Source organism: Enterobacter cloacae complex sp. 372C4, from assembly GCF_050030615.1.
GTDB lineage: Bacteria > Pseudomonadota > Gammaproteobacteria > Enterobacterales > Enterobacteriaceae > Enterobacter > Enterobacter intestinihominis.
In genome coordinates this window covers 862684-920354 of the sequence record NZ_JBLGUQ010000001.1, presented here as the reverse complement: position 1 = coordinate 920354, position 57671 = coordinate 862684, and the positions used below count along the sequence as shown (strand labels likewise).

The following is a 57671-nucleotide window of genomic DNA, read 5'->3' as shown; positions in this document are numbered from 1 at the left end:
GCCGCAGCTGGCGACCCGCGTTGATTTTATCTCCGTTGGCACCAACGACTTAACGCAATACATTCTGGCGGTCGATCGCAACAATACCCGCGTGGCCAGTATCTACGACAGCCTGCATCCGGCGATGCTTCGTGCCCTGGCGATGATCGCCCGCGAAGCCGAGCAGCATAATATCGACCTGCGCCTGTGCGGTGAAATGGCCGGCGATCCGATGTGCGTGGCGATCCTGATTGGCCTCGGTTTCCGTCACCTGTCAATGAACGGACGTTCCGTTGCGCGTGTGAAATACCTGTTACGTCACATCGAACAAGATGAGGCGCATGAGCTGGCCGCGCGTAGCCTGGAAGCACAGCTGGCAGCCGAAGTGCGCCATCAGGTGGCGGCGTTTATGGAGCGACGCGGCATGGGCGGTTTGATCCGCGGCGGCCGCTGATCCCCACAAAATAATGACTGCTCGGACGTCCCCCTCTCCCTTGAGGAAGAGGAATGGGGTGAGGGGGAACAGCGCACATAAAACCCTATACACATCTTTTACATCTCAGGCGCATCCTCCGCGCCTGCCTTATGCTATGATTCGCAACTTTGGAGCACCTGCCAACGGCGGGAATGCAATTCAGCCGCTGTCCACTTTCAGCGGAATAACAACATCTTGTGGTGACAGATGAACAGTGGTTATCTGCATTTTCCGGAATTCGATCCGGTTATTTTCTCAATAGGACCTGTAGCGCTTCACTGGTACGGACTGATGTACCTGGTGGGCTTCGTCTTTGCCATGTGGCTTGCTGGTCGTCGCGCCAGTCGTCCGGGCAGCGGCTGGACGAAGAACGAAGTGGAAAACCTGCTTTATGCTGGCTTTCTTGGCGTATTCCTGGGCGGGCGCATCGGCTATGTCCTGTTCTACAACTTCCCGGTATTCCTGAACGACCCGCTCTATCTGTTCCGCGTCTGGGACGGCGGCATGTCCTTCCACGGCGGACTGATTGGTGTGATCCTCGTGATGGTGATCTTCGCCAAACGCACCAAACGTAACTTCTTCCAGGTGGCTGATTTTATTGCGCCATTAATCCCGTTTGGGCTGGGTGCAGGGCGTCTGGGCAACTTCATCAACGGTGAACTCTGGGGGCGTGTCGATCCGAGCGTGCCGTTTACCATGCTGTTCCCGGGCTCCCGCGCAGAGGATATCGCGCTGCTGCCTTCGCATCCTGAGTGGCAGTCCATTTTCGATACCTACGGCGTTCTGCCGCGTCATATGTCTCAGCTTTATGAGCTGGCGCTGGAAGGTGTGGTGCTGTTTATCATCCTGAATCTGTATATCCGCAAACCGCGCCCAATGGGGGCAGTATCTGGTCTGTTCCTGATTGGCTACGGCGCGTTTCGTATCATCGTCGAGTTCTTCCGCCAGCCGGATGCACAGTTTACCGGCGAGTGGGTACAGTACATCAGCATGGGGCAGATCCTCTCCATTCCGATGATTGTCGCGGGTGCCATTATGATGATTTGGGCGTATCGTCGTCGTCCACAGCAACAACTTTCCTGAGGAATCATGAAACAGTATCTTGAATTGATGAAAAAAGTGCTCGACGAGGGCACGCCGAAAAACGACCGCACCGGCACCGGTACGCTCTCCATTTTTGGCCACCAGATGCGCTTCAATCTGCAAGAAGGCTTCCCTCTGGTGACGACGAAGCGCTGCCATCTGCGCTCGATCATTCATGAACTGCTCTGGTTCCTGCAAGGCGATACCAACGTTGCTTATCTGCATGAAAACAATGTCTCCATCTGGGACGAGTGGGCAGATGAGAACGGCGACCTGGGGCCGGTTTACGGCAAGCAATGGCGCGCGTGGCCTACCCCGGACGGCCGCCATATCGACCAGATCACGACCGTCATGAACCAGCTGAAAAATGACCCGGACTCGCGCCGTATCATTGTTTCTGCCTGGAACGTGGGTGAACTGGATAAAATGGCGCTGGCGCCTTGCCACGCGTTTTTCCAGTTCTACGTGGCGGACGGCAAACTCTCCTGCCAGCTGTATCAACGCTCCTGCGACGTGTTCCTCGGCCTGCCGTTTAACATCGCCAGCTACGCGCTGTTAGTGCACATGATGGCGCAGCAGTGCGATCTTGAAGTGGGCGATTTTGTCTGGACGGGCGGTGATACCCACCTCTACAGCAATCATATGGAACAGACGCATCTCCAGCTGACGCGCGAACCGCGTGCATTGCCGAAGCTTGTGATCAAACGCAAACCGGACTCGATCTTCGATTACCGTTTTGATGACTTCGAGATTGAAGGCTACGACCCGCATCCTGGCATCAAAGCCCCTGTCGCCATCTGATACGGCGAATCCTGACATAACCGGTGCTCTTTAGCGCCGGTTTTTTTTCGCGCTCGTTTTGTTCTTCGAGCCTGTTTCCAGAGACGATGTAACGCGTTGCAACGGGTGAAAATCTCCGGAAAGCGGCTCGTAATGTTCTGGTTTAACGCTCGCGCCTTTTCTGCCATTCCGCCACACTTCCGCCATGAAAAACGAACATGGCTTTACGCTTATCGAAACCCTTTTCGCCATCTCGCTGGTTGTGATCCTCAGCGCGACGGGTCTTTATGGCTGGGACAGCTGGCAACAGCGGCAGCGGCTCTGGCAGACAGCCTGTCAGGTGCGGGATTACCTGGCGTTCTTACGAAACGACGCAAATCGTCACAACAGCGAGCACAGGATCGCGCTTCACGCTGACGGGAATCAGGCCTGCCTTGTCAGCGCTGTGGTCCCGGGCTGCGACAGCGGCGACCCGTTCGTGATGAAACCGTTATGGCCGGAGGTCACGCTGAGCGACGTAACGCCTGCGCTGGGATTTTACGGCTTAAGGGATACCGCATGGGCCGGACATATTCGCGTGCAGAGCCGCGCCGGTGCGTGGTGGGTTATTGTCTCAAATGGCGGACGTATCAGGCTGTGTAATGCCGCAGGAGAAAGTCTATGCCAGTAAAACAAAAAGGGTTTTCCCTGCTGGAGGTCCTGATTGCGATGACGATAAGCAGTATTCTGTTACTCAGCACGTCACGTTTTTTACCGGGGCTACAGCGGGGTGTTTTACTGCAATCCGGGCAACGGGAGCTGGAAGATGAGGTGTGGCAACGCCTGCTTGCGATGGGTAAACAGCTCCAGCGAGCAGGATACTGTGCAGGGCATTGTCAGGGGCAAGGGTTAATTATCGGCAGGCAAGGGCGATGTGCAATTGTGCAATGGGATGCAAACAGCAACGGCCAGTGGGATAGCACCGCGTCAGAAAATGACAGCACGGGATTCCGGCTTGAGTCCGGAACGCTCGAAACGCTGCGGGGCGCGACATCCTGTGAAGGTAAGGGATGGGATAAGCTCACTGACCCGGATCGGGTCCTGATAGAGCAGTTTATGGTCACTAAAACCGATCGTGCTGGCTTTGCGCCGGTCATCAGTATCGAGCTGCGTGCCCGCCGCAAAGGTGAACTGACTGCACCCTTTTCGGCTCGCCACACCGTAACGGGGTTTAATCTGTGAATCGTCAGCGGGGCATGTCATCGCTGGCCCTGGTCCTGCTATTGCTGGTGCTCGGCACGCTGATCCTCACCGGATTAAACCAGCAGTTGCAAACCTTTAGTACGTTGGTGAATGGCGAGAGTTTGTCTATTCGCCAGCAGGCTGCCTTGCAATCTGCACTGGAGTGGGGACGCGTTCAGGACTGGGCTTTACAGCCAGAGGTTCAGTGCAAGCAGACACAAGGTCTGCGGGTCTGTGTAAGGCTGTTTGAGGAGCGTGTTTTGCTTATTGCCGGAAATGACGATCTGTTGCTATGGCGAGGCGGGGATATCGCGGAAGGACAAATACGCTTTTCTGCCCACGGCTGGAGCGACTTCTGCCCCCTTAAGGAAAGTGCGCTATGTCAGTTACCCTGAGCAGACAAAAAGGATTTAGCATGGTTGAGGTTTTGCTGGCAATGATGTTGCTGGTTGTGGTTGTGACGGCGTTATCCGGATATCATCGCGCGCTGGCTGCCCGGTATGCGGCGCTTAGCCAGTATCGCCAGCTATGGCATCATGCGTGGTATCAGTCGCAGATCTCAACATTAACGCTCCCGCCGGGCTGGCAGGTCAGTCGGGGGCAGACAACACAGTCCGGATGTGTCAGCATCACGGTCACACTTATTTCTCCTCTGGGGCGGCAGGGCGCGTTGACGCGTCTGCATTGCCCGGTTAGCCGCTAGTCGGGAGCGTTTATGCTAAGGGTTTACCACTCAAATCGTCTGGATGTGCTGGAAGCACTGATGGAGTATATCGTTGAGCAAGAGCGTCTTGACGATCCGTTTGAGCCAGAAATGGTGCTGGTGCAGAGCACCGGTATGGCGCAGTGGCTACAAATGTCCCTTTCGCAGAAGTTTGGCATTGCGGCGAATATCGATTTTCCGCTGCCCGCGAGCTTTATCTGGGAGATGTTTGTACGCGTCCTGCCGGATATTCCTGAGCAGAGTGCCTTCAACAAACAAAGCATGGCCTGGAAACTGATGACGCTGCTGCCGGACATGCTGGCGCATGATGAGTTCGCCATGCTGCGCCACTATCTGAATGACGACACCGACAAGCGCAAACTTTTTCAGCTGGCCTCACGCACTGCTGACCTCTATGACCAGTATCTGGTTTACCGCGCAGAATGGCTGATTCGCTGGGAAGCGGGAGAATTAGTCGATGGGTTACCGGAAGCGCAAATCTGGCAGGCGCCGCTCTGGAAAGCGCTGGTCGAGCATACCGGGCAGCTCGGTCAGCCTAAATGGCACCGTGCTAACTTGTACGATCGCTTTATCTCAACACTTGAGAACACCGCAGAACGGCCAGCCCGTTTGCCGTCACGCGTGTTCATTTGCGGTATCTCCGCGCTGCCGCCTGTCTACCTGAACGCGCTAAAAGCGCTCGGTAAGCACATTGATATCCATATCCTCTTTACCAACCCATGTCGGCACTATTGGGGAGATATTCAGGATCCGCGCTGGCTTTCACGGCTGGTCACCCGCCAGCGTAAACGCCTCTTTGAGGAACGCGCCGTGCCGCTGTTTAAAGACAGTGAAAACGCGGCGCAGCTTTTCGATGAAGAGGGGATTCAGAACCTGCCGAACCCGCTACTTGCCTCGTGGGGCAAGCTGGGGCGCGACTATATTTATCTGCTTTCAGATATCACCTCCTCGGGAGAGGGGGACGTGGACGCGTTTGCGGATATTACGCCGGACAGCCTGCTGCACAATATTCAGCTTGATATTCTGGATTTAGAAAACCGTGCCGTGGCCGGGATCACTGCCGAGGAGTTTGCGCGAAGCGATAAGAAGCGAAAACTGGATCCTGACGATCGCAGTATCGCGATCCACGTTTGCCACAGCCCACAGCGTGAAGTTGAAATTCTTCATGACCGCCTGTTGGCCATGTTGCAGGACGACCCAACCCTGACACCCCGCGATATCGTGGTGATGGTGGCGGATATCGACAGCTACAGCCCGTTTATTCAGGCTGTATTTGGCAGCGCAACGGGCGACCGCTATCTTCCCTACGCGATCTCTGACCGCCGTGCTCGTCAGTCACACCCGGCGCTACAGGCCTTTATCAGCCTGCTTTCGCTGCCTGATAGCCGGTTTATCTCTGAGGATGTGCTGGCATTACTGGATGTGCCTGTTCTGGCCGCACGCTTCAGCATTAACGAAGAGGGCTTGCGCTACCTGCGCCAGTGGGTCAACGAATCCGGCGTCCGCTGGGGAATCGACGATGATAACGTCCAGGAGTTTGAGCTGCCCGCGACTGGCCAGCATACCTGGCAGTTTGGCCTGACGCGTATGCTGCTGGGGTATGCGATGGAGAGCATCCACGGCGAATGGAATGACGTGCTGCCGTACGATGAGTCCAGTGGGTTAATTGCGGAACTGGTTGGTCACTTAGCCTCGCTGCTGATGCAGCTCAACCGCTGGCGCCGTGCATTGATGCAGCCCCGTCCACTCGAAGAGTGGCTGCCGATTTGCCGCGAAATGCTAAATGACTTCTTCCTGCCGGACAGCGAAACGGAAGCCGCCATGGCGCTTATCGAGAAGCAGTGGCAGGCCATCGTTGATGAGGGGGTTAATTCGCACTATCACGAGGCGGTTCCCCTTTCGCTTCTGCGTGATGAGCTGACGCAACGTCTCGATCAGGAGCGCATCAGCCAGCGCTTCCTTGCTGGGCCGGTGAATATCTGCACCCTGATGCCGATGCGTTCAATCCCGTTCAAAGTAGTCTGTCTGCTTGGCATGAACGACGGTATTTATCCACGTGCGCTGCCACCCCTGGGCTTTGATCTCATGAGCGCACAGCCGAAGCGGGGCGACCGCAGCCGCCGCGATGATGACCGTTATCTCTTCCTTGAGGCGCTGATGTCTGCGCAAAGCAGGCTTTATATCAGCTATATCGGCCGTTCAATTCAGGACAACAGCGAGCGTTTCCCGTCCGTGCTGGTGCAGGAGCTGGTGGACTACATCGGGCAGAGTCACTATCTGCCGGGCGATGAGGCCTGTAACTGCGACGAAAGCGAACGTCGGGTGAAAGCGCATATTACCTGTCACCATAGCCGTATGCCGTTTGATCCTGTCAATTACGTTCCTGATGAACTGCAAAGCTACGCCCGCGAGTGGCTTCCCGCTGCGAAGAACGCGGGCACACCGCAAACCGATTTCATTCAGGCGCTCGAACCGCGCGCCATAGACACCCTTACGTTTGAGCAGCTGCAGCGCTTTTGGGCCCATCCGGTTCGGGCTTTTTTCCAGCAACGCTTGCAGGTGAACTTCCGCTCGGAAGAGAGCGAAATCCCTGATGCGGAACCGTTTATTCTTGATGGACTGGAGCGTTTTAAGCTTAATTCCCAGCTTTTGAATGCGCTGGTTGACGAAGAAGACGCCAGTAAACTGTTCCGACGTTACAGGGCGTCGGGATTACTGCCGTATGGTGCGTTCGGCGAAATCGTCTGGGATGCCCAGTGTGAGGAGATGCAAGCGCTTGCTGACCGGGTTATCGCGTGTCGGCAACCGGCGAGCAGCATTGAAATTGATCTCGATTGTAACGGTATGCACCTCAGCGGCTGGCTCACGCACGTGCAGTCTGACGGGCTGCTACGCTGGCGCCCATCTATGATCAGCGTTTCACATGGCCTGCAACTCTGGCTCGAACATCTTGTCTACAGTGCGAGTGGTCACGAAGGCGAAAGCCGGTTGTTTGTACGTAAGGACGGCGAGTGGCGCTTCCCGCCGATGGAGCCTGAGCAGGCGTTGACGTTTCTGTCGCTTTATATAGAAGGTTATCGTCAGGGCATGAACAAGCCTCTGCTTTTGCTGCCTGAAAGTGGGGGGGCATGGATAAAAGCCTGTTACGACGCGCAGAATGATGCCATGTTAACGGATGAGGCTTCGCTCCAGAAAGCGCGCAGCAAGTTTTTGCAGGCCTACGAAGGGAACATGATGGTACGTGGCGAGGGCGACGATGTCTGGTATCAACGTTTATGGCGAACGCTGGAGCCAGAATATTTCGACATTATCACGGAAGAGGCGCAACGCTACCTGTTACCGTTGTTCAAATTTAAGCAGTCCTGAGTGCTGTATAAAAATTGCACAGTACGGGGTGTTCATTTATGATGCACCTCTTATCACGGACTGATGTACCCAAAGAAAGAGATGCTGGCGTGTCCAGCACGCACGTTGTTAATGATGTAGCCGTGATAAAGAGGTCGTAATGCCAGGCAGCACCTTGTTCAAAGCGTTTGTTTTGTTTATCGCCCTTTGGGCTCCCGTCACTCAGGCCGATTCCGGTTGGCAACCTGTCCAGGAAACAATCCGTAAGAGCGAAAAGGATACCCGTCAGTATCAGGCGATTCGTCTTGATAACGGGATGACCGTACTGCTGGTTTCCGATCCTCAGGCGGTTAAATCGCTCTCCGCACTGGTTGTGCCGGTGGGGTCGCTGGAAGATCCTGATGACCATCCGGGACTGGCGCACTACCTTGAGCACATGACGCTGATGGGGTCTAAAAAATACCCACAGCCTGACAGCCTGTCCGAATTTCTGAAAATGCATGGCGGCAGCCACAACGCCAGTACTGCGCCGTATCGTACCGCGTTTTACCTGGAAGTGGAAAATGATGCGCTTGACGGGGCGGTGGACCGTCTGGCGGATGCCATCGCCGCACCGCTGCTGGATAAAAAATATGCTGACCGGGAACGCAACGCCGTAAACGCCGAACTGACGATGGCGCGCACGCGAGACGGTATGCGCATGGCGCAGGTTAGCGCTGAAACCATCAATCCGGCGCATCCGGGTTCGCGCTTCTCAGGCGGCAACCTTGAAACGCTGAGCGACAAGCCGGGTAGCCCGGTGCTCGATGCGCTGCATGCGTTTCGTGAAAAATACTATTCCGCCAATCTGATGAAAGCGGTTATCTACAGCAATAAACCGTTGCCGACGCTGGCAAACATGGCTGCGCAGACCTATGGCAGGGTGCCAAATAAAAATATCGATCTGCCACAGATTAACGTGCCGGTTGTCACGGACGCGCAAAAAGGCATTGTTATTCACTATGTGCCGGCCTTGCCGCGCAAGGTGTTACGCGTTGAATTCCGTATTGATAACAACACGGCGCAGTTCCGCAGCAAAACCGACGAGCTGGTGACTTATCTTATCGGTAACCGCAGCCCGGGTACGCTCTCCGACTGGCTGCAAAAGCAGGGGCTGGTGGAAGGTATTCGCGCTGACTCCGATCCCGTAGTAAACGGGAATAGCGGCGTGCTGGCCATCTCCGCGACGCTGACCGATAAAGGGCTGGCTCACCGTGACGACGTCGTTGCGGCCATTTTCAGTTATCTCTCTCTGCTGCGCGACAAAGGCGTCGATAAACGCTACTTCGACGAGCTGGCGCACGTGCTGGATCTCGATTTCCGCTATCCCTCTATTACGCGTGATATGGACTACGTCGAGTGGCTGGCAGATACCATGATCCGCGTGCCGGTGGAACATACGCTGGATGCGGTAAATATTGCCGATCAGTATGACGCCGGGGCGCTCAAAGCGCGTCTGGCGATGATGACTCCGCAGAATGCCCGCGTCTGGTATATCAGCCCGAACGAACCGCATAACAAAATGGCCTACTTCGTTGATGCCCCGTATCAGGTTGAAAAAATCAGCGAACAGACCTTCGCGGGCTGGCAGAAAAAGGCGGGGGAAATTGCGCTGAAGTTACCGGAGCTTAACCCCTACATCCCGGACGATTTCTCGCTGATCAAACCCGCAAAGGCCTATCCGCATCCGGAGCTGATTGTTGATGAGCCGACGCTGCGCGTGGTCTACACCCCAAGCCGCTATTTCGGCGACGAGCCAAAAGCGGATGTCAGCGTAGTGCTGCGTAATCCTAAAGCAATGGACAGCGCCAGAAACCAGGTGCTGTTTGCGCTTAACGATTATCTGGCCGGTATTGCCCTCGATCAGCTCAGCAACCAGGCTGCCGTTGGCGGTATCAGTTTCTCCACCAATGCCAATAACGGCCTGATGGTGAATGCCAACGGCTATACCCAGCGTTTGCCGCAGCTGTTCCAGGCGCTGCTGGACGGTTATTTCAGCTATACGCCTACGGAAGAACAGCTCGAGCAGGCTAAGTCCTGGTATGCCCAGATGATGGATTCTGCCGAGAAGGGTAAAGCCTACGATCAGGCGATTATGCCAGCACAGATGTTGTCCCAAATTCCTTATTTCCAGCGCGAAGATCGCCGCGCGTTATTGCCCTCAGTCACCTTAAAAGAGGTGCTGGCTTACCGTGATTCGCTGAAAACCAATACTCGTCCGGAGTTCCTGGTTGTAGGGAACATGAGCGAAGATCAGGCTAAAACGCTGGCACAAAACGTGCGTGCGCAACTGGGTTCAAAAGGCGATGAGTGGTGCCGTAACCAGGATGTGCTGGTAGAGAAAAAGCAGAATGCGATCTTCGAAAAAGCGGGAAGCAGCACGGATTCCGCGCTGGCCGCGGTGTTTGTCCCTGTCGGATATGACGAATTTACCAGCTCTGCCCAGAGTGCGGTGCTCGGTCAAATTATTCAGCCGTGGTTTTACAACCAGCTGCGCACCGAAGAGCAGCTTGGTTATGCGGTATTCGCTTTCTCGATGAATGTGGGCCGTCAGTGGGGGTTGGGCTTCCTTCTGCAAAGCAGCGACAAACAACCCGCTTACCTGTGGCAACGTTATCAGGCATTCTTCCCGCAGGCGGAAGCAAAACTGCGCGCCATGAAGCCGGAAGAGTTTGCCCAGATCCAGCAGGCGGTTATCGCCCAGGTGATGCAACCGCCGCAGACGCTGGGTGAAGAGGCCTCGCAGCTGAGCAAAGATTTTGATCGCGGTAATATTAAATTTGATTCGCGTGATAAAATAGTGGCCGAAATAAAACAGCTGACGCCACAAAAAGTTGCCGATTTCTTCCATCAGGCGGTAGTTAAACCGCAGGGTATGGCCATCCTGTCTCAGGTTTCTGGCAGCCAGAACGGGAAAACGGACTACGTAAAATCAAAAGAGTGGACCGTCTGGAAGAGCGTCAGCGCGCTGCAACAAACTATGCCCTGGAGTAAGAAAGAATGACCCATACCGCTGAGCCGCTTGATCCCCTAAGTTTACCTCTACAGGGTGAGCGACTGATTGAAGCCTCAGCGGGAACGGGAAAAACCTATACCATCGCCGCGCTCTATCTGCGTCTGCTGTTGGGGCTCGGCGGCAACGCCGCTTTTTCGCGCCCGTTAAGCGTGGAAGAGCTGCTGGTGGTAACTTTCACCGAAGCGGCCACTGCCGAGCTGCGTGGCCGTATTCGCAGCAACATTCATGAGCTGCGCATCGCCTGTCTGCGTCAGACGACGGATAACCCCCTCTACGCGAGCCTGCTGGACGAGATTGCGGATAAGCAACAGGCTGCGCAATGGCTGCTGCTGGCCGAACGGCAAATGGATGAAGCGTCCGTCTTCACCATTCACGGTTTTTGTCAGCGCATGCTGAGCCTGAATGCGTTTGAATCCGGCATGCTCTTTGAGCAGCAGCTTATTGAAGATGAATCCGAGCTTCGCTATCAGGCCTGTGCGGATTTCTGGCGTCGTCACTGTTATCCGTTGCAGCGCGACATTGCTGAAGCGGTTCACGCCCTGTGGAAAGGTCCGGAAGAGCTTCTTCGCGCCATCGACCGTTACCTGCAAGGCGAAGCGCCGGTCATTAAATCTCCTCCGCCTGCCGATGAAACGCTGGCCTCGCGCCATGAAAAGATCGTCGCCAAAATTACCGCGCTTAAGCAGAAGTGGAATGAGTCGGTTGGTGAAATTGATGCAATCATCGAAAACTCAGGCATCGACAGACGCAAGTTCAACCGTGGGAACCAGGGGAAGTGGATCGAAAAGATCAGCGCCTGGGCCCAGGAGGAGACGCGGGGTTACCAGCTTCCGGACGCACTGGAAAAATTTTCGCAGCGCTTTTTGACCGAGCGAACCAAAGCCGACGGTATTGTGCCTGAGCATCCCCTGTTTGTGGCGATTGAAGCGCTGCTTGCGGAGCCATTAACGCTCAATGACCTGATGATCACCCGCGCCATGACGGAGATCCGCCAGGCAGTCGCGCGCGAAAAACGTCGCCGGGGCGAGCTGGGGTTTGATGACATGCTGAGCCGCCTGGACGAAGCCCTGTCCAGCGAGAATGGTGAAGCGCTCGCCAGCGCGATCCGTACCCGTTTTCCGGTGGCGATGATTGACGAATTTCAGGACACCGACCCCCAGCAGTACCGCATTTTTCGCCGCATTTGGCGACAGCAGCCCGACACTGCCCTGCTGCTGATAGGCGACCCTAAACAGGCCATTTACGCCTTCCGTGGGGCAGATATCTTCACCTATATGAAAGCCCGTAGTGAGGTTGTCGCGCATTACACGTTAGATACCAACTGGCGCTCCGCTCCGGGGATGGTTGAGAGCGTCAATGCGCTGTTCAGCCGTATGGAGACGGCATTCATGTTCAATGAAATCCCTTTCCTGCCGGTGAAATCCGCCCCAAACAACGCGACGCTGCGCTTTGAAGTCAGCGGTGCGGTGCAACCCGCCATGACCTTCTGGCTGCTTGAGGGGGAAGGCTATGGCGTTGCCGATTATCAGGCGGCGATGGCCCAGCACTGCGCCGCGCAAATCCGTGACTGGCTAAGCGCAGGCGCGCGCGGCGAGGCACTACTGTGGAAGGGGGAACAGGCATATCCTGTAAAGGCCTCTGATATTACCGTGCTGGTGCGCAGTCGTCAGGAAGCGGCGTTAATCCGCGATGCGCTAACGTTGCTGGATATTCCGTCAGTGTATCTCTCTAACCGCGACAGCGTGTTCGACACGCTGGAAGCCCAGGAAATGCTCTGGTTGCTTCAGGCGGTGTTGGCGCCGGAGCGCGAAAATACGCTTCGAAGCGCGCTGGCCAGTTCTATGCTGGGGTTGAACGCACGGGATATTGATGAACTCAACCATGACGAAAACGCATGGGATGCGGTGGTAGAAGAGTTTGTCCATTACCGTGAACGCTGGCAAAAGCGCGGCGTTATGGCGATGCTGCGCGAGCTGATGACACGGCGTCAGATTGCCGAAAATATGCTGGCGACATCCGGCGGTGAAAGGCGTCTGACCGATATTTTACACATCAGCGAACTGTTACAGGAAGCGGGTACCCAGCTTGAAAGTGAACATGCCCTTGTGCGCTGGCTGGCGCAGCAAATCGCGGATCCAAACAGTAACTCTTCAAGCCAGCAGATGCGTCTTGAGAGCGATAAGCATCTGGTGCAAATCGTCACCATTCACAAATCCAAAGGTCTCGAATATCCGCTGGTCTGGCTGCCTTTCATCGCGAACTACCGGGTTCAGGATCAGGCCTTTTACCATGACCGCGAGACTTTCGATGCGGTGCTCGATCTCAGCAAGGCGGAGACCAGCGTTGAACTGGCAGAAGCGGAGCGTCTGGCGGAGGATTTGCGCCTGCTTTACGTGGCGCTGACCCGTTCTGTCTGGCATTGCAGCCTGGGCGTCGCCCCGGTTTTCCGCCGTCGCGGGGAGAAAACAGGGGAAAGCGATTTCCATTTAAGCGCGTTAGGGCGGCTTATTCAGCGTGGCGAGCCGAAAGATGCTGCGGGGTTGCGCCTTTGCATTGAGTCGCTCTGCGGTGACGATATCGCGCTGCATATCCCGTCTCTGCCAGACAATAGCCGCTGGCAAATGGCGCAAGAGCCCGCGACCGACCTTAATGCGCGCCAGATCACGCGGGTGCTTGCCGACGACTGGCGCGTCACCAGCTATTCTGGCCTGCAACAGCACGGGCAAAGTATTGCGCTGGATCTCATGCCGAAGCTGGACGTGGATGCCGCAGGGGTGGGTGATATTCCGGTTGAACCGACGTTAACTCCGCATCAGTTCCCACGCGGCGCGTCGCCGGGCACCTTTTTGCACAGCCTCTTTGAAGAGCTTGATTTTACTCAGCCTGTCAGTGAGGAGTGGGTGCTGAAGATGCTACAGAGCGGGGGCTATGACGCGCACTGGCAGCCCGTTCTCACTGACTGGATCAACGCCATTTTGCAGGCACCGCTGACTGAGCAGGGCTTCGCTCTTCGTCAGCTAACGGCCAGAAATAAACAGGTTGAGATGGAGTTTTATCTGCCTGTCGCAGGCCCGCTTAAGGCCGACGCGCTCGATGCGCTTATCCGTCAGTACGATCCGCTCTCAGCCGGTTGCCCGCCGTTGAACTTCCGTCAAGTGCAGGGCATGCTGAAAGGCTTTATCGACCTGGTCTTCCGTCACGAAGGACGGTACTACCTGCTGGATTACAAATCGAACTGGCTGGGCGAGAACAGCGAAGCCTATACCCAGCAGGCGATGGCGGCAGCCATGCAAATGCATCGCTACGATCTGCAATATCAGCTCTACACGCTAGCGCTGCACCGCTATTTGCGCCACCGTATTGCGGATTACCGCTACGACGATCATTTTGGTGGCGTCATCTACCTCTTCTTGCGCGGGGTCGACGCTGCCGATCCGCGCTCCGGGATCTTCAGCACCCGTCCGGATGCGGAATTGATTAATAAAATGGATAACCTGTTTGCAGCAAACACGGAGGAGATGGCATGACGATGCAGGACTTATTGCTGGAAGCGGTAGAGCAACGCGTGCTGCGTCAGCTGGATGTGCAGTTTGCCATGATGATTGCCGCTGACCAGCCCGCCGTGATGCTTGCCGCTGCCCTATTGAGTAAAGACGCCGGAGAGGGGCATGTGTGTCTGCCGCTCTCGCGTCTGGTTGTTGACGAGAAAATGCCGCCTGTCCTCCAGTCCTGCTTTGCGCTGCTGGGGGAGAGGGTGGACTGGCAGAAAATTTTGCGCGAATCGTCGGCCGTCGGGCCGGGAGAAAACCAGGCGCCGCTGATCCTGACGGGGGAGCGCTTATATCTGAACCGTCTGTGGCGAAACGAACTGACGGTAGCGCGTTTCTTTAGTGAGACCAACGCGCCGCTTCCCTGCGACGAAGCGCAGCTTCGCCAGACACTGGACAGGCTGTTTGACTCCGGTGAGCCTACAGACTGGCAGAAAGTGGCGGCGGCCGTCGCCCTGACGCGGCGGATTTCGGTGATTTCAGGTGGCCCGGGGACCGGGAAAACCACGACCGTCGCAAAGCTGCTGGCAGCCCTGATCCAGCTATCAGGCGAGCAGCGATGTCGTATTCGTCTGGCGGCGCCCACCGGGAAAGCAGCGGCGCGACTGACCGAATCACTGGGCGGTGCGATGCAACAGCTGCCGCTCACTCAGGAGCAGCTTGCGCTTTTCCCGGGTGAAGCGAGTACCCTGCACCGTCTGCTCGGCGCGCAGCCGGGTAGCCAGCGGCTGCGCTACCATGCGGGTAATCCGCTGCATCTGGACGTGCTGGTGGTGGATGAAGCCTCCATGATTGACCTGACCATGATGTCGCGCCTGATCGATGCTCTGCCGCCGCATGCGCGCGTGGTTTTCCTGGGCGATCGCGACCAGCTCGCCTCCGTGGAAGCCGGGGCGGTACTGGGGGATATCTGTACCTACGCCAGCTACGGTTATACCGCCGCGCGGGCGCAGGAGCTTGCCCGCCTGACCGGCTGCTCGCTTGAACCCGATCACTCGCCGGTCGCAGGCGCACTGCGTGACAGCCTGTGCCTGCTGCAAAAAAGCTACCGTTTCGGTAGCGACTCCGGCATCGGCCAGCTGGCTGCGGCGGTCAACCGTGGCGATCGGCATGCCACGCGCACGGTGTTTGACGGCTCTTTCACTGACATTGAAAAGAAATCGCTGCAAAGCGGGGAAGAGTATCAGGCTATGCTTGAGGAGGCTCTCCATGGATACCAGCGTTTTCTGAGCTGCGTGCAGCAGCGCAGTCAGCCCGGGCAGGTCATTGCCGCATTTGGCGAATACCAGCTTCTGTGCGCATTGCGGGAAGGGCCGTTCGGCGTTGCGGGCCTGAACGACAGGCTGGAGCAGCTGCTCGTGCAGAAACGCAAAATTAACCGTCAGCAGCATTCGCGATGGTATGAAGGCCGGCCAGTGATGATCTCCCGCAACGACAGTACGCTGGGGCTGTTCAACGGGGATATCGGTATTGCGCTCGATCGCGGTAACGGTTTGCGCGTCTGGTTCCAGCTACCGGACGGCAGCGTGAAGTCCGTCCAGCCCAGCCGTCTGCCAGAGCATGAAACGGCATGGGCGATGACGGTACACAAGTCTCAGGGCTCAGAGTTCAACCATGCGGCGCTGATCCTGCCGACACAGCTTTCGCCGGTCGTAACCCGTGAGTTGGTCTACACCGCCGTTACCCGTGCGCGCCAGCGTCTGTCGCTGTATGCGGATGAGCGCGTGCTGGGTCAGGCGATTGCCACTCGCACCGAGCGCAGAAGCGGATTAAGCGCGATTTTTGAATCTGTCTGAGTAATCACCCTCTCCGACAGGAGAGGGTGATTGTTATCCCAGGTCCGCCATTAACACCTTCGAGCGGCGCTGGTAGTTGTACATCTCTTTCTTACTTTCCGGCAGAGAATCAATATCCACCGGCGTGAAGCCGCGCTCCTGGAACCAGTGAATGCTGCGCGTGGTGAGCACGAACAGCTTGCTCAGACCCATCTGGCGCGCCTGTGCCGCCACGCGTTCAAGCAGCAGTTCCCCCCGCGAGGAGCTACGGTAATCCGGGTGCACGGCAACGCACGCCATTTCGCCAATCTGCTCTTCCGGGAACGGATAAAGCGCCGCACAGGCAATGGTCAGGTTATCTCGCTGGATGATGGTGAACTTGTCGATCTCCATCTCCAGCTGCTCGCGGGAGCGGCGAACCAGAATGCCCTGTTGTTCCAGCGGACGGATCAGCTCCAGAATGCCGCCGATGTCATTGATGGTGGCACGGCGGATCTGCTCGGCGCTCTCCATTACGATCTGCGTACCGATCCCGTCCCGGGAGAACAGTTCCTGCAACAGCGCGCCGTCTTCCTGATAGCTGATCAGGTGGCTGCGGCGTACCCCGCTGCGGCACGCTTTGACGGCGCCGCGCAGAAAACGCACGGTACCGGAATAGTAATCGCCTTGTGCTTCCAGCGCTTCGACGCGCGCCTGGGCTTCATTCGGAAAAAGTTCTGGCACAATCACGCCCTCATCGTTCACGACACCCTGTGAGGAGCAAAAGCCGATCATTTTTTCCGCTTTCAGCTTGATGGCCAGCTGGGTGGCAATCTCTTCCGAGGTCAGATTAAAACTTTCACCCGTTACGGAAACGGCAACGGGTCCCATCAGGACGATCGCGCCATTGTCTAACTGGCGGTGAATGGCTTCTTCATCAATGCGCCGGATGCGGCCGCTGTGGCAGTAATCCACGCCATCGTCCACGCCGAGCGGCTGAGCGATGATAAAGTTGCCGCTCACCACGTTGATGTGCGCGCCCTGCAGCGGCGTATTACTCAGGCTCATCGACAGGCGGGCGGTGATATCGAGCTGCAACAGACCCGCCGCCTGTTTGACCAGTTCGAGGGTTTTCGCATCCGTCACGCGGGTATGTTTGTGGTAGATCGGCTCATGGTGATGGGCGGCCAGGTTGGCTTCGATTTGCGGACGTGCGCCATACACCACCACCAGACGGATGCCGAGGCTGTGCAGCAGGCCGATATCATTGACGATACTGGAAAAGTTCTCATGCTCAATGGCTTCGCCGCCAAGCATGATGACAAAGGTTTTCCCCCGATGGGTGTTGATATAGGGAACAGAATGGCGGAATCCCTGGACCAGTTCGGTTCTGCGTTCCTTAACCATGATACAACCCTTAATGAATGTTTATTCGTTATTTGTGTATTTTTATTCGATTGTGGCCGCGTGTGCAAGCCAAAATTTTCTGCGACACACAGAAAATAATAAGTAATCCGTGCGTTAACGTATGATTGTTTACCCTTTTATAGATGACAGTTTATGCGTCATTCGTTAAAGTTTTCGGTCAATTTGGGCGTTTTGTTCATCAATCAGATTTCTTGCTCGGGAGAAGCATGTCGGGATCCAATTCAGCAATAAGCCGCCGCCGCCTGTTAAAAGGGGCCGGGGCGATGTGGTTGCTTAGCGTCAGCCAGGTGGGTCTTGCCGCCACAAGCCAGGTAGTCGCGGTGCGCGTCTGGCCGTCGTCGACCTATACGCGCGTGACGGTCGAGTCCAACCGCGTGCTGAAATACAAACAATTTGCCCTCAGCAATCCTGAACGTGTGGTGGTTGATCTCGAAGGTGTGAATCTCAACTCCGTGCTTAAAGGCATGGCGGCGCAGATCCGTGGCGACGATCCTTTTATCAAATCGGCGCGCGTCGGGCAGTTCGATCCGCAAACCGTGCGCATGGTGTTTGAGCTCAAGCAGAACGTGAAACCGCAGCTCTTTGCCCTTGCGCCTGTTGCCGCCTTTAAGGAGCGCCTGGTAATGGATCTCTATCCGGCGAATGCAACGGATATTCAGGATCCGCTCCTGGCGTTACTTGAAGATTACAACAAAGGCGATCTCCAGCGACAGGTCCCACCTGCGCAAAGTGGTCCTAAGCCGGGCAGGGCGGGGCGCGATCGTCCGATTGTGATCATGCTCGATCCTGGCCACGGCGGAGAAGATTCCGGCGCCGTTGGGAAATATCACACCCGTGAAAAAGATGTGGTGCTGCAAATTGCCCGTCGTCTGAAGGCGTTAATCGACAAAGAGGGCAATATGCGCGCCTACATGACGCGCAACGAAGATGTCTTTATCCCGCTGAAGGTCCGCGTGGCGAAAGCGCAGAAGCAGCGCGCGGATCTGTTTGTCTCTATTCATGCGGACGCCTTCACCAGCCGCCAGCCGAGCGGATCGTCGGTGTTTGCCCTGTCAACGAAAGGGGCGACCAGTACCGCCGCGAGATACCTGGCGGACACGCAGAACGCCTCGGATTTAATCGGTGGCGTGAGCAAAAGCGGGGATCGTTACGTCGACCATACGCTGTTTGATATGGTGCAGTCGCTGACCATTACCGACAGTCTGAAGTTTGGTAAAGCGGTGCTGGGCAAACTGGGCCGGGTCAACAAGCTGCACAAAAACAGCGTCGAGCAGGCCGGATTTGCGGTACTGAAAGCGCCAGATATTCCGTCCATTCTGGTCGAAACCGCGTTTATCAGTAACGTGCAAGAGGAACGCAAGCTCAAGACGGCTAAATTCCAGCAGGAAGTGGCGGAGTCGATTCTGGCGGGTATTCGGGCCTATTTCTCAGACGGGGAAACACTGGCGCGGCGGGGATAGGGTATTACGCCGGGTATCTCGCCCGGCACTTTCACAAACGGCAGATACAAAAAAACACCCTTAAGGGTGTTTATTGTTTTAAGAAGTGTTGGTTGCGGGGGCCGGATTTGAACCGACGACCTTCGGGTTATGAGCCCGACGAGCTACCAGGCTGCTCCACCCCGCGTCCGTCTTTCTACACTTGTAGAAACTTACTTCTTCAAATTTGATTGGTTGCGGGGGCCGGATTTGAACCGACGACCTTCGGGTTATGAGCCCGACGAGCTACCAGGCTGCTCCACCCCGCGTCCGTCTTTCTACAGTCGTAGAAGATACTTCATCAAATTTTAATTGGTTGCGGGGGCCGGATTTGAACCGACGACCTTCGGGTTATGAGCCCGACGAGCTACCAGGCTGCTCCACCCCGCGTCCGTGGAAGCGCACTATACTCGGATAGGTTTGTGATGCAACCCCTTTTTCGCATAATTCATTATTTTGTATGCAAAATGAACGGGAATAGCCACTTTGGACTATTTTTTGTCCAGAATTTGCCAAAGGGAAGGCGATCGCATTTCATTACCACGGTGGGTTTGTTATCTTCATCACGCGGAATTGGGCAACTAAAAGACGAGATATAATGAAAGGACGTTGGGTGAAGTATCTGATGACAGGCGCAATGGTAGCGATTCTTGCGGCCTGCTCTTCCAAACCGACCGATCGCGGTCAACAGTATAAAGACGGGAAGTTATCCCAGCCTTTCTCTTTAGTTAACCAGCCAGATGCCGTGGGTGCTCCAATCAATGCCGGGGATTTCTCCGAGCAGGTGTACCAGATCCGCAAAGCGTCGCCGCGCCTGTATGGCTCACAGAACAACGTTTATAGTGCAGTGCAGGACTGGCTGCGTGCTGGCGGTGATACGCGCAATATGCGCCAGTTTGGTATTGACGCGTGGCAGATGGAAGGGGCGGATAACTACGGTAACGTTCAGTTTACCGGCTACTACACCCCGGTTGTCCAGGCACGACACACGCGTCAGGGCGAATTCCAGTATCCGATTTACCGCATGCCGCCAAAACGCGGTCGTCTCCCGTCCCGCGCTGAAATCTATGCCGGTGCGCTTAGCGAAAATTACGTGCTGGCCTACAGCAACTCGCTGATGGATAACTTCATCATGGACGTGCAGGGCAGCGGCTATATTGATTTTGGCGACGGCTCGCCGCTGAACTTCTTTAGCTATGCCGGGAAAAACGGCCATGCCTATCGCAGCATCGGTAAGGTGCTCATCGACCGTGGTGAAGTGAAACGAGAAGATATGTCGATGCAGGCGATCCGCGAGTGGGGCGAAAAACACAGCGAAGCGGAAGTGCGTGAGCTGCTTGAGCAGAATCCATCGTTTGTCTTCTTCAAACCGCAGAACTTTGCGCCGGTGAAAGGGGCGAGCGCCGTCCCGCTGATTGGCCGCGCTTCTGTGGCATCGGATCGTTCGATTATCCCGGCGGGTACCACGCTGCTGGCGGAAGTCCCTCTCCTCGACAACAACGGCAAATTCAACGGCAAGTATGAATTACGCCTGATGGTGGCGCTGGACGTGGGCGGGGCGATTAAAGGTCAGCACTTCGATATTTACCAGGGCATCGGCCCGGATGCCGGCCACCGTGCAGGCTGGTATAACCACTACGGGCGCGTGTGGGTGCTGAAGACAGCGCCGGGTACCGGGAACGTATTTAGCGGCTGAGTGTGGTATTCTGAGCGCAAGACGGATTACGGTTCAGGGTGAGGAATACCTCACCCTTTTTACATCTGAGGTTTTATGTCTGTGGTAATCAGCGATGCCTGGCGCCAGCGTTTCGGCGGCACGGCACGGTTATACGGTGAAAAAGCCCTGCAACTGTTCGCGGATGCGCATGTCTGCGTGGTGGGCATTGGTGGCGTGGGTTCGTGGGCGGCAGAAGCGCTGGCGAGAACCGGCATTGGCGCAATTACGTTGATTGATATGGATGACGTCTGCGTCACTAACACTAACCGTCAGATCCACGCCCTGCGTGATAACGTCGGTCTGGCGAAGTCCGAGGTGATGGCGGAGCGTATTCGTCTCATCAACCCGGAGTGCCGCGTAACGGTGATTGACGACTTTGTGACGGCAGATAACGTCGCGGAGTACATGAGCAAAGGCTACAGCTATGTGATTGACGCCATCGACAGCGTGCGGCCAAAAGCGGCGCTGATCGCTTACTGTCGTCGTTACAAGGTGCCGCTGGTGACAACGGGCGGCGCGGGTGGACAAATTGATCCGACGCAGATCCAGGTGGCAGATCTGGCGAAAACCATTCAGGATCCACTGGCCGCTAAGCTGCGCGAGCGCTTAAAAAGCGACTTCAACGTGGTGAAGAACAGTAAAGGCAAGCTGGGCGTGGACTGTGTGTTCTCGACAGAAGCGCTGGTTTATCCGCAGGCGGATGGTTCGGTCTGTGCAATGAAAAGCACAGCGGAAGGGCCAAAGCGGATGGATTGTGCCTCAGGGTTTGGAGCGGCCACCATGGTGACCGCCTCCTTCGGCTTTGTGGCGGTCTCTCACGCCCTGAAGAAGATGATGGCGAAGGCGGAACGTCAGGCCTGAGCCTGACGGGCGGCATCCAGCACCGCGTCGTTTAGCGCAATCAGTCCCTGTCCGCGCGAGGCGCTAAGCTGCGTGCGAAGTCCCAGCTCATCAAACAGCGCCAGCGGAGAATGCGCCAGCAGCTCTGCGGCGCTTTTCCCTTCGATTGCGGTCAACAGCACCGCCAGCAGACCGCGAACAATGCGTCCCTCGCTGTCGCCGAAGAAATGCAGTTTCTCACCGGATATGCTAAACCCAAGCCAGACGCGGTTCTCGCAGCCAGCTATCTCCTTCGCCTGCGATTTCAGTTCGTCTGACAGCGTGGGCAACTGTTTGCCCAGCAGGATCAACTGACGATATTTATCTTCCCACTGCGTGAGCGGGACGAAGGTCTGTTTTAACGTCTCTTCAGTGATAACGGTGCCGAACGGATGCCCGGCTAAGGCTGAACTTGTCATTAATCCACCAGTAATTCCAGGGCGCGGTCGACGGCGGAAACCAGCGCGTCGACGTCACTTTTTGTGTTGTACGGTGCAAACGAGGCGCGCAGGGTACCGCTCACCCCCATGGCCGCCAGCAGCGGCTGGGCGCAGTGCTGTCCTGCGCGCAGGGCAATGCCGTATCCGGCAAGCAGCGTCACCATGTCGCTATGGTGTACGCCCGCAAAATCAAAGGCGAGCAGGCTGGAGTCCTGGACGCGGAACGAGCGAAACCCGGGGCGTTTCTTAAGCTCTTCTTCTGCCAGCGTCGCCAGGCCCCGGCTCCAGCTTTCAGCCTGAGCCACGTCCGTATCTGCGAGAAATTCGAGCGCTGCGCTCAGACCGATAACCCCTGCCACGTTCGGCGTACCGGCTTCCAGGCGGTAAGGCACATCCTGCGTTTTGAAACCGTCGAAGGTGACTTCGGTAATCATCTTGCCGCCGCCGAGCCACGGCGTCATCCGGGCCAGCAGTTCAGGTTTACCGTACAGCGCGCCGATACCGGTTGGCCCGTACAATTTATGCCCTGAGAAGGCATAGAAGTCGATATCCAGCGCCTGAACGTTAGCCGGAAAATGCACCACACCCTGCGCACCGTCGACCATTACTACCACGCCGCTGGCATGGGCAATCTCAATGGCGCGCGCCAGATCCGGACAGCCGCCGGTGACGTTGGACATCTGCCCCAGCGCCAGAATACGGCTGCGCGGCGTAATCAGCTCAGGCAGACGCGCCACGTCAGGCAGGAAGTCTGTACCCAACGGGAGTTTTACAACCCGTGCCCCGGTTTGTTCGGCCACCATCAGCCAGGGCACCAGGTTGGCGTGGTGTTCCGCCTCGCTGACGATCATCTCATCCCCGGGCTGCAACAGCGGACGCGCGTAACATTGCGCCACCATGTTAATGGCCTCGGTAGTGCCCCGCGTCCAGACGATGTTCTTACCGCTGTCAGCATTGATCAGGCGCGCGACCTGATCCCGTGCGGCTTCGTATTGCGCCGTTAAGCGCTGTGCGTCGGCATACTGGCTGCGATGCACGTTCCCGGCGCTCAGGCTGTAAAACTGGCGGGTTGCCTCAATCACCGCTTGCGGCTTAAGGGCCGTGGCGGCGCTATCAAGATAAATGCCGGCATCGGCCAGCGCAGGAAACTGTGCGCGAAACTGCGCAGGACTGAAAGCGTTCATGGAATTCCTCATATCGATTCTACGATCGTCGCGCAAATTCATCGGCAGGGCAAGGAAGTTGATATCTATCAGATTTGTCTGCTTATCCTGGCGAGTCTGAAAAAGCAGGTTATGCTAAATAGTGTTAGGCGGATGTTTTAGCCTGTTATAAATCGAGGTTTGAATAGCATTAATTGCTAAAGGAGAATAATCATGAAAAAGACAGCTGCAATCATTTCTGCCTGTGCGTTGACCTTTGCCCTGAGCGCATGTTCTGGTAATAACTACGTAATGCATACCAACGATGGTCGATCTATCGTCTCTGAAGGGAAACCGACAACCGATAATGATACCGGGATGATTTCATACAAAGATGCTAACGGGAACAAACAGCAGATCAATCGCAGTGACGTGAAAGAGATGAAGGAAATCGAGCATTAACAGTTAGATAAGCGAAAAAAAAGCACCGCAAGTTGGCGGTGCTACATTAATCACTATGGACAGACAGGGTAAATGTACAGGAAGTGAAAAATTGGTAGCGTTGCTACCGTGGTCTGAATCGCAGACCAATTGCAAACACAACAACACAACATCACAACCGTAAGCCAAAAGCCCTTCAGAACACGCATTCCAAAAAAAGCTTTTCGTTCCGGCTCAGGAAGTGCCGCCACTATAGGTATTTGCTGGTAGTTCCTCAACGGACAAATTATAATGGCTCAGATAAAAAAAACTAATAGGTTAAACGTTGTTTCCTATATGTTAAATCTCGTTAACATCTAAGCCAGATAACCATGTCCAAGCGATTGCCACCCCTAAATGCATTACGTGTTTTTGATGCAGCAGCACGCCACCTCAGCTTCACCCGCGCAGCCGATGAGCTTTTTGTGACACAGGCCGCAGTAAGTCATCAAATCAAGTCTCTGGAGGATTTTCTGGGGCTTAAGCTGTTCCGTCGACGCAACCGTTCGTTGCTGTTGACCGAAGAAGGGCAGAGCTATTTTCAGGATATTAAAGAGATTTTCTCCCAGCTGACGGAAGCCACCCGTAAGCTTCAGGCACGGAGCGCAAAAGGCGCCCTGACTGTGAGTTTATTGCCCAGTTTTGCCATTCAGTGGCTGGTGCCGCGACTCTCAAGCTTTAACTCAACTTATCCGGGAATCGATGTCCGAATCCAGGCGGTGGACCGTCAGGAAGACAAGCTTGCAGACGATGTGGATGTGGCGATTTTTTACGGTCGTGATAACTGGCCGGGCTTGCGTGTTGAAAAATTATACGCAGAATATCTGCTGCCGGTCTGTTCACCGCTGCTGCTGACGGGGGAGAAAGCGCTCAAAACGCCCGCCGATCTGGCGCAACACACGCTTTTGCACGATGCGTCGCGTCGCGACTGGCAAACTTATACCCGCCAGTTAGGTCTTAATCATATAAACGTGCAGCAGGGGCCCATTTTTAGCCACAGCGCGATGGTGTTACAGGCTGCCATTCACGGGCAGGGCGTGGCATTAGCGAATAACGTCATGGCGCAGTCCGAAATTGAGGCAGGCCGTCTGGTTTGCCCATTTAACGATGTACTGGTCAGCAAGAATGCATTTTATCTGGTTTGTCATGACAGTCAGGCAGAACTGGGTAAAATAGCCGCTTTCCGGCAGTGGATACTGGCGAAAGCGGCAAGCGAGCAAGAAAAATTCCGCTTCAGGTATGAACAATAACGTTTGTGTGCCGGGCACGCATTAATTCAGGACTTAAACATGACCAGCCGATTCATGCTGATTTTCGCCGCGGTGAGTGGCTTTATTTTTGTAGCTCTGGGCGCGTTTGGCGCGCATGTCTTAAGCAAGTCTTTGGGCGTTGTGGAGATGGGCTGGATCCAGACCGGCCTTGAATATCAGGCGTTCCACACGCTGGCAATTTTTGGGCTGGCGGTGGCGATGCAGCGCCGTATCAGCATTTGGTTTTACTGGAGCAGCGTCTTTCTGGCGCTGGGTACCGTACTGTTCAGCGGCAGTCTCTACTGTCTGGCGCTGTCGCATTTACGCCTGTGGGCGTTTGTTACACCTGTCGGCGGCGTCAGCTTCCTGGCGGGTTGGGTTTTAATGTTTATCGGAGCTATCCGTCTGAAACGCAAGGGCGTTGTTCATGAATAAGGTTGTTTTATATTGTCGCCCGGGGTTTGAGAAAGAGTGCGCCGCGGAAATCACCGATAAAGCGGCGAAGCGTGAAGTCTTCGGATTCGCTCGCGTCAAAGAGAACGCGGGCTATGTGGTATTTGAATGCTATCAGCCTGATGATGCCGACAAGCTGGCGCGCGAACTGCCGTTCAGCTCGCTGATTTTCGCCCGTCAGATGTTTGTCGCGGGCGAATTACTGAAAGATCTTCCGCCGGAAGATCGCATCACGCCGATTGTTGGCCTGTTGCAGGGCGTGGTGGAGAAGGGCGGCGATTTGCGCGTGGAAGTGGCTGACACCAATGAAAGCAAAGAGCTGATGAAGTTCTGCCGTAAGTTTACCGTGCCGCTCCGCGCGGCACTGCGTGATGCGGGAGTGCTGACAAACTACGAAACGCCAAAGCGTCCAGTCGTGCATATCTTCTTTATTGCGCCAGGATGTTGCTACACCGGCTACTCGTATACCACCAATAACTCGCCGTTCTTTATGGGGATCCCGCGTCTGCGCTTCCCGTCAGACGCGCCGAGCCGTTCAACCCTGAAGCTGGAAGAGGCGTTCCACGTCTTTATCCCGGCGGACGAGTGGGACGAACGTCTGGCAAACGGCATGTATGCCGTCGATCTTGGCGCGTGCCCGGGCGGCTGGACCTATCAGCTGGTGAAACGCAACATGTGGGTTTCGTCTGTGGATAACGGCCCGATGGCGCAAAGCCTGATGGACACCGGGCAGGTCACCTGGCTGCGTGAAGATGGTTTCCGCTACCGTCCTACCCGTAACAACATCTCCTGGATGGTGTGCGACATGGTAGAAAAACCGGCGAAAGTCGCAGCGCTGATGGCCTCCTGGCTGGTGAACGGCTGGTGTCGTGAGACGATTTTCAACCTCAAGCTGCCGATGAAAAAGCGTTACGAAGAGGTGTCGCAGAACCTGGCTTATATTCAGCAGCAACTGGACGAACACGGGATTAACGCGGAAATCCAGGCGCGTCAGCTGTATCACGACCGTGAAGAAGTGACGGTGCATATCCGTCGCTGGTGGGCGGCCGTGGGTGGGCGTCGCGACGAGCGATAACGTTTGTAACGCCCGGTGGCGCTGCGCTTACCGGGCCTACAAAATCGTGTAGTTGTTTTAACGTTCTAACCTTAACTGCTGTAAATTCCCGTCCAGCTGTAAATCCGTCTGTAGCGTTGCGATTTCCCGGCAGATAAACGCCATCTCTTTATTCGCCTCCAGCTTCTTGCGCCATTTTTCCGGCACTTCCTCAAGCCTTGCGTAAATCCCTTCCAGATTCTGAAACTCCGTCAGCAGCTGTGCGGCACTTTTGGGTCCAATACCGGCGACACCCGGCACTCTGGAGCTGCTGATCCCCGCCAGCCCCCAGTAATCCGGCAATTGCTCAGGCGATACGCCAAACTCGCTGGCAATAAATGGCGCGTCCAGCCAGCGTTTCTGGAAGTAGTCGCGGATGCGGACCGTTGGAGAGAGCAGCTGGCAGTAGCCTTTGTCGGTTGAAACGATAGTCGCCTGATGCCCGGCGCTCGCGACTTTAACCGCCAGCGTTGCGGCTAAATCGTCAGCCTCATTACCGTGTGCGCCCCAGCACGGAACGCCGCGCTGTTCAAAGGCCGCGCGTATAACGGGCATTTCGGCGTGCAGATCGTCCGGCATCGGCGCACGTCCGGCTTTGTAGTCCGGCAGGCGCTGGTGCCGCCAGCCGGTATTGCGTGCTTCATCGTCGAATACGGCAACAGCGTGGGTGGGTTCGCTATGGCGAATGAGCTGCTCCAGCGCGTGTAAACAGGTGTCCTTGCAGGGGGTGCCCTGTACCGCGTGAATACGGCGAATCAGGTTAAGTGCATCGACGATAAGCAAATGAACGGCCACAGATAATCTCCCTTCTGTCTAATGGGGGAAGGGTAACACTGAGCGCAGCATGAAACTATGAATGGTGGGGAAAACAGGAAGAAGCCTCGCAAAACGAGGCTTCCTGAGAGGCTTAATCGCAGGTAACGATCTTCATCGCCAGGCCACCGCGGGAGGTTTCGCGGTATTTGGCGTTCATATCTTTACCGGTTTCGTACATGGTTTCGATAACCTTGTCGAGACACACGCGCGGTTCGCTGGTGCGGCGCAGCGCCATACGGGCCGCGTTCACCGCTTTCACAGAGGCGATGGCGTTACGCTCGATGCATGGCACCTGGACCTGTCCGCCGACCGGATCGCAGGTCAGCCCCAGGTTATGTTCCATGCCGATTTCCGCCGCAATACAAACCTGCGCAGGACTTGCGCCCAGCAATTCGGCCAGACCCGCCGCCGCCATAGAGCAGGCTACGCCCACTTCACCCTGACAGCCCACTTCCGCGCCGGAAATCGAGGCGTTCATCTTGTACAGTGAGCCAATCGCACTGGCGACCAGCATATACCGCGCGAGTGAGTTTGCATTCACTTCACGGATAAACTTGTCGTAATACGCCAGGACCGCCGGAACAATGCCGCACGCCCCGTTGGTTGGCGCGGTGACGACGCGGCCACCCGCGGCGTTCTCTTCGTTCACCGCCAGCGCGAACATGTTGATCCAGTCGACAACGGCCATCGGGTCGGTGGTGGTTTTGTCGGTGCTGACCAGCATGCGGCGCAGCGCAGCCGCACGACGTGGAACACGCAGTTTCCCCGGCAGCACGCCTTCGGTGGTGATCCCGCGCTCAATGCCGCTGCGCATCACTTCCCAGACGTTTGCGAAGTGCTGTTCCAGCTCCTCTTTGCTGTGCAGGGCCAGCTCGTTTTTCATCATCAGGCCGGAGAGAGAAAGGCCTGTCTCCTGGCAGTGACGCTGTAAATCGGCCGCGTTTTTGTACGGGTACGGCACCTCAACGGCGGAGCCGTTGGTTTGACCAAAATGGTCTTCGTCGACGATAAACCCGCCGCCGATGGAGTAATACGTCTGGCTGTAAACCGCTTTATCGCCGACCAGCGCGGTAATGCGCATGCCGTTTTCGTGCAGCGACAGGTTATCCGCATGGAAATTCATGCAGTGGTCAACCGGGAATTCAACTTCGTGCTCGCCGTTCGCCAGCAGCAAACGACCGTGGGTGTTCACGTCCTGGATAAAACCAGGAATGGAGTCAATATCAACGGTATCCGGCAGGTTACCCGCCAGCCCCATGATAATGGCAATATCGGTATGGTGGCCTTTACCGGTCAGGGAAAGGGAACCGTATACATCGACAACCACGCGGGTGATGTCGTGCAAAATGCCGCGTGCAATCAAGTCATCCGTGAATTGTTTACCGGCTTTCATTGGTCCGACGGTGTGAGAGCTGGAAGGACCAATACCGATTTTGAAGATATCGAATACGCTAATCATGATGCGTCCATTGCTTCAGTCAGAGGGGAGGAGTGCGCCATCCGCAGACGGCGCAGGAGGTATTAGCTGAACAGCGAGTAGAAAATAGCGGAGATGGCAATCAGACCCATCACAACAACGAACACGTTGCTGATATGGCCGCTGTATTTACGCATCGCTGGCACTTTCTGAATCGCGTACATCGGCATCAGGAACAGAATCATCGCGATAATCGGGCCGCCCAGGGTTTCAATCATGCCCAGAATGCTTGGGTTCAGGGTGGCTACCGCCCAGGTGGTCACCAGCATGAACAGCGCGGTGATTTTGTTCAGACGGTTGATTTCAATGCTCTTGCCTTTACCGCGCAGAGATTTAATCACCATACCGTTGAAGCCTTCACGTGCGCCCAGGTAGTGGCCCAGGAAGGATTTGGTGATGGCGATAATCGCGATGATCGGTGCCATCCACGCAATCAGCGGTGCGTTAAAGTGGTTTGCCAGGTAGGACAGAATAGAGATGTTCTGCTCTTTCGCCGCCGCCAGATCCGCTGGGGAAAGGCTCAGCACGCAGCTGAACACGAAGAACATAACTGTCAGTACCATCATGATGTGTGCGCGAGCCAGGATGCTGGAGCACTTCTTCTCTGCACCATTGCCGTACTCTTCACGCTTCGCCACCGCGAAGGAGGAGATGATTGGCGAGTGGTTGAAGGAGAACACCATTACCGGGATCGCCAGCCACAGGGTCAGTAGCAGGCCGTTACCGGTTGCGGATGCGCTGCTCAGAGACAGAGTTTCCAGCGCAGCGCCGTTCCACTGTGGGATCAGGTACAGCGCCAGCACCATCAGGGCTGCAACAAACGGGAATACCAGCACGCTCATCGCTTTGACAATCATCTGCTCGCCAAAGCGCACGATGGTCATCATACCGACGATCAGGATCAGGGACAGGATCGCACGCGGCGGCGGGGTCATCTGCAGCTGGTGCATCATGAAGCTTTCAACGGTGTTGGTGATAGCAACGCTATATACCAGCAGAATCGGGTAAATCGCGAAGAAGTAGAGCAGGGTAATCAGCTTACCTGCGCCGACGCCGAAGTGTTCTTCAACGACTTCAGTAATGTCTTCGCCCGGGTTTTTACCGGACAGCACGAAGCGGGTCAGGCCGCGGTGTGCAAAGAAGGTCATCGGAAAGGCGATGATGGCCATGATGATCAGCGGGATCAGACCGCCGACACCTGCGTTGATAGGAAGGAACAGTACACCAGCGCCGATTGCCGTGCCGTACAGGCCAAGCATCCACATGGTATCCGTTTTGCGCCAACCGCTTCGGGATTCAATCGAAGCAACGGTGCTGGTTTGAGTGGTTTCCATCTGTATCTCCTGGAGGAAGCAAATTGTCAGGTTTTTAGTCAAATCCGATGAAAAAGTGCCTGACGGTAATATGAAATTCGTTCAGTGACGGTTTTTTAATAATTTTTGCCCGTAACTATTGGCGGGCGGAAAGATACATTCTCGTTATGAATCTATCAGTGATCGCGATCCCAAATGCAATAATCCACTTATGATGTGGGCATATTTAGACCATTTATCTGTTAAAAAAACATCAAAGAGGATTTACGGGCGCGAAGGCTACCATTAACGACATGTTTTCGAAAAGGCTGACCCGCGAGATAGGTGTCTTTCGCTGTAAAGAAATAGGATTTTAGGATTTTCTGGCAGGTAATTTCGATTAAGGCTGATTATTTACGGTTTCAAAAACGAGGTAATCGTTTGCGCGGGCGCCAGATTTGTTAATAACATTGAAGATCGCTATGAATTACATCACTAATAAAAAAGCCGGATGACAATCCGGCTTGAGAGGAGGGAAAGGACGCTTTATTTGATGATTTCGTAACAGGGAATATAGGCAGAACCCGGAAGTTTCATGCGGTGCTGAGCCACAAAGCCCTGCAGCATGTCATCCATGCGGCGCATCATCTCCGGGTCACCGTGGATTTTATACGGCCCGAACTCCTCAATCGCGCGGATCCCCACCTCCTTCACGTTCCCCGCCACGATGCCAGAGAAGGCGCGACGCAGGTCAGCTGCCAGTACTTCCACCGGCTGATCCGGATAGAGTTTGAGGTTCGCCATGTTCTCATGCGACGGCTCGAAGGGGATCTGGAGATCCGGTGCGATACGGATGGACCAGTTAAAGCTGTAGGCATCCCCGGTATCACGACGGTTCTCTTTCACCAGCGGCATCGCTTTTTTCATCTGACGGGCCACTTCTGCGGCATCGTCAATAATAATGCGGTAGTGACGGCGCGCGTCTTCCCCCAGCGTATGCACGATAAACTCGTCCAGCACGCGGAAGTAGTCGGCGCTCTCTTTCGGGCCGGTCAGGATCAGCGGCAGAACCTGATTTTTGTTGGCCGGGTTCATCAGGATCCCGAGCAGATAAAGCAGCTCTTCCGCCGTACCTACGCCGCCCGGGAAGATGATAATACCGTGCGCGATACGGACAAACGCCTCAAGACGTTTTTCGATATCAGGCATAATAATCAGTTCGTTAACCAGCGGGTTAGGCGGCTCAGCGGCAATGATTGACGGCTCGGTCATGCCGATAAAACGGCCTTCTTTATAGCGTTGCTGCGCGTGTCCTACTGCCGCGCCTTTCATCGGCGCTTCCATCGCGCCAGGACCGCAGCCGGTACAGATGTTCAGCTCGCGCAGGCCGAGCTGATTACCCACGCGGCGGGCGTACAGGTATTCGGTTTCGTTAATGGAGTGACCACCCCAGCAGACGACCATGTTCGGCGCTTCGCCAACGTGCAGGGCGCGGGCGTTACGCAGAATGGAGAAAACCAGGTTGGTGATATGAACGGAGCTTTCCAGATCGAGATGCTGGAAACGACCGGCGTTGCTGATCTGTCCGTTAACAAACAGGATGTCGCGCAGCACGGCAAAAAGGTTGGCCTGAAGTGAGCGAATAATACGCCCATCGACAAACGCCTCTTCCGGCGGGTTGATCACTTCCAGCTTCACCCCGCGCTCGCGGCGCAGCACATTGATATCAAAACTTTCGAAGCGGGACAGCAGCTCTTTACTGTTGTCGGTCAGGCTTCCGGAGTTCAGTACAGCAAGTGAACAGTTACGAAACAGTTGATACAGGTCGCTACTGGCGGTGCGTTTAAGCATGTCCACTTCCAGTTGCGACAACATATCCATAGAGCCAAGCGGGCTAATATGTGTAATCAAGTGAGCTCCTTATGGGACGATTATCGTCTTTCCCTGTTGATTACAATAGCCCTGGCTTATGACGTTTCACAACACTTCGGGCGGAATACCGCCCGCATATTGTGAAAATATTTATCTTACTGGCGCACCAGCCGTCCGGTGGCAGGCACAAAATCGGTATTGGTGCGCCATGGGTTAATGTCCAGGCCGCCGCGACGGGTATAGCGGGCATAAACGCTCAGCTTTTCGGGCTGGCAGAAACGCTGTATGTCATTGAAGATGCGTTCCACGCACTGCTCGTGGAATTCGTTGTGATGACGGAATGACACCAGGTAACGAAGCAGCTTTTCCCGGTCAATCTGCGGGCCGCGATACTGGATCTGTACCGAGCCCCAGTCCGGCTGATGGGTGATAAGGCAGTTGGATTTCAGCAGATGGCTGACCAGCGTTTCGTCGACCACTTTTCCGCCCGCCGCGTTTTCCAGATAGTCGGTGCTAAATTCGTAGCTTTCCACATCAATGTCCTGATCGTCGATGCAGGTGCCGTGGAAATGGGCGATGGGCTGACCTTCCAGCTCATGCAGACGGTATAACGAGACGGTTACGTTCCCCTGCGCGCACGCGCTTAAATCACGTTCAAGCGTCTGTTGTACCTCGTCCCAGCTGTTAAATTTGGTCTGGTTAAAGCTGTTGAGATAGAGCTTAAAGCTCTTGGATTCGACCAGGTTTACGCTGGCGTAATCCAGCTCGACATGGCCCACGGCCACCTGCGGCAGACCGCGCGCATTCAGCCAGGAGAGTTCGTACAGCGTCCAGATGTCACCGCCGACGAACGGCAGCGCGTCGGCATGAAGGCCAAGCGGATCGCGGTTCAGGCTGCGCGGCACACCCTGAAGCAGGCTTGCGTCGTAGGTGTCGCGGTAATCGGTCGATTTACCCAGCGTTAAGCCCGTTAACGCCTGATGATTTTCGTAAGACATGTTTCATAGCCACTTTACAGGTACACTTAGGGGCTGAGTTTATCCTGTCTTACAAGAAGAGAGAAATCGGTGGATATCGAAACTGCAAATGCTCTGACGTCCTTCACGACCCGCTATTGCGATGCCTGGCATGAAAAGCGGGGGACGTGGCCGCAAAGTACTGACTTATATGGCGTGCCGTCACCGTGCATTATCGCTTCGCAGGATGATTACGTTATCTGGCAACCGAAACCGTTCACGGGCGAGCAGAATGTAAATGCGGTTGAACGCGCAATGGACATTGTGATACAACCTGCGCTTCATGCAATTTATACCACGCAGTTTGCCGGGGATATGACTGCATGTTTTGCAGGACAGCCGCTGACGCTGCTGCAAACCTGGAGCGAAGACGATCTTCAACGCGTTCAGGAAAACCTCATTGGTCACCTGGTCACGCAAAAACGCCTTAAGCTCTCCCCGACTCTCTTTATTGCGACGCTCGACAGTGAACTGGACGTCATTTCAGTCTGCAACCTGTCTGGCGAGGTCATTAAAGAGACGCTCGGCACCCGCAATCGCGACGTTCTCGCGCCTTCTCTTGCGGATTTTCTTACCCGACTTGAGCCGCTTCTGTAATCCATGATGCTACTGGACGTGTGAGAGATCTCTTACACGCACTGTGAGACATCGCCGAAACAATTAGCATTGTCTTAGGGATTTCAGATTAATATTAACTTCCCTTTCAACAGGTTAGCGATTTCCTGAAACGATTATCCCCGTTTCGCCAGGCTTACCTTGCTCACAGGATGGGTTGTAAGACGAGGCAGAATAGCGGATTCTATCTGTGTCGACAGGATGCCGACGCGAGAAACGAACATCAGGATGATGGCGTTTCTCACCAGGAACACGTCAGGACGACGCCGCAGGAAGGCTTCAGGATGAAGCAAAGTGGATCACGCAGGATGCGTAAGGGACACCTCCAGGAAGGAGAACGTGAGCCGGTCAGGATGGTCGGTGGGTCAGGATGGCCAGGACGTTTCAGGACGAAACCTACACGTCAGGATGATGTGAGCAGGAAGCAAAAGGTAAAGGGATGACCAGGCCTTCGGGCATCAGGAAAAGTTGTCACGGATGAGCAGGGAGCACGTATTGTAGCTGGAATGCTGCGAAACGAACCGGGAGCACTGTTTTTACAGTGCTCCCTTTTTTTATTTCTGTCTTCCGCAATGCTATGCTTCGCGCCATTCCGTTTTTCAGTTGAGGTTACTATGACGCATCACGATAGCGTTCGTGCGCAGTTGCACGCCATCGAAGCCCTTATGCGCCAGCATCAGCTGTGGCAGGAAAGTGCGCCGCAGCCAGACGCGTTCGCCAGCACCCAGCCGTTTTGTCTGGATACGCTGTCTCCATTCGAATGGCTCCAGTGGGTATTAATTCCGCGCATGCACGCGCTGCTGGAAGGGGGACACGCGTTGCCCCAGGCGTTTGCCGTCTCTCCCTATTACGAAATGGCGCTGGAGGCGACTCACCCGGCGCGCGACGTTATGTTGGTTGAGCTGGAAAAGCTGGATACGCTTTTCGCCGGTGACGATGCATGACGCTTGAGATCCTGTATCAGGATGAGTGGCTGGTGGCGGTGAATAAACCGTCCGGCTGGCTGGTACACCGAAGCTGGCTCGATCGCGATGAGAAAGTGGTTGTTATGCAAACCGTGCGCGACCAAATCGGTCAGCACGTCTTTACTGCCCACCGTCTGGATCGGCCAACCTCTGGCGTTCTGCTGATGGGGCTTTCCAGTGAGGCCGGGCGCCTGCTGTCGCAGCAGTTTGAACAGCACCAGATCCAGAAGCGCTACCACGCCATTGTGCGCGGCTGGCTGACGGATTCCGCCACGCTGGATTATCCGCTGGTGGAGGAACTGGATAAAATCGCCGATAAATTTGCCCGCGAAGATAAAGGTCCGCAGCCTGCGGTGACCGACTATCGCGGTATGGCGACCACAGAACTGCCGGTGGCGACCAGCAAATTTCCCACTACGCGATACAGTCTGGTTGAGCTTTTGCCCAAAACCGGGCGCAAGCACCAGCTTCGCCGCCACCTTGCACATCTGCGCCACCCAATTATCGGCGACAGCAAGCACGGCGATCTGCGGCAGAACCGCAGCGCGGCAGAGCACTTTGGCTGTAACCGACTGATGCTGCACGCCAGCGAGCTAAGCCTGACGCACCCGTTTACCGGCGAACCGCTGACTATTCGCGCGGGGCTGGACGAGGTCTGGATGCAGGCGCTGTCACAGTTTGGCTGGCTAGGACAACTCCCCGAAAATGAAAGGGTTGAGTTTGCCGCAGGCAACGTTCAGGATGAACAGCAAGCGCAATAATTACGGGAGCAAAGCATGGCTGAAGTAGGTATTTTTGTCGGCACGATGTACGGCAACTCGCTGCTGGTTGCGGAGGAAGCAGAAGCAATCCTCGTCAATCAGGGCCATAAAGCAACGGTCTATGAAGACCCGGAGCTGGCAGACTGGGAAAAGTATAAAGATAAATACATTCTGGTGGTGACCTCCACCACCGGGCAGGGCGATCTCCCGGACAGCATCGTCCCGCTTTTCCAGGGCATTAAAGACCAGCTTGGCTATCAGCCAGATGTTCACTATGGCATCATCGCCCTCGGCGATAGCTCTTACGCCAATTTCTGCGGCGGCGGTAAGAAGTTCGACGCGCTGTTGCAGGAACAGCACGCTCAGCGGGTCGGCGAGATGTTACTGATTGATGCTGGCGAGCACCCCGAACCGGAAAGCGAGTCAAATCCCTGGGTTGAACATTGGGCCACGCTCCTGAACTAACCCTGTACTATACGAGCTGTAGGCCGGGTAGGGCGTAGCCGCCACCCGGCAACGAAGCTGCACCATATCCTCAATTCCGTGAAGTATCTTCCACCACTTTGGGCTTATGCCCCAATCCACGTTCCCCACGCCCGTCAATGTTGTGTTTCTGCACGGTGAGAGAACCGGTCACTCCTTCATATACTTTTCCCGTCACTATAAAACGGCTTCGGGCCGTACCAAAACCAAACACAAATCTCTCATTCTGATTACCCTACAGGTGCTGTACAGAATGAACCAGGCGAAAGCTATGTTTCAGGAGTGCAACAATGAGTACATTAAGCCACGCGGCGAGCAGCGCTGAGAAGCGCACCAACGCCCGATACTGGATAGTGGTGATGCTGTTTATCGTCACCTCTTTCAACTACGGCGACCGTGCCACGTTATCCATTGCCGGCTCTGAGATGGCAAAGGACATCGGACTTGATCCGGTGGGTATGGGTTATGTTTTCTCCGCATTTTCATGGGCCTACGTAATCGGCCAAATCCCTGGCGGCTGGCTGCTGGACCGCTTTGGCTCAAAACGGGTCTATTTCTGGTCCATTTTCATCTGGTCGATGTTTACCCTGTTACAGGGCTTCGTGGATATCTTCAGCGGCTTCGGCATTATCATTGCGCTCTTTACCCTCCGCTTCCTGGTGGGTTTAGCGGAAGCGCCATCTTTCCCGGGCAACAGCCGCATTGTGGCCGCCTGGTTCCCGGCGCAGGAGAGGGGAACGGCGGTAGCAATCTTTAACTCGGCGCAATACTTTGCGACGGTTATTTTCGCGCCAATTATGGGCTGGCTGACGCACGAAGTGGGCTGGTCGCACGTCTTCTTCTTCATGGGCGGGCTGGGGATCGTCATCAGCTTTATCTGGCTGAAAGTGATCCACGAACCAAACCAGCACCCGGGCGTGAACAAGAAAGAGCTGGACTACATTGCTGAAGGCGGGGCGCTGATCAACATGGATCAGAAAACCCAGAAAGCAAAAGTCCCGTTCAGCCAGAAATGGGGGCAGATCAAACAGCTCGTCGGCTCACGGATGATGATCGGTATCTATCTCGGCCAGTACTGCATTAACGCCTTAACCTACTTCTTCATCACCTGGTTCCCGGTTTACCTGGTGCAGGCGCGCGGGATGTCGATTCTGAAGGCGGGTTTTGTCGCCTCTGTGCCAGCCATCTGCGGCTTCGTGGGCGGGGTGCTCGGCGGGGTCATCTCCGACTGGCTGATGCGTCGCACCGGTTCGCTGAATATTGCGCGTAAAACGCCAATCGTGCTCGGCATGCTGCTCTCCATGACCATGGTGTTCTGTAACTACGTCAGCGCGGAGTGGATGATTATCGGCTTTATGGCGATGGCCTTCTTCGGTAAAGGCATCGGCGCGCTGGGCTGGGCGGTGATGGCAGATACCGCGCCGAAAGAGATCAGCGGCCTGAGCGGCGGTCTGTTCAACATGTTTGGCAACATTTCCGGCATTGTCACCCCAATCGCTATCGGTTACATCGTCGGCACCACCGGCTCCTTCAATGGTGCGCTGATTTATGTAGGCGTCCATGCGCTGGTGGCGGTACTCAGTTACCTGGTGCTGGTGGGGGACATCAAACGAATCGAACTGAAACCTGTTGGGGAGCGCGGATGATGACAACGCAATCAAGCCCGATTGTGACGGAGATGAAAGTCATCCCGGTGGCGGGTCAGGACAGCATGCTGCTCAACATTGGCGGCGCGCATAACGCCTGGTTCACCCGCAACATCGTGGTGCTGACCGACAGCGCAGGGAATACCGGCGTCGGGGAAGCGCCTGGCGGAGAGGTGATTTACCAGACGCTGGTCGACGCCATCCCGCAGGTGGTTGGGCAGGAGGTCGCCCGCCTGAACAAGGTGGTTCAGCGGGTGCATAAGGGCAACCAGTCGGCTGATTTTGATACCTTCGGCAAAGGCGCCTGGACGTTTGAACTGCGCGTTAACGCGGTGGCGGCGCTGGAGGCGGCTCTCCTTGATTTACTGGGCAAGGCGCTGAACGTGCCGGTCTGCGAACTGCTGGGGCCAGGCAAACAGCGTGATGCAGTAACGGTGCTGGGCTATCTGTTCTACGTTGGCGACCGGACGAAAACCGATCTGCCGTATCTGGAACGCTCGCCGGGCAGCCACGCGTGGTATCACCTGCGTCATCAGGAAGCGCTCTCTGGCGAGGCGGTGGTACGCCTGGCAGAGGCGGCGCAGGATCGCTACGGCTTTAAAGACTTCAAGCTGAAAGGCGGCGTTCTGCCGGGCGAACAGGAGATTGACAGCGTGCGCGCGTTGAAAAAACGCTTCCCGGAGGCACGCATCACCGTCGATCCGAACGGCGCCTGGCGGCTGGATGAAGCTATCGCGCTGTGCAAAGGACTGGGCGACGTGCTGACCTACGCGGAAGATCCGTGCGGCGCCGAGCAGGGCTTTTCTGGCCGCGAGGTGATGGCCGAATTCCGCCGCGCTACCGGGCTGCCGGTTGCGACCAACATGATCGCCACTAACTGGCGCGAAATGGGCCACGCGGTGATGCTGAATGCGGTGGACATACCGCTGGCTGATCCGCACTTCTGGACCCTTTCCGGCGCAGTGCGCGTGGCGCAGCTGTGCGATGACTGGGGACTCACCTGGGGCTGCCACTCCAATAACCATTTCGACATTTCGCTGGCGATGTTTACCCACGTTGGCGCGGCGGCGCCGGGTAACCCGACCGCCATCGATACGCACTGGATCTGGCAGGAAGGCGAAGCGCGCCTGACCAAAAATCCACTTGAAATCAAAAACGGCACCATTGCCGTACCGGATGCGCCGGGGCTGGGCGTGGAGCTTGACTGGGATCAGATCCACAAGGCGCATGAAGCGTATAAAAAACTGCCGGGCGGCGCGCGCAACGACGCAGGCCCGATGCAGTACCTTATCCCCGGCTGGACATTTGACCGTAAGCGCCCTGTATTTGGACGTCACTGATAAAAGGATCGAACGATGAGCACATTTTCTACCCCTGTAGTCACCTCCATGCAGATCATTCCTGTCGCGGGACATGACAGCATGCTGATGAACCTGAGCGGCGCCCATGCGCCGTTCTTCACCCGTAATATTGTGGTGATCAAGGACAACTCAGGGCATACCGGTGTCGGTGAAATCCCGGGCGGGGAGAAGATCCGTAAAACGCTGGAGGACGCCATTCCGCTGGTGGTGGGTAAAACGCTGGGCGAGTACAAAAATGTGCTGACCAGCGTGCGTACGACCTTTGCCGATCGTGATGCGGGTGGCCGTGGTCTGCAAACGTTTGATCTGCGTACCACTATCCATGTGGTCACGGGTATTGAAGCCGCGATGCTGGATCTGCTAGGCCAGCATCTGGGCGTCAATGTCGCCTCCCTGCTGGGCGACGGCCAGCAGCGCAGCGAAGTGGAAATGCTCGGCTACCTGTTCTTTATCGGCAACCGCAAACTCACCCCGCTGCCGTACCAGAGCCAGCCGGACGAAAAATGCGACTGGTATCGTGTGCGTCACGATGAAGCGATGACCCCGGATGCGGTGGTGCGCCTGGCTGAAGCCGCGTATGAAAAATATGGCTTTAATGACTTCAAGCTGAAAGGCGGCGTACTGGCGGGTGAAGAAGAAGCTGAGGCGATTGCCGCGCTGGCGAAGCGCTTCCCGCAGGCGCGCGTCACGCTGGATCCGAACGGTGCCTGGTCGCTTGAAGAGGCGATCAAAATTGGTAAGCAGCTCAAAGGCGTGCTGGCCTACGCGGAAGATCCGTGCGGCGCAGAGCAGGGGTTCTCTGGACGTGAAGTGATGGCGGAGTTCCGTCGCGCCACCGGGCTGCCAACCGCCACCAACATGATCGCGACCGACTGGCGCCAGATGGGGCACACGCTCTCGCTGCAATCGGTGGACATTCCGCTGGCAGACCCGCACTTCTGGACGATGCAGGGCTCGGTTCGCGTGGCGCAGATGTGCCATGAGTTCGGCCTGACCTGGGGCTCGCACTCCAACAACCACTTCGACATCTCGCTGGCGATGTTCACCCACGTAGCGGCTGCTGCGCCGGGCAACATTACCGCTATCGACACCCACTGGATCTGGCAGGAGGGCAATCAGCGCCTGACTAAACAGCCGTTTGAGATCAAGGGGGGGATGGTGCAGGTTCCAGCTACGCCGGGGCTGGGCGTTGAACTGGATATGGATCAGGTCATGAAAGCGCACGAGCTTTACCAGAAACACGGGCTGGGCGCACGTGATGATGCGCTGGCGATGCAGTACCTGATCCCAGAGTGGTCATTCGACAATAAACGTCCGTGCATGGTACGATAAGCCAACTGGGACCGCTCCCATGGGCGGTCCCTTACGTGGTGTATGCTTAACGTAACTAACATGCGTAAGGATGGCTTATGAAAATTGTTATCGCTCCGGACTCGTATAAGGAAAGCTTGAGCGCGCTGGAGGTGGCGACAGCGATAGAGGTCGGTTTTCGCGAAATTTTCCCCTCAGCGGAGTACGTCAAATTACCGGTTGCCGATGGCGGCGAAGGGACGGTGGAAGCGATGGTGGCAGCCACCCATGGGCGTCTTGTCCATGTTCCCGTTACCGGGCCTTTGGGAGAACGCGTGGAAGGGTTTTTCGGGTTATCCGGAGACGGGAAAAGCGCGTTTATCGAGATGGCGGCCGCGAGCGGTCTGGAGCTTGTTGCTCCTGCAAAGCGTAACCCGTTAATCACCACCTCGTGGGGGACCGGGGAACTGATCCGTCATGCGCTGGATGCGGGCGTTAAGCATATCATTATTGGCATTGGAGGCAGCGCGACCAATGACGGTGGCGCAGGCATGGTGCAGGCGCTGGGCGTAAAACTGCTGGATGCGAAAGCACAGCCCGTTGGGCCGGGCGGCGGCGAACTGGCAAGCCTTGCGCATATCGATCTTAGTGGGCTGGATGAGCGGCTGGCAGACTGTCGAATTGAAGTGGCCTGCGATGTGACCAACCCCCTGATTGGCGAGACTGGCGCTTCTGCGGTATTCGGTCCGCAGAAAGGGGCGACGCCGGAGATGGTCAGGACGCTGGACAACGCGCTTGCGCATTACGCAAACATTATCGCCAGGGATCTGGATATTGACGTCTTAAACCTGGCGGGGGGCGGAGCAGCTGGCGGAATGGGAGCGGCGCTGTATGCATTTTGCGGGGCACAGCTTCGTCGGGGGATTGAGATTGTCACCGATGCCCTGCATCTCGATGAACAGGTCGCGGACGCCGATCTGGTGATCACGGGCGAAGGGCGTATCGACAGCCAGACGATCCACGGCAAAGTGCCCGTTGGCGTGGCGAGAGTCGCGAAACGCTATAACAAACCGGTTATCGGCATTGCCGGCAGCCTGACGGCGGATGTTGGCGTGGTGCACGAGCACGGACTGGATGCGGTATTCAGCGTGATTTACACCATCTGCTCGCTGGAGGATGCGCTGGAAAATGCGCAACAGAATGTACAGATGGCCGCAAGGAATATTGCGGCGGTGATAAAGGTGGGACAGGGGATGTCGCGTTAACGTTCGTGCTCCTGTAGGCCCGGTAAGCGAAGCGCCACCGGGCTTTTGTCTTAGCTTCCCAACACCTTCATCGCTTCCCGCGTCACGTTGTCCATCTCGTCCAGCAGCTCCAGAAACTCCGGCTCAAGATCGGATTCTGGCGTACCCGCGCGGAGCTGCTGTTCAAGCAACTGGCAGAGATTTTTCAACCGCGGCACGCCGCTGTAGCCGCAGCTACCGTGCAGTTTATGGATGGCCTCCAGCAGCCCATCAGGGTTTTCGCCCACCAGCTGTTCTTCAACCTTGTTACGGATCTCAGGCAGGAAGTCCACCAGCATTTGCAGCATATCGCGGGCCAGATCGGCTTTGCCTGCTGCCTGGCGCAGCGCCAGTTGCCAGTCAAACGTGGCATTCTGGTTAACGCTGATTTCCGGCGATTCAGCTGAAATTGTGTACGTCCCGCCAATGTGACCCGGTTTGTAGCGCAGCAGCAGGCTGTGCAGCTTCTCTTCATCAATCGGTTTCGCCAGATAATCGTTCATGCCCGCACCCAGCAGTTTCTCTTTTTGTCCCGCCATCGCGTGCGCCGTCACGGCAATCACCGGCGTCTGCTGCTGGTGCGGAAGCTGACGAATTAATTCGCAGGCGCGGATGCCATCCATGCCCGGCATCTGAATATCCATCAGGATCAGGTCAAACTGCATCTGTTTGGCTTGTTCTACGGCTTCGGCGCCGCTGGTACACAGTTCAACGTGCTGAACCTGATCCTCAAGCAGCACGCCAATCAGCTTAAGGTTTGCCGGGTTATCATCCACGGCCATCACCGTCATCGGCAGCTTATGTTCGTCGTTTTCCAGCGGCAGGGACTGATGCGTCAGACGGCAATATTCAGTCAACGCAGGTAACAGCCGTGTGGCGGTGAGGGGTTTCAGCAGACATGCCGCCGCCCCGTCGTTTTTAAGCTCTTCGGCGTTGATTTGGGCGTGGCACGGCAGAGCCAGCAGCAGGTAGTCCGTCATTGAGGCAGCCTTTGCCAGCCGTTCCTGCTGCATGGTCAGTTCTCCGGTAAATGTCACCGGAATCCCCAGCAAAAGAATATCGTAATGATCGTTCGCCAGCGCGGAGAAGGTCGGGCTGTAGACCACCTCCAGCGGCGTGCTGCTTAATACATCCAGCGTACACTGCGCCGCGGCGGCGTTCGGTTCCACATAGGCCAGACGCATCCCTTTCAGGCAGTCGGTGACCGGACCGTCGGTTTGCACGTTCGGATTAAGATCAAGATTGATATGGAACCAGAAGGTCGAGCCCCGGTTAGGCTGGCTGTGGAAGGAGATATCGCCTCCCATCTCTTTCACCAGCTTTTGGGTGATCACCAGACCCAGGCCCGTTCCGCCGTGACGACGGGAAATGCTCGCATCGGCCTGGCGGAACGCCTGGAACAGACGCGACTGATCGCGCTCCGGAATGCCGATGCCGGTATCCCGGATCTGAACTTCAATCTGGACCTTATTATTACTGAGCGCCCTTTTTTCGACCAGAATGTCGATGTTGCCGCTCTCGGTGAACTTAATCGCGTTGCCCACCAGATTGGTGATGACCTGTTGCAGGCGCAGCGGGTCGCCAATGACGTTATCCGGTACGTCATTTTTGATATTAAGCGTCAGTTCCAGCCCCTTATCATGCGAGGAGTGGGCGAGAAGCGTGACCACGTCATCCAGTGTGCTGCGCAGCGGGAAGGGGATACTCTCCAGAATCAGCTTGCCCGCTTCCAGCTTCGAGAAGTCCAGTACGTCGTTAATAATGGTCAGCAGGTTGTTGGCTGAGCGTTCAATGGTATGCAGGTGGTCACGCTGGGTCGGGTTGAGCTCGCTTTTAAGCGTCAGACGGGTGAAGCCAATCACCCCGTTCAGCGGCGTGCGCAGCTCATGTGACATGTTTGCCAGGAACTCAGACTTAATACGGGCCGCCTCCTGAGCGCGTTTTTTCGCCAGATCCAGCTCCACGTTCTGGATCTCCATCTGCTCCAGCGTTTCACGCAGGTCAGAGGTGGCCTGGTCAACGTTGTGCTGCATCTCTTCGTGATAAGCCGCCAGCGACATCGCCATTGAGTTGATGCCGTTTTTCAGCATATCCAGCTCGCCGAGCATGAAGCCTTCCACGCGGCTGTCCAGCTGACCCCGGCGGATCCGGTCAACGGTATTCACCATGTTACGGATAGGCCCCGTGACGTCGCGCATCAGCCGCCAGCCGAAGATCAACGCGATGCCGATACAGAACAGCATCATCACGCCGGAGATGAATATTTCTTTGTACTGCTGGAGCCGCACCGACTTGAGATCCAGCTCCAGCGCCACATATCCCAGCATATTATTGCTGGACTTCGCATCGGACTGGGCGGATTCGTCGGGTGAATAGCTTTCTGAGATAATCGGCGTGCGCAGGATCATGATATCGCCGCGCCGCAGGACCGTGAGATGACGCGGGAAAGGGGTACCTTCCGGGATTTTCAGCGACGTGGGATCCAGATGGAAATTCGAGGTGACGAAAAGACGGTTATGCTCATCGTAAACGGAAATGGCGCGCACAATCTCTGAATGACGGCGGTGCAGCACGCTGATTAACTGACCAATGGATTCACGGTTTTGCAGGTTCATACCGTACTCGCTGGAGACGGCCAGCGGTTCGATAATGCTGGCCCCGGCATCTTCAAGCTGTCTCTGCAAATCGTTATAGCGATGCACCACAAAGAAAATGCTCAGCAGCAAACCGATGAGAACGGTAGGAGCGAGGATCAAAATCATCATGCGCGCGCGCAGGCTGTAGTTGGTCATGGAGTTCCGTTATGGGACAATCAGGCTAATTATGTTTATTTGAGAACAATCTCGGCGATGGCGCAATTCTACTCTGCAAAACGACGCGTGACGACGCGTCAGATCATAACTGTTGAAGCCTCTGACCTCGATCCTTTTGGACAGGGGGTAGCGCGTCACAAGGGTAAGACACTGTTTATCACAGGTTTGCTGCCAGGAGAACGCGCAGATATTACGCTGACGGAAGACAAACGCCAGTATGCGCGCGGCCAGGTCAAGCGCCGTCTTAATGATAGCCCGGAGCGCGTGACGCCTCGCTGCCCCCATTTTGGCGTTTGCGGAGGCTGTCAGCAACAGCATGCCAGCACAGAATTACAGCAAAAAAGTAAAAGCAACGCGCTGGCCCGCCTGCTAAAACATGACGTCAGTGACATCGTTGCTGACCAGCCGTGGGGCTACCGTCGCCGCGCTCGCCTGAGTCTAAGCTACCAGCCAAAAACTGAACGGCTGGAGATGGGGTTTCGCAAAGCCAGCTCCAGCGATATCGTCTCCATCACGCAATGCCCTGTTTTGGTGCCCCAACTTGAGGCACTGCTCCCGGCCGTGCACCACTGTCTTGCATCGCTGGATGGTGTGCGTTCGCTGGGCCATGTCGAACTGGTGCTGGCAAACGGCGGCCCGCTGATGGTGCTGCGCCACACCGCACCGCTGTCCAGGGCAGATCGCGAAAAACTGGAACGCTTTTCGCATTCTCATGAGCTTGCGCTTTTCCTCGCGCCGCAAAGCGAGATACTTGAGCAGGTTAGCGGAGACGCGCCCTGGTATGCGTCAGACGGGCTACGCTTAACGTTTAGCCCGCGGGATTTTATCCAGGTCAATGACGGCGTGAACCAGCAGATGGTGGCGAACGCGCTGGCGTGGCTTGACGTCCAGCCCACCGATCGGGTGCTCGATCTGTTCTGCGGTATGGGTAACTTTACCCTGCCGCTGGCCCGCAAAGCCGCAAGCGTGGTCGGGGTGGAAGGCGTTGAGGCTTTGGTGGCGAAAGGCCAGGATAACGCCCAACAGAACGGCTTGCAAAATGTGACATTCTTTCATCAAAATCTTGAGGATGATGTTACTCAGCAACCGTGGGCTAAGCAGGGCTTTGATAAGATCCTGCTCGATCCGGCGCGCGCAGGTGCGCCGGGCGTGATGCAGCATATAATTAAACTCGCGCCTGAACGCGTGGTCTATGTTTCCTGTAACCCGGCGACGCTGGCCCGTGACAGCGAAGCATTATTGAGCGGGGGTTACCAGATTCGGCGTCTGGCAATGCTGGACATGTTCCCGCACACTGGACATCTGGAATCAATGGTGTTGTTCGAGCACATCTAATGAGTTTGGCTTGTCGACTTCGACAGGCCCTTGTCCCTAAAGGAGAGGACGATGGTTGCGGTAAGAAGTGCACATTTAAATAAAGCTGGTGAGTTTGACCCTCAAAAATGGATCGCAAGTCTGGGGATTTCCAGCCAGCAGTCGTGTGAACGCTTAACCGAAACCTGGGCCTATTGTTTACGCACAACGCAGGGGCATCCGGACGCTGAACTGCTGTTGTGGCGCGGCGTGGAGATGGTTGAAATTCTCTCCATGCTTAACATGGATATCGAAACGCTACAGGCCGCACTGCTGTTCCCACTGGCAGATGCTAACGTGGTGACGGAAGACGTGCTGCGTGAAAGCGTCGGCCAGTCCGTCGTGGCGCTCATCCACGGCGTGCGTGATATGGCCGCCATCCGTCAACTGAAAGCCGCGCAAACGGATTCTGTCTCTTCCGAGCAGGTGGATAACGTCCGCCGCATGCTGCTGGCGATGGTGGATGATTTTCGCTGCGTGGTGATCAAGCTGGCCGAACGGGTTGCCCATCTGCGCGAAGTGAAGGATGCGCCGGAAGACGAGCGCGTCCTGGCCGCCAAAGAGTGTACGAATATCTATGCGCCGCTGGCGAACCGTCTGGGTATCGGGCAACTGAAGTGGGAGCTGGAAGATTACTGCTTCCGCTATCTGCATCCGGCGGAATACAAACGCATTGCAAAATTGCTGCACGAACGCCGCATCGACCGCGAACACTATATCGAGGAATTTGTCAGCGGGCTGCGCCAGTCGATGAAAGAGGAGAATGTGCGCGCCGAGGTCTACGGGCGTCCGAAGCACATCTACAGCATCTGGCGCAAAATGCAGAAGAAACACCTCGCCTTTGACGAGCTGTTTGACGTGCGCGCCGTGCGTATCGTGGCGGAGCGTCTCCAGGACTGCTACGCCGCGCTGGGGATAGTACATACTCACTTCCGCCATCTGCCGGATGAGTTCGATGACTACGTCGCGAACCCCAAACCGAATGGCTATCAGTCCATCCACACTGTGGTGCTCGGCCCCGGCGGCAAAACTGTGGAAATTCAGATCCGTACTAAACAGATGCACGAAGACGCCGAACTGGGCGTCGCCGCGCACTGGAAGTACAAAGAAGGCACTTCCGGCGGCGCGCGCTCCGGACACGAGGACCGTATCGCCTGGCTGCGTAAGCTGATTGCGTGGCAGGAAGAGATGGCCGACTCCGGCGAAATGCTCGACGAAGTGCGCAGTCAGGTCTTCGACGATCGCGTCTACGTCTTTACCCCGAAAGGGGATGTGGTTGATCTGCCGGCAGGCTCTACGCCGCTCGATTTCGCCTACCACATTCACAGCGACGTGGGGCACCGTTGCATCGGGGCGAAGATCGGCGGACGTATCGTACCGTTTACCTACCAGCTACAGATGGGTGACCAGATTGAAATCATCACCCAGAAGCAGCCAAACCCAAGCCGCGACTGGCTGAATCCAAACCTCGGTTACGTGACCACCAGCCGCGGGCGCTCTAAAATTCACGCCTGGTTCCGCAAGCAGGATCGTGACAAGAATATCCTTGCCGGTCGTCAGATCCTTGACGACGAGCTGGAGCATATCGGGATAAACCTGAAAGAGGCGGAGAAGTTCCTGCTGCCGCGCTACAACTTCAACGAGCTCGACGAACTGTTAGCGGCGATTGGCGGCGGCGATATCCGCCTGAACCAGATGGTGAACTTCCTGCAAGCGCAGTTCAACAAGCCAAGCGCGGCAGAGCAGGATGCGGCAGCGCTGAAACAGCTCCAGCAGAAAACCTACGCTCCGCAGCAGCGCAGCAAGGACAATGGCCGCGTGGTGGTTGAAGGGGTGGGTAACCTCATGCACCATATTGCCCGCTGCTGCCAGCCGATACCGGGTGACGATATTGTCGGCTTTATCACCCAGGGGCGCGGGATCTCAATTCACCGCTCCGACTGTGATCAGCTTGCTGAGCTGCAATCGCATGCGCCGGAACGTATCGTGGAAGCCGTCTGGGGTGAAAGCTACTCCTCTGGCTACTCGCTGGTGGTGCGCGTCACTGCCAACGACCGCAGTGGCCTGCTGCGCGACATCACCACCATTCTCGCCAACGAGAAGGTCAACGTGCTGGGCGTTGCCAGCCGCAGCGATACCCGCGAGCAGCTTGCCACCATCGATATGACCATCGAAATCTATAACCTGCAGGTGCTGGGCCGGGTGCTCGGTAAACTGAACCAGGTGCCGGATGTGATTGACGCGCGTCGTCTGCACGGCGGCTGAACATCCTCTTCTGTAGGCCGGGTAAGGCAACGCTGCCACCCGGCATTTTGACATCAGGACAGAACTATGACTCAAATCGACCGCCTGCTTGGCATCATGAAACGCCTGCGCGACCCGGAAAACGGCTGCCCGTGGGATAAAGAGCAGACTTTCGCCACCATTGCGCCTTACACGCTGGAAGAGACCTACGAAGTGCTGGACGCGATTTCGCGCGAAGATTTCGACGACCTGCGCGGTGAGCTGGGCGACCTGCTGTTCCAGGTGGTGTTCTACGCTCAGATGGCGCAGGAAGAGGGGCGCTTTAACTTTGACGACATCTGCGCCGCTATCAGCGACAAGCTGGAGCGCCGTCATCCGCATATCTTTGGCGATGCCTCCGCAGGCAACAGTGCGGAAGTGCTGGCGCGCTGGGAGCAGATCAAAAGCGCCGAACGCGCTGAAAAATCCCAGCACTCGGCGCTGGACGACATTCCCCTGAACCTTCCTGCGCTGATGCGCGCGCACAAAATTCAAAAGCGCTGCTCGGCGGTAGGGTTTGACTGGACCTCTCTCGGCCCGGTGCTGGAAAAAGTGCACGAAGAGATCGACGAAGTGATGCATGAAGCGCAGCAGGCCGTTGTGGATGAAGCAAAGCTGGAAGAGGAGATGGGCGATCTGCTGTTCGCGACCGTCAACCTTTCTCGCCACCTCGGTGTAAAAGCGGAAACCGCCCTGCAAAAAGCGAACATTAAATTCGAACGTCGCTTCCGCGAAGTTGAGCGCATTGTGGCCTCGCGTGGCCTGGAAATGAGCGGCATTGACCTCGACGCGATGGAGGAAGTCTGGCAGGAAGTAAAACGCCAGGAACATGATCTCTAACGAAATTTTGCGATCAAGCGCAATTTGTGTGATTTTTTAAATGACAAGCGCTTGATTTGTGTCAAAAACATTTACCCAAAAGGGGCTATTTTCTCACTCCTTATGTTTGTCATGGCCTGGGAAGGAGACGGAGAATGAAAGTTTGTGGCGCTCGTCGTGTTCGGGTATACTACTTTCCCGTCCTGGTTATTCCATCGTTTCACCCTAACTTCTCAGGTTCAGCATGACAACGAACTATATTTTTGTGACCGGCGGGGTCGTATCCTCTCTGGGTAAAGGCATTGCCGCAGCCTCCCTCGCAGCCATTCTTGAAGCCCGTGGCCTCAATGTGACCATGATGAAACTGGATCCGTACATCAACGTCGATCCAGGCACCATGAGCCCAACCCAACACGGGGAAGTGTTCGTTACTGAAGACGGCGCTGAAACCGATCTGGATCTTGGCCACTACGAGCGTTTCATCCGTACCAAAATGACCCGTCGTAACAACTTTACGACTGGCCGTATCTACTCTGACGTTCTGCGTAAAGAGCGCCGTGGTGACTACCTGGGCGCGACCGTGCAGGTCATCCCACACATCACTAACGCCATCAAAGAGCGTGTCCTTGCCGGTGGCGAAGGGCATGACGTTGTGCTGGTTGAAATCGGCGGTACCGTAGGGGATATCGAATCCCTGCCGTTCCTCGAAGCGATTCGTCAGCTGGCGGTAGATATTGGTCGTGAGAACGCGCTGTTCATGCACCTGACGCTGGTGCCTTACATGGCGGCAGCAGGTGAAGTGAAAACCAAACCGACTCAGCACTCTGTTAAAGAGCTGCTTTCCATCGGTATTCAGCCTGATATCCTGGTTTGCCGTTCCGATCGCGCGATTCCGGCGAACGAACGCGCGAAAATTGCATTGTTCTGTAACGTGCCTGAAAAAGCCGTTATTTCAATGAAAGACGTCGATTCCATTTATAAAATCCCGGGCCTGTTGAAATCACAGGGTCTGGACGATTATATTTGTAAACGATTCAGCTTGAACTGTCCGGAAGCTAACCTGTCTGAATGGGAGCAGGTGATTTACGAAGAAGCCAATCCGGGCGGTGAAGTGACTATCGGTATGGTCGGCAAGTATATTGAACTGCCGGATGCCTATAAGTCAGTTATCGAGGCGCTGAAGCACGGTGGTCTGAAGAATCGCGTCTCCGTCAACATCAAGCTGATTGATTCGCAGGATGTTGAAACGCGCGGCGTTGAAATTCTCAAAGATCTGGATGCGATTCTCATCCCTGGCGGCTTCGGCTACCGTGGTGTTGAAGGCAAGATCGCCACTGCACGCTATGCGCGTGAAAACAATATTCCATACCTCGGCATCTGCCTGGGTATGCAGGTTGCGCTGATTGAATTTGCGCGCAACGTAGCGGGAATGGAAAACGCGAACTCTACGGAATTTGTGCCAGACTGTAAGTACCCTGTCGTGGCGCTGATTACGGAATGGCGCGACGAAGACGGTAACGTCGAAGTCCGTACCGAGAAGAGCGATCTGGGTGGCACCATGCGTCTTGGCGCACAGGCCTGCCAGCTGTCAGACGATAGCGTGGTTCGCAAGCTGTACGGCGAGCCGGTGATTACCGAGCGCCATCGTCACCGCTATGAAGTCAACAACATGTTGTTGAAACAAATTGAAGCTGCAGGTCTGCGTGTTGCAGGCCGTTCCGGGGATGATCAGTTAGTCGAGATCATCGAAGTGCCAAACCATCCGTGGTTCGTGGCCTGCCAATTCCACCCGGAATTTACTTCAACGCCGCGTGACGGGCATCCGCTGTTTGCAGGCTTCGTGAAAGCCGCCAGCGAGTACCAGAAGCGTCAGGCGAAGTAAAAAAAGTTAGAACGGCAACGCGTACCCTTGGTACGCGTTGTTTGTCTGGAGTTTTAGTTTAACTTGTACTGAGGAAAATCTAATGTCCAAAATCGTTAAAGTCATCGGTCGTGAAATCATCGACTCCCGTGGTAACCCGACCGTTGAAGCCGAAGTTCATCTGGAAGGTGGTTTCGTCGGTATGGCTGCTGCTCCATCAGGCGCATCTACAGGTTCCCGCGAAGCGCTGGAACTGCGTGATGGCGACAAATCCCGTTTCATGGGCAAAGGCGTACTGAAAGCGGTTGGCGCTGTTAACGGTCCTATTGCTCAGGCTATCGTTGGCAAAGATGCCAAAGATCAGGCTGGCATCGACAAGATCATGATCGATCTGGACGGTACTGAAAACAAATCTAACTTCGGTGCGAACGCAATCCTGGCAGTTTCCCTGGCGAACGCCAAAGCAGCAGCTGCTGCTAAAGGTATGCCACTGTTCGAGCACATCGCTGAACTGAACGGCACCCCAGGCAAATACTCCATGCCTGTACCAATGATGAACATCATCAACGGTGGTGAGCACGCAGACAACAACGTTGATATTCAGGAATTCATGATTCAGCCTGTTGGCGCGAAATCCCTGAAAGAAGCGGTGCGTATGGGTTCTGAAGTGTTCCACAACCTGGCTAAAGTTCTGAAAGCTAAAGGTATGAACACTGCTGTTGGTGACGAAGGTGGCTACGCGCCAAACCTGGGTTCTAACGCAGAAGCGCTGGCTGTTATCGCTGAAGCGGTTAAAGCAGCAGGCTACGAGCTGGGCAAAGACATCACCCTGGCGATGGACTGTGCAGCATCTGAATTCTACAAAGACGGTAAATACGTTCTGGCTGGCGAAGGCAACAAAGCGTTCACCTCCGAAGAGTTCACCCACTTCCTGGAAGACCTGACCAAACAGTACCCAATCGTTTCTATCGAAGACGGTCTGGACGAGTCTGACTGGGATGGTTTCGCATACCAGACCAAAGTACTGGGCGACAAAATCCAGCTGGTTGGTGACGATCTGTTCGTAACCAACACCAAGATCCTGAAAGAAGGCATCGAGAAAGGCATCGTTAACTCCATCCTGATCAAATTCAACCAGATCGGTTCTCTGACCGAAACGCTGGCTGCGATCAAAATGGCGAAAGACGCTGGCTACACCGCTGTTATCTCTCACCGTTCTGGCGAAACTGAAGACGCTACCATCGCTGACCTGGCTGTGGGTACCGCTGCTGGCCAGATCAAAACCGGTTCTATGAGCCGTTCTGACCGTGTTGCTAAATACAACCAGCTGATTCGTATCGAAGAAGCGCTGGGCGAAAAAGCACCTTACAACGGTCGTAAAGAGATCAAAGGCCAGGCATAAGCCTGAACTTTCGTTCTTATGAAAAAACCCGCTTCGGCGGGTTTTTTGTTTTCTATAGCAGAAGCGGCAGCGTGGCGCTGGCCGTTTGCTGGCTTACGTCACCGTAATGGCTGTCTACTGCAATAAGGGAAGTGGTAAGCAGTTCAACCAGCAGCATCACGCCAACCTTGGCATTGAGCGCACCCGCGCTCAGCGGTCCCTCGGGCTTGGCTGCAACCAGCTGTAAATCGCTCAGGGAGGCCAGCGGGCTGCGGGGTGTATTGCTGAGCGCCAGTACCTTAACGCCACGCTTGCGGGCGAGTTTCACCACGTGAAGCAGATCCCGTGTAGAGCCAGAACTTGAGATGGCCACCACCAGCGTCTCTTTCGAGAGCGTCGTCGCATTCATGGCGGCGCGATGCATATCGCTAAACAGCTGTGCAGGTTTGCCGAGTCGCAGCAGCTTGTAATGCAAATACTCCCCCAGAATCGCGCTGGCTGCCACCCCGTAAATTTGCACTGATTGCGCCTGATGCAGGGCCAGTGTCGCCTGTTCAAGCTGGGCCCGGTCGAGGAGTTTTGCGGTATCTTGCAGCGCCTGGACAGACTCATCCACCACGTTATCTATCGCATCTCCTGCCTGACGCTCTGGCAAACCCTGCTGAATATCCAGCGCAAGCGCCATTTTAAATTCGTTATATCCCTTACAGCCCAGCGTGCGGCAAAGGCGTGTGACGCTGGCCTCGCTGGTGCCGCTTTCACGCGCCAGCTCGGTGATCGTCAGGTAGAGCACCCTGGCAGGATCGTTGAGAACAAACTCCCCCAGTTTTTGTTGCGTTGGGCTGTACCCGGAAGCCTCCTGGCGTAGCTTCAGCAGCAGGTTTTCATGGTCCGACATGCTAGATCCTTAATGCGTTTCTCTGCCAACTAGTGTGGCGGAAAGCGGGGGAGAGATGCCAGTCATTTCGAAAAAGTATGATCGGCGTCCTGGTTTTTGGTGGTAATTTTCACAATTAAAATTATATGTGGTAAAAATTTTCATCAACAACCAGGGGGATAATAAAATGATGCAAATGTTCAGCGGAGCGTCTTCCGGCGGATGGTTTGAAAAAGCGCAGCGCTTTGGCAAATCCTTTATGTTACCTATCGCCATACTGCCCGCAGCAGGTCTGTTGTTGGGGATCGGCGGGGCGCTATCGAATCCGAATACGCTTACCGCGTATCCATTTTTAGACGTTGGCTGGCTACAGGCCATATTTACCATCATGAGCAGTGCAGGCTCGATTGTGTTCGCAAACCTGTCGGTACTGTTTGCTGTTGGGGTCGCCGTTGGGCTGGCAAAAAATGATAAAGGTACGGCAGGGCTGGCGGCATTACTCGCTTATCTGGTGATGAATGCCACTATCAATGCGCTGCTGATCCTGACCGGAAAACTGGCGCATGAGAACCCGGGCGCCGTAGGGCAGGGCATGACGCTGGGTATTCAGACGCTTGAAACGGGCGTGTTTGGTGGGGTCGTTATTGGGCTTGTGACCTGCGCACTGCATCATCGGTTTAATAAAATCGCGCTTCCGCAATTCCTTGGCTTTTTTGGCGGCTCACGCTTCGTACCCATTATCAGCTCACTGGCGGCGATACTCGTCGGCACGCTGATGACCGTGGTCTGGCCGCATTTTCAGAAGCTGATCTTTGGCCTTGGCGGTCTGGTGGATGCCACCGGCTATCTGGGGACATTGCTGTACGGCTTCATCCTGCGCATGCTTGGCCCGTTTGGCCTGCACCACATCTTTTATCTGCCGTTCTGGACCACCGCGCTTGGCGGCAGTGAAATTGTTAACGGTCACCTGGTTGAGGGCACGCAGCGGATCTTCTTCGCTCAGCTTGCGGACCCGAACACCCAGCACTTCTATGAGGGCACGTCGCGCTTCATGTCCGGGCGCTTTATCACGATGATGTTTGGCCTGCTCGGCGCCTGCCTGGCGATGTACCACACGGCTAAACCCGAGAACAAGAAGCGCGTAGCCGGGCTGCTGCTGTCAGCGGCGTTAACCTCTTTCCTGACGGGCATTACCGAGCCCATCGAGTTCTCATTCCTGTTTATTGCGCCGGTGCTGTACGTCATTCATGCGCTGTTTGACGGGCTGGCGTTTATGCTCGCGCACATGCTGCATATCACCATCGGGCAAACTTTCTCCGGCGGGTTTATTGATTTCGTGCTGTTCGGCATTTTGCAGGGTGAAGCGAAAACTAACTGGATGTTCGTCCCGCTGGTAGGCGTACCGTGGTTCTTCCTTTACTACTGTACTTTCCGCTATCTGATTAAACGTTTTGATTTTGCCACGCCGGGCCGTGAAAAGGAGGCGTTGGCTGACGAGGCTACCCTGCCGCAAAGCGAGCGTGCCGCGGCGGTGATCGCCGGATTGGGTGGAAGAGACAATCTGGATGACGTTGACTGCTGCGCCACGCGTCTTCGCGTCACGGTGAAAGACGGTAGCAAAGTCAATGAAGCAGCACTGAAAGCGACCGGCGCGCGCGGCGTTATCGTCCGCGGCAACGGTGTCCAGATCATCTATGGCCCGCACGTCACCATTATCAAAAACGAAGTGGAAGAGATCTTATCGTAATGAAAACTGTACTGGATAACCTGAAAGGAAAACTGGTCGTCTCCTGCCAGGCGCTGGAAAATGAACCGCTGCACAGCCCGTTTATTATGTCGCGAATGGCGCTGGCGGCAGCCCAGGGCGGTGCCGCTGCGATCCGCGCCAATAGCGTGGTGGATATCAAGGCTATCAAAGGGCTGGTCTCACTGCCGGTCATCGGCATCATCAAACGGGACTATCCGGATAGCGAGGTGTTTATCACCGCAACGCTCAAAGAAGTGGATGAGCTGATGGCGGTCGCCCCGGACATCGTTGCGCTGGATGCGACCGCCCGGAAACGGCCCGGTGGCGTATCGCTGGACATGCTGATCGCGCAGATCCGCACCCGTTACCCTTCGCTGCTGCTGATGGCGGATATTGCCACCGTGCAGGAGGCCGTGACCGCGCAGGCGCTGGGGTTTGATTGTGTCGGAACCACCCTTTACGGTTATACGGCAGAGACCGCGGGCCATTCGCTACCGGAAAATGACTGCGCGTTTTTGAAAGAGGTGCTGTCTGCCGTCACGATCCCCGTGATTGCCGAAGGTAACGTGGATACCCCCGATCGCGCGGCCAGGTGTCTGGAGTTGGGGGCGCATACGGTTGTCGTCGGCGGGGCGATCACCCGACCGCAGCAAATTACGGAACGGTTTATGGCGGCAATTGGCGCGCAAAGCACCGATGGAGCATGATCATCTGACGGGGATCTGCGATACTTATCGTTTATTCCCTTAACAGAGTTGACTATGCAGTACCCGATTAACGAGATGTTCCAGACCCTGCAAGGCGAGGGTTACTTTACCGGCGTTCCCGCTATCTTTATTCGTTTACAGGGATGCCCGGTTGGCTGCGCCTGGTGTGATACCAAACATACGTGGGATAAGCTCGCAGATCGGGAAGTGTCGCTGTTCAGCATTCTGGCTAAAACCAAAGAGAGCGATAAATGGGGCGCGGGCAGCGCGGAAGATCTGCTTGCCATTATTGGTCGTCAGGGCTGGACGGCGCGGCATGTGGTGATCACCGGCGGGGAACCCTGCATTCACGATCTGATGCCCCTCACCGAACTGCTCGAGAAGAACGGCTATAGCTGTCAGATCGAAACCAGCGGTACCCATGAAGTGCGCTGCTCCCATTCAACGTGGGTAACGGTTTCACCGAAAGTGAATATGCGCGGCGGTTATGACGTACTGTCGCAGGCGCTTGAGCGTGCGGATGAGATCAAACATCCGGTGGGGCGCGTGCGTGACATCGAAGCGCTGGACGAACTGCTGGCGACGCTGACGGACGAAAAGCAGCGCGTGATCGCGCTACAGCCTATCAGCCAGAAAGACGATGCAACCCGGCTGTGCATTGAAACCTGTATCGCCCGCAACTGGCGCCTGTCGATGCAGACGCACAAATATCTGAACATTGCCTGATACTTTTGTGGCCCCGCTTAACGCGGGGCTTTTGTTGTTGGCAGTAAAGCCCAGGTCACGACTGCCGACCCAAGGCAAATCGCACTGTTGAACAGCAAGGCATACTGCGCGGCACTGGCCGTTCCCATCGGCAGCCATAGGGCGTACAGCGATGCGGTGACCGCGATCCCCATTGCGCCGCCCAGGGAACTGCCCATCTTATAGATCCCTGAAGCCACCCCCACTTTGTTTTCAGGGGCATTCATTACCGCCGTGTCCGTTGAGGGCGTGGCGTAACATCCGAGCCCCAGCCCGAATAAAATATTGCTCAGAAAGACGGTGACAATGTAGACCTCTTTGCTTAAGAAGGTGCATGAAATCAGCGTAATACCTGTTGCGGTCAGCAGCGGGCCGGTCATCATCGGCAGCCTTGCGCCATAGCGCTGAAGCAGTTTTTCACCCACCCGGATCATCGCCAGTACGGTAACCAGATACCCCAGCGTCATCATGCCGGTCTGTAGCGGTGACAGATGATGGCCTTGCTGCAACCAGATGCTGGCGATCATCATGGTGCCAATGCAGCCGTTGAGCAGGAAATTTGAGAATACCGAGGCGCTATAGGCCCTGTTTTTAAACAGGGCGAAATCGATCAACGCCGCATCGCCCTTCCGCCGCCCGGTAACGACAAAGCACATCAGTGCAATCACGGCTCCACACAGTACAAGAAGCGATAAACTGCTGCTCCAGCCCCAGCTGTGTCCTTTGCTGATAAACAGATTGAACAGCACCAGCATAAGGACAAAACTCACCAGGCCGCTGATATCCAGTTTATGTCGACACGCATCAGGGCTGCGGCTTTCCGGCGTCGCGCGGATAAGCAATAGCGCGACCAGAGCCACCACTATCGACAAAATAAAAATCCAGCGCCAGCCCAGCGTGGTGGCGATGGCACCTCCCACAAACGAGCTCAGGCCACTCCCGCCCCATGAACCAATAACCCAGAAGCTGATTGCGCGCTGGCGTGCTTTACCTTCATACCAGGTCTTAATCAGCGCCAGCGTGGCGGGCATGATGCAGGCCGCGGATAGCCCCTGTATCGCTCTTCCCAACAGAAACAGGACGGGCTCCCATGAAATGAACAGCAGACCGCTTCCGATCATGCTCAAAATCAGGCCTGTCATGGTCAGGCGCATGCGCCCAAACTTATCGGCAAACCCACCGCAGGCTACGACAAAACAGCCGCTAAACAACGCGCTCAGGCTGACGGCCAGCGTAAGGGTTTCGAGGGCAATGTCGAGGCTATTCTGCATGGCCGGAACCACGTTGATAACCGACTGGGCAAACAGCCAGAAGGTCAGAACGCTCATGACGATACCCGCCAGCAGCCGATCGTTACCGGCGTAGGCGGATGCGTCTGTCAGGGAAACGGTACTCATAATGCAGCCCTCCCGGGAAGGTGCGAATCAGCGCAGATAGTGTTCGGTCAGTGCGGCCCACAGCGCCGCGCCGGTGAGGAGAATAGTGTCGTTAAAGTCGTAGCCCGGGTTATGCACCATGCAGCGGTCAGGCTCATCGCCAGCGCCAAGGGTGAAATAACAGCCATTGGGATTTTTCTCGAGCATGAACGCAAAGTCCTCGCTGCCCATAAACGCATTCACCTCCGCGACGGAATCCTGACCGAACAGATCGGTGGCGACGCTGCGCACCATCTCATTGGCTTGCGGATTGTTTTTCAGTACCGGGCTGCCATTAATGTGTCGAATGGTAGCCGTGGCATTGAAACTTTCCGCCTGCGCAACGGCGATATCATGGATGCGCTGTAGCACGGTTTGCCGCACGCTTTCATCCAGCGTGCGCACGGTAAGTTTCATCAATACTTTGTCGTTGATGATGTTGGGGGCATGTCCGGCCTGAATACTGCCTA

Annotated in this window: 47 protein-coding genes and 3 tRNA genes (2 of these 50 only partly in view); 34 read left to right on the top strand and 16 right to left on the bottom strand. The window is 55.9% G+C overall.

The genetic code is table 11. From position 1 onward, the window contains the following. The 11 genes from ptsP to recD all read left to right on the top strand — a co-directional run. Positions 1-433, top strand: partial view of a phosphoenolpyruvate--protein phosphotransferase gene (ptsP, locus tag ACQG11_RS04345; protein ID WP_023306854.1) — the 3' portion only. It extends 1814 nt beyond the left edge of the window; only the last 433 of its 2247 coding nucleotides appear in the window; its start codon lies beyond the left edge, outside the window; its stop codon occupies positions 431-433. A 228-nt stretch (positions 434-661) separates the two neighbouring features. Continuing rightward, a complete protein-coding gene (gene lgt, locus ACQG11_RS04340) occupies positions 662-1537 on the top strand; it encodes a prolipoprotein diacylglyceryl transferase (protein WP_022649236.1) in 876 nt (291 codons plus the stop codon). A 6-nt stretch (positions 1538-1543) separates the two neighbouring features. After that, the gene (gene thyA, locus ACQG11_RS04335; protein WP_006811817.1) at positions 1544-2338 is read left to right on the top strand and encodes a thymidylate synthase; all 795 of its coding nucleotides are present in this window, start codon (positions 1544-1546) and stop codon (positions 2336-2338) included. Between the two features lie 184 nt (positions 2339-2522). Beyond that, entirely contained in the window at positions 2523-2987 is a 465-nt protein-coding gene (locus ACQG11_RS04330; RefSeq protein ID WP_032626041.1) for a prepilin peptidase-dependent protein, read from the top strand. Further along, the gene (locus ACQG11_RS04325; RefSeq protein ID WP_032626039.1) at positions 2978-3538 is read left to right on the top strand and encodes a prepilin peptidase-dependent protein; all 561 of its coding nucleotides are present in this window, start codon (positions 2978-2980) and stop codon (positions 3536-3538) included. The genes ACQG11_RS04330 and ACQG11_RS04325 overlap by 10 nt, the downstream gene beginning before the upstream one ends. After that, positions 3535-3933, top strand: coding sequence for a DUF2509 family protein (locus ACQG11_RS04320; RefSeq protein WP_193543177.1), 399 nt, complete (start codon positions 3535-3537; stop codon positions 3931-3933). The genes ACQG11_RS04325 and ACQG11_RS04320 overlap by 4 nt, the downstream gene beginning before the upstream one ends. Further along, positions 3918-4241 (top strand): prepilin-type N-terminal cleavage/methylation domain-containing protein, encoded by a 324-nt coding sequence (locus ACQG11_RS04315; protein ID WP_426728203.1) that lies wholly within the window; start codon positions 3918-3920, stop codon positions 4239-4241. Before ACQG11_RS04320 ends, ACQG11_RS04315 begins: the two co-directional genes overlap by 16 nt. Before the next feature lie 12 nt (positions 4242-4253). Beyond that, positions 4254-7628 carry an exodeoxyribonuclease V subunit gamma gene (gene recC, locus ACQG11_RS04310; protein WP_161177525.1) on the top strand — a complete coding sequence of 1125 codons (3375 nt, stop codon included), beginning with the start codon at positions 4254-4256 and terminating at the stop codon, positions 7626-7628. A gap of 139 nt (positions 7629-7767) precedes the next feature. After that, the gene (ptrA, locus tag ACQG11_RS04305; protein WP_426728202.1) at positions 7768-10650 is read left to right on the top strand and encodes a pitrilysin; all 2883 of its coding nucleotides are present in this window, start codon (positions 7768-7770) and stop codon (positions 10648-10650) included. Then, on the top strand, positions 10647-14189 hold the full coding sequence (gene recB, locus ACQG11_RS04300; protein WP_426728201.1) for an exodeoxyribonuclease V subunit beta: 3543 nt from the start codon (positions 10647-10649) through the stop codon (positions 14187-14189). Before ptrA ends, recB begins: the two co-directional genes overlap by 4 nt. Then, positions 14186-16006, top strand: coding sequence for an exodeoxyribonuclease V subunit alpha (gene recD / locus ACQG11_RS04295; protein WP_058646258.1), 1821 nt, complete (start codon positions 14186-14188; stop codon positions 16004-16006). The genes recB and recD overlap by 4 nt, the downstream gene beginning before the upstream one ends. Before the next feature lie 33 nt (positions 16007-16039). Here recD and argA read toward each other — a convergent pair whose 3' ends face one another. Beyond that, positions 16040-17371: an amino-acid N-acetyltransferase gene (gene argA / locus ACQG11_RS04290; protein WP_022649227.1), complete on the bottom strand. Its 1332-nt coding sequence runs from the start codon at positions 17369-17371 to the stop codon at positions 16040-16042. A gap of 227 nt (positions 17372-17598) precedes the next feature. Between argA and amiC the strand changes: the two genes are divergently transcribed. Beyond that, positions 17599-18852 carry an N-acetylmuramoyl-L-alanine amidase AmiC gene (amiC, locus tag ACQG11_RS04285; RefSeq protein ID WP_022649226.1) on the top strand — a complete coding sequence of 418 codons (1254 nt, stop codon included), beginning with the start codon at positions 17599-17601 and terminating at the stop codon, positions 18850-18852. An 89-nt stretch (positions 18853-18941) separates the two neighbouring features. Here amiC and ACQG11_RS04280 read toward each other — a convergent pair. The 3 genes from ACQG11_RS04280 to ACQG11_RS04270 form a co-directional block, all read right to left on the bottom strand. Beyond that, positions 18942-19018, bottom strand: a tRNA-Met gene (locus tag ACQG11_RS04280). Positions 19019-19062: 44 nt separating this feature from the next. Then, positions 19063-19139 (bottom strand) — tRNA-Met (locus ACQG11_RS04275). 44 nt (positions 19140-19183) lie between these two features. Beyond that, a tRNA-Met gene (locus ACQG11_RS04270) sits at positions 19184-19260 on the bottom strand. A 208-nt stretch (positions 19261-19468) separates the two neighbouring features. Here ACQG11_RS04270 and mltA point away from each other — a divergent pair. Next, on the top strand, positions 19469-20566 hold the full coding sequence (gene mltA / locus ACQG11_RS04265) for a murein transglycosylase A (protein ID WP_022649225.1): 1098 nt from the start codon (positions 19469-19471) through the stop codon (positions 20564-20566). 75 nt (positions 20567-20641) lie between these two features. Next, positions 20642-21448 (top strand): tRNA cyclic N6-threonylcarbamoyladenosine(37) synthase TcdA, encoded by an 807-nt coding sequence (tcdA, locus tag ACQG11_RS04260; RefSeq protein WP_006811804.1) that lies wholly within the window; start codon positions 20642-20644, stop codon positions 21446-21448. Here the strand turns inward: tcdA and csdE are convergent. Then, positions 21439-21885, bottom strand: a complete 447-nt coding sequence (csdE, locus tag ACQG11_RS04255) for a cysteine desulfurase sulfur acceptor subunit CsdE (protein ID WP_023306844.1) — start codon at positions 21883-21885, stop codon at positions 21439-21441. The genes tcdA and csdE overlap by 10 nt on opposite strands. Next, complete coding sequence (gene csdA, locus ACQG11_RS04250; protein WP_126315143.1) at positions 21885-23090, bottom strand: cysteine desulfurase CsdA; 1206 nt, start codon at positions 23088-23090, stop codon at positions 21885-21887. Before csdA ends, csdE begins: the two co-directional genes overlap by 1 nt. A 192-nt stretch (positions 23091-23282) precedes the next feature. On the opposite strand from csdA, the gene ACQG11_RS04245 reads away from it, so the two are divergent. From ACQG11_RS04245 to rlmM, 4 genes are all read left to right on the top strand, one after another. Continuing rightward, the gene (locus tag ACQG11_RS04245) at positions 23283-23510 is read left to right on the top strand and encodes a YgdI/YgdR family lipoprotein (RefSeq protein WP_015571738.1); all 228 of its coding nucleotides are present in this window, start codon (positions 23283-23285) and stop codon (positions 23508-23510) included. A 350-nt stretch (positions 23511-23860) separates the two neighbouring features. Continuing rightward, positions 23861-24778: a glycine cleavage system transcriptional regulator GcvA gene (gene gcvA / locus ACQG11_RS04240; RefSeq protein WP_426728200.1), complete on the top strand. Its 918-nt coding sequence runs from the start codon at positions 23861-23863 to the stop codon at positions 24776-24778. A 39-nt stretch (positions 24779-24817) separates the two neighbouring features. Continuing rightward, on the top strand, positions 24818-25213 hold the full coding sequence (locus ACQG11_RS04235; RefSeq protein WP_003862756.1) for a DUF423 domain-containing protein: 396 nt from the start codon (positions 24818-24820) through the stop codon (positions 25211-25213). Continuing rightward, positions 25206-26306, top strand: coding sequence for a 23S rRNA (cytidine(2498)-2'-O)-methyltransferase RlmM (gene rlmM / locus ACQG11_RS04230; protein WP_022649221.1), 1101 nt, complete (start codon positions 25206-25208; stop codon positions 26304-26306). Before ACQG11_RS04235 ends, rlmM begins: the two co-directional genes overlap by 8 nt. Before the next feature lie 57 nt (positions 26307-26363). Here the strand turns inward: rlmM and xni are convergent, their stop codons facing one another. The 5 genes from xni to queF all read right to left on the bottom strand — a co-directional run bounded on the left by xni (position 26364) and on the right by queF (position 32779). Then, positions 26364-27119 carry a flap endonuclease Xni gene (gene xni / locus ACQG11_RS04225; protein ID WP_032626021.1) on the bottom strand — a complete coding sequence of 252 codons (756 nt, stop codon included), beginning with the start codon at positions 27117-27119 and terminating at the stop codon, positions 26364-26366. A gap of 112 nt (positions 27120-27231) precedes the next feature. Next, positions 27232-28599 carry an L-serine ammonia-lyase gene (locus tag ACQG11_RS04220; RefSeq protein ID WP_022649219.1) on the bottom strand — a complete coding sequence of 456 codons (1368 nt, stop codon included), beginning with the start codon at positions 28597-28599 and terminating at the stop codon, positions 27232-27234. Between the two features lie 62 nt (positions 28600-28661). After that, positions 28662-29951 carry an HAAAP family serine/threonine permease gene (locus ACQG11_RS04215; protein ID WP_022649218.1) on the bottom strand — a complete coding sequence of 430 codons (1290 nt, stop codon included), beginning with the start codon at positions 29949-29951 and terminating at the stop codon, positions 28662-28664. 504 nt (positions 29952-30455) lie between these two features. After that, positions 30456-31820 (bottom strand): nucleotide 5'-monophosphate nucleosidase PpnN, encoded by a 1365-nt coding sequence (gene ppnN / locus ACQG11_RS04210; protein ID WP_023298502.1) that lies wholly within the window; start codon positions 31818-31820, stop codon positions 30456-30458. A gap of 116 nt (positions 31821-31936) precedes the next feature. Then, positions 31937-32779, bottom strand: coding sequence for an NADPH-dependent 7-cyano-7-deazaguanine reductase QueF (gene queF / locus ACQG11_RS04205; protein ID WP_023298501.1), 843 nt, complete (start codon positions 32777-32779; stop codon positions 31937-31939). Positions 32780-32848: 69 nt separating this feature from the next. On the opposite strand from queF, the gene syd reads away from it, so the two are divergent. Then, the gene (gene syd / locus ACQG11_RS04200; RefSeq protein ID WP_022649215.1) at positions 32849-33394 is read left to right on the top strand and encodes a SecY-interacting protein; all 546 of its coding nucleotides are present in this window, start codon (positions 32849-32851) and stop codon (positions 33392-33394) included. 134 nt (positions 33395-33528) lie between these two features. On the opposite strand, the gene ACQG11_RS04195 is transcribed toward syd, so the two are convergent. Next, positions 33529-33705 (bottom strand): hypothetical protein, encoded by a 177-nt coding sequence (locus tag ACQG11_RS04195; RefSeq protein ID WP_154816618.1) that lies wholly within the window; start codon positions 33703-33705, stop codon positions 33529-33531. A gap of 321 nt (positions 33706-34026) precedes the next feature. On the opposite strand from ACQG11_RS04195, the gene ACQG11_RS04190 reads away from it, so the two are divergent. From ACQG11_RS04190 to ACQG11_RS04160, 7 genes are all read left to right on the top strand, one after another. Next, a complete protein-coding gene (locus ACQG11_RS04190) occupies positions 34027-34356 on the top strand; it encodes a YqcC family protein (RefSeq protein ID WP_022649214.1) in 330 nt (109 codons plus the stop codon). After that, positions 34353-35138 (top strand): tRNA pseudouridine(65) synthase TruC, encoded by a 786-nt coding sequence (gene truC, locus ACQG11_RS04185; RefSeq protein ID WP_023298500.1) that lies wholly within the window; start codon positions 34353-34355, stop codon positions 35136-35138. The genes ACQG11_RS04190 and truC overlap by 4 nt, the downstream gene beginning before the upstream one ends. A gap of 15 nt (positions 35139-35153) precedes the next feature. Next, positions 35154-35603, top strand: coding sequence for a flavodoxin (locus tag ACQG11_RS04180; RefSeq protein ID WP_045308738.1), 450 nt, complete (start codon positions 35154-35156; stop codon positions 35601-35603). A gap of 308 nt (positions 35604-35911) precedes the next feature. Then, on the top strand, positions 35912-37267 hold the full coding sequence (gene gudP, locus ACQG11_RS04175; protein ID WP_003862734.1) for a galactarate/glucarate/glycerate transporter GudP: 1356 nt from the start codon (positions 35912-35914) through the stop codon (positions 37265-37267). Further along, on the top strand, positions 37267-38607 hold the full coding sequence (locus ACQG11_RS04170) for an enolase C-terminal domain-like protein (RefSeq protein WP_023298498.1): 1341 nt from the start codon (positions 37267-37269) through the stop codon (positions 38605-38607). Before gudP ends, ACQG11_RS04170 begins: the two co-directional genes overlap by 1 nt. A 15-nt stretch (positions 38608-38622) precedes the next feature. Beyond that, the gene (gene gudD, locus ACQG11_RS04165) at positions 38623-39960 is read left to right on the top strand and encodes a glucarate dehydratase (RefSeq protein ID WP_046618678.1); all 1338 of its coding nucleotides are present in this window, start codon (positions 38623-38625) and stop codon (positions 39958-39960) included. 77 nt (positions 39961-40037) lie between these two features. Further along, on the top strand, positions 40038-41183 hold the full coding sequence (locus tag ACQG11_RS04160) for a glycerate kinase (protein ID WP_063152097.1): 1146 nt from the start codon (positions 40038-40040) through the stop codon (positions 41181-41183). A 50-nt stretch (positions 41184-41233) separates the two neighbouring features. Here ACQG11_RS04160 and barA read toward each other — a convergent pair whose 3' ends face one another. Next, complete coding sequence (gene barA / locus ACQG11_RS04155) at positions 41234-43993, bottom strand: two-component sensor histidine kinase BarA (RefSeq protein ID WP_032626010.1); 2760 nt, start codon at positions 43991-43993, stop codon at positions 41234-41236. A gap of 57 nt (positions 43994-44050) precedes the next feature. Between barA and rlmD the strand changes: the two genes are divergently transcribed. The 5 genes from rlmD (at position 44051) to eno (ending at position 51732) form a co-directional block, all read left to right on the top strand. Beyond that, positions 44051-45349 carry a 23S rRNA (uracil(1939)-C(5))-methyltransferase RlmD gene (gene rlmD, locus ACQG11_RS04150; protein WP_228338417.1) on the top strand — a complete coding sequence of 433 codons (1299 nt, stop codon included), beginning with the start codon at positions 44051-44053 and terminating at the stop codon, positions 45347-45349. 51 nt (positions 45350-45400) lie between these two features. After that, positions 45401-47632 (top strand): GTP diphosphokinase, encoded by a 2232-nt coding sequence (gene relA, locus ACQG11_RS04145; protein ID WP_426728199.1) that lies wholly within the window; start codon positions 45401-45403, stop codon positions 47630-47632. 66 nt (positions 47633-47698) lie between these two features. After that, positions 47699-48490 (top strand): nucleoside triphosphate pyrophosphohydrolase, encoded by a 792-nt coding sequence (mazG, locus tag ACQG11_RS04140; RefSeq protein WP_003862720.1) that lies wholly within the window; start codon positions 47699-47701, stop codon positions 48488-48490. 223 nt (positions 48491-48713) lie between these two features. Continuing rightward, positions 48714-50351 (top strand): glutamine hydrolyzing CTP synthase, encoded by a 1638-nt coding sequence (gene pyrG, locus ACQG11_RS04135; protein WP_022649202.1) that lies wholly within the window; start codon positions 48714-48716, stop codon positions 50349-50351. An 82-nt stretch (positions 50352-50433) separates the two neighbouring features. Next, positions 50434-51732, top strand: a complete 1299-nt coding sequence (eno, locus tag ACQG11_RS04130; protein WP_022649201.1) for a phosphopyruvate hydratase — start codon at positions 50434-50436, stop codon at positions 51730-51732. 52 nt (positions 51733-51784) lie between these two features. Here the strand turns inward: eno and ACQG11_RS04125 are convergent, their stop codons facing one another. Next, a complete protein-coding gene (locus tag ACQG11_RS04125; protein WP_015571725.1) occupies positions 51785-52609 on the bottom strand; it encodes a MurR/RpiR family transcriptional regulator in 825 nt (274 codons plus the stop codon). A gap of 166 nt (positions 52610-52775) precedes the next feature. On the opposite strand from ACQG11_RS04125, the gene ACQG11_RS04120 reads away from it, so the two are divergent. From ACQG11_RS04120 to queE, 3 genes are read left to right on the top strand one after another with little or no spacing between them, the layout of a single operon-like run. Further along, on the top strand, positions 52776-54335 hold the full coding sequence (locus ACQG11_RS04120) for a maltose/glucose-specific PTS transporter subunit IIC (protein ID WP_426728198.1): 1560 nt from the start codon (positions 52776-52778) through the stop codon (positions 54333-54335). Then, positions 54335-55042 (top strand): N-acetylmannosamine-6-phosphate 2-epimerase, encoded by a 708-nt coding sequence (locus ACQG11_RS04115; protein WP_023298492.1) that lies wholly within the window; start codon positions 54335-54337, stop codon positions 55040-55042. The genes ACQG11_RS04120 and ACQG11_RS04115 overlap by 1 nt, the downstream gene beginning before the upstream one ends. 54 nt (positions 55043-55096) lie before the next feature. Then, positions 55097-55768, top strand: coding sequence for a 7-carboxy-7-deazaguanine synthase QueE (queE, locus tag ACQG11_RS04110; RefSeq protein ID WP_006811780.1), 672 nt, complete (start codon positions 55097-55099; stop codon positions 55766-55768). Positions 55769-55785: 17 nt separating this feature from the next. On the opposite strand, the gene ACQG11_RS04105 is transcribed toward queE, so the two are convergent. Beyond that, on the bottom strand, positions 55786-57183 hold the full coding sequence (locus ACQG11_RS04105) for an MFS transporter (RefSeq protein ID WP_032626005.1): 1398 nt from the start codon (positions 57181-57183) through the stop codon (positions 55786-55788). Between the two features lie 27 nt (positions 57184-57210). Beyond that, a protein-coding gene (locus tag ACQG11_RS04100) for a M20 aminoacylase family protein (RefSeq protein ID WP_022649197.1) crosses the window boundary here: on the bottom strand, positions 57211-57671 show its 3' portion. Its footprint extends 709 nt past the window's final position; only the last 461 of its 1170 coding nucleotides appear in the window; its start codon lies off the right edge, out of view; its stop codon occupies positions 57211-57213.

Coding starts and splice junctions, on each gene's coding strand:
- queE (WP_006811780.1), top strand. CDS start 55,097: ATGCAGTACCCGATTAACGAGATGTTCCAGACCCTGCAAGGCGAGGGT.
- relA (WP_426728199.1), top strand. CDS start 45,401: ATGGTTGCGGTAAGAAGTGCACATTTAAATAAAGCTGGTGAGTTTGAC.
- pyrG (WP_022649202.1), top strand. CDS start 48,714: ATGACAACGAACTATATTTTTGTGACCGGCGGGGTCGTATCCTCTCTG.
- ACQG11_RS04235 (WP_003862756.1), top strand. CDS start 24,818: ATGACCAGCCGATTCATGCTGATTTTCGCCGCGGTGAGTGGCTTTATT.
- ACQG11_RS04245 (WP_015571738.1), top strand. CDS start 23,283: ATGAAAAAGACAGCTGCAATCATTTCTGCCTGTGCGTTGACCTTTGCC.
- csdE (WP_023306844.1), bottom strand. CDS start 21,885: ATGACAAGTTCAGCCTTAGCCGGGCATCCGTTCGGCACCGTTATCACT.
- gudD (WP_046618678.1), top strand. CDS start 38,623: ATGAGCACATTTTCTACCCCTGTAGTCACCTCCATGCAGATCATTCCT.
- ACQG11_RS04190 (WP_022649214.1), top strand. CDS start 34,027: ATGACGCATCACGATAGCGTTCGTGCGCAGTTGCACGCCATCGAAGCC.
- ACQG11_RS04220 (WP_022649219.1), bottom strand. CDS start 28,599: ATGATTAGCGTATTCGATATCTTCAAAATCGGTATTGGTCCTTCCAGC.
- argA (WP_022649227.1), bottom strand. CDS start 17,371: ATGGTTAAGGAACGCAGAACCGAACTGGTCCAGGGATTCCGCCATTCT.
- rlmD (WP_228338417.1), top strand. CDS start 44,051: ATGGCGCAATTCTACTCTGCAAAACGACGCGTGACGACGCGTCAGATC.
- lgt (WP_022649236.1), top strand. CDS start 662: ATGAACAGTGGTTATCTGCATTTTCCGGAATTCGATCCGGTTATTTTC.
- recB (WP_426728201.1), top strand. CDS start 10,647: ATGACCCATACCGCTGAGCCGCTTGATCCCCTAAGTTTACCTCTACAG.
- thyA (WP_006811817.1), top strand. CDS start 1,544: ATGAAACAGTATCTTGAATTGATGAAAAAAGTGCTCGACGAGGGCACG.
- ACQG11_RS04115 (WP_023298492.1), top strand. CDS start 54,335: ATGAAAACTGTACTGGATAACCTGAAAGGAAAACTGGTCGTCTCCTGC.
- mazG (WP_003862720.1), top strand. CDS start 47,699: ATGACTCAAATCGACCGCCTGCTTGGCATCATGAAACGCCTGCGCGAC.
- rlmM (WP_022649221.1), top strand. CDS start 25,206: ATGAATAAGGTTGTTTTATATTGTCGCCCGGGGTTTGAGAAAGAGTGC.
- gcvA (WP_426728200.1), top strand. CDS start 23,861: ATGTCCAAGCGATTGCCACCCCTAAATGCATTACGTGTTTTTGATGCA.
- ACQG11_RS04315 (WP_426728203.1), top strand. CDS start 3,918: ATGTCAGTTACCCTGAGCAGACAAAAAGGATTTAGCATGGTTGAGGTT.
- ACQG11_RS04215 (WP_022649218.1), bottom strand. CDS start 29,951: ATGGAAACCACTCAAACCAGCACCGTTGCTTCGATTGAATCCCGAAGC.
- ACQG11_RS04180 (WP_045308738.1), top strand. CDS start 35,154: ATGGCTGAAGTAGGTATTTTTGTCGGCACGATGTACGGCAACTCGCTG.
- ptrA (WP_426728202.1), top strand. CDS start 7,768: ATGCCAGGCAGCACCTTGTTCAAAGCGTTTGTTTTGTTTATCGCCCTT.
- ACQG11_RS04330 (WP_032626041.1), top strand. CDS start 2,523: ATGAAAAACGAACATGGCTTTACGCTTATCGAAACCCTTTTCGCCATC.
- recC (WP_161177525.1), top strand. CDS start 4,254: ATGCTAAGGGTTTACCACTCAAATCGTCTGGATGTGCTGGAAGCACTG.
- barA (WP_032626010.1), bottom strand. CDS start 43,993: ATGACCAACTACAGCCTGCGCGCGCGCATGATGATTTTGATCCTCGCT.
- csdA (WP_126315143.1), bottom strand. CDS start 23,090: ATGAACGCTTTCAGTCCTGCGCAGTTTCGCGCACAGTTTCCTGCGCTG.
- ACQG11_RS04105 (WP_032626005.1), bottom strand. CDS start 57,183: ATGAGTACCGTTTCCCTGACAGACGCATCCGCCTACGCCGGTAACGAT.
- ACQG11_RS04160 (WP_063152097.1), top strand. CDS start 40,038: ATGAAAATTGTTATCGCTCCGGACTCGTATAAGGAAAGCTTGAGCGCG.
- ACQG11_RS04170 (WP_023298498.1), top strand. CDS start 37,267: ATGACAACGCAATCAAGCCCGATTGTGACGGAGATGAAAGTCATCCCG.
- gudP (WP_003862734.1), top strand. CDS start 35,912: ATGAGTACATTAAGCCACGCGGCGAGCAGCGCTGAGAAGCGCACCAAC.
- amiC (WP_022649226.1), top strand. CDS start 17,599: ATGTCGGGATCCAATTCAGCAATAAGCCGCCGCCGCCTGTTAAAAGGG.
- eno (WP_022649201.1), top strand. CDS start 50,434: ATGTCCAAAATCGTTAAAGTCATCGGTCGTGAAATCATCGACTCCCGT.
- queF (WP_023298501.1), bottom strand. CDS start 32,779: ATGTCTTACGAAAATCATCAGGCGTTAACGGGCTTAACGCTGGGTAAA.
- tcdA (WP_006811804.1), top strand. CDS start 20,642: ATGTCTGTGGTAATCAGCGATGCCTGGCGCCAGCGTTTCGGCGGCACG.
- ACQG11_RS04120 (WP_426728198.1), top strand. CDS start 52,776: ATGATGCAAATGTTCAGCGGAGCGTCTTCCGGCGGATGGTTTGAAAAA.
- recD (WP_058646258.1), top strand. CDS start 14,186: ATGACGATGCAGGACTTATTGCTGGAAGCGGTAGAGCAACGCGTGCTG.
- ACQG11_RS04125 (WP_015571725.1), bottom strand. CDS start 52,609: ATGTCGGACCATGAAAACCTGCTGCTGAAGCTACGCCAGGAGGCTTCC.
- truC (WP_023298500.1), top strand. CDS start 34,353: ATGACGCTTGAGATCCTGTATCAGGATGAGTGGCTGGTGGCGGTGAAT.
- mltA (WP_022649225.1), top strand. CDS start 19,469: ATGAAAGGACGTTGGGTGAAGTATCTGATGACAGGCGCAATGGTAGCG.
- ACQG11_RS04325 (WP_032626039.1), top strand. CDS start 2,978: ATGCCAGTAAAACAAAAAGGGTTTTCCCTGCTGGAGGTCCTGATTGCG.